Raw genomic sequence first — 57,484 nt, 5'->3', positions numbered from 1 at the left:
TATGCTTAACCATAATCTAACTAGTCGCGTACAAATAAGTAGTATTTAACATTTCATTTTTAAACATGTCTCTTAATGATTAAAAAAGAACTACGATATCATATCGCTTTTTTGTAAATAATAAAAGCAAAATAGATTTTTTAAGAAGTATCATTATTAGCAATTGACTAATCACCCAATTTTAGTTTAAAAACTTTTATTTAGCAAACAGCGTTAGCTATTTAATATATTTTGTTTGGTCAAAACTAAGCTATTCATCTTCAGATAAATTTAGTATAGTAGTAATTTAGTCCAAAAGTGTGAAACTGTTTCAATTAAGAGTTTTAATCCATATCTTTTGTTATCAAGAATTTAAAACTTTTAATTTCTAGGTTTCTCTTTATATAAAACAAATGATTCTTAAGTTTAATATATGATAAGCAGTTGTTGTACTCTTACTGTTAGGTTTAGGTCAAAATTTGTAAAGACTGAACCCACAACTTTAAGCGAATAGATAAAAATAAAGTCAGACTTAAGCTCTTTTAGAACGCAAAAGAGCGCATACCTTTTTATATAATACAAGTAAAAGTTTCAACATTTTTAATATAGCTTCACCACTATTAAATAAAAAATCTGAAAACCTTAATTAATTACATAGTTTTCCTAAAAGTAATCTTTAATAACATGTCATTTTAATTCCAATTTTTTTAACTTTTAGGAATAGCTTTTAATCTCTAATTTATTTGCGCTGACTTCTTGCAAAAACTGGTTTTGCTTAAATTTAAAAATCAAGTCTGTTGTTTTAATAGGGAGATACTAATATGTCAAAATAAATTACTAACTATTCATTAATAAACCACTTCAACTTTATTTTTCTCAAACAGTTCATTAAAACTGGTTGTTGGCTTTTTATCAGTTACTAACGCTGAAAGTTGATTTAATTCACAATCTTTATAGGGTAAAACCTGATCAAACTTAGTATTATCAATTAGTAAAATCATTTTTTTAGTACATTCCAACAGGGCATGCTTTAAATTTGATTCTGATTCTACTTTATCAGTTATGCCATATTTTAAACTAATTCCACGACAAGACATAAAAGAAATATCAAAAACATAATTTTTTAAATAACTCGCCGTAATCATGCCACTAGTATATGTATCAATCAGTGTACCTCCTAAAACATTAATTTTATTCTGAGTATGTAAATTTAAATAAATAGCTGTTTCTAAATTCGTAGTAGTTATATTTAAATCTTTAAAAGCTCCTAAAAAATGTGAGAGTGTGTTTGCTGTACTGCTGCCATCTAAAAAAATATTTTGTCTATTTTCAATAAAACCTGCTGCAAGTGAAGCAATATATTTCTTTTCACTCATATTAAGGTGTTGCTTAATAGTTGTTGGAGTTTCTATTTCATTTGGCTTTAAAACAAAAGCTCCTCCATTAATGCGCTGCACTAAATCATTGTCTGACAAAACTTTTAAATCTCGTCTAACTGTACTAGCGCTATAATGCAATAATTTAGAAATTTCAGTAATAGTTAAAAAGTTTTTTTCTTTTAAAAGCGTTAATAAAAACTCTTGTCGCTTGTTCATAGTAGGCCTCCGATTAAGAATGAAACAAATCCGTCAATTTTTGAAAAATTCTTTATTCATTTTGACATATTTTCAATATCATTGTCATCTATTGAAAAAATATAGATAGATTTATAGCATTAGTAATGAAAGCGAATACAAATATAATTAACATTAATGGAGGTTAAAAATGACATTAGTAACTTTAAATGATATTTTACCAAAGGCAAAAAAGGAGGGCTATGCGGTTGGTGCATTTAATTATGCAGACCTGAATACTGCGCGTGGCATCATTAAAGCAGCAGAAGAAGAAAATTCTCCAGTAGTCTTGCAGATTGCAGAATCGCATTTTCCCTATTTGCCATTAAGAGAAGGCGGAAAGCTGGCACTCGACTTAGCCGAAAATGCCAGTGTACCAGTTGTTGTTCACCTAGATCATGGTACAGACATGGAAACTTGCATTAAAGCATTGCGCTTGGGCTTTAGTTCAGTAATGCTTGATTTTTCGCAAAAATCTTTGACCGAAAATATTGAAAAGACCAAAGAAGTCGTTGAATTCGCACATGATATTGGAGCAAGCGTCGAGGGAGAAGTAGGTGTGATGACGCACGATGGCGGTGATGGCAAACCGGATTATAGCAACTTAACAGACAACTATACCACCATAGAAGAAGCAAGAAAGTTTTACAATGAAACTAACATTGATGCTATGGCCATTTCTTATGGAACAGTTCACGGTATTTATCGCGAAAAACCGATGCTTAATTTCGATCGTCTACATGAAATTTCAAGTGCAGTCCCAGTTCCTTTAGTTGTTCATGGTGGCTCTGGTTTAACCGATGAAGAATACAGAAATTCAATTAAAAATGGTATCAGCAAAATAAATTACTATTCCGTAATGTCTTTTAATGTCACTAACGGGTTGCGAAAATATCTCAATGAGCGTGAGAAAGAGCAAGTTTTCTTATATGATGTCGATATGAAAATAATGGAATTGGTTAAAGAAGATATCAAGAATAAAATAAGAGTCTTTGGTTCAGCAAACAAGGCTTAGTATATAAAAAGGTATAGTTATGAACAAATTTTTAATTATCACTCATAGTACTCTGGCTGAAGGTTTTTACAACAGCACCAAGTTTCTAAGTGGTTTGACAGATAATGTCAAGTTTATTAATGCTTATGTCGATGAAAGTGACTGGACCAAAGAAGCTAAACAATTTTTATCAGAAGAAAATTATAAAAATTCTGTCGTTGTTATGACGGATATTTTCGGTGGTAGTGTTAATCAAAAAATGACGCTTTTACTCAAAAAATTTAACTTTATCCTGATTACTGGCGTAAATTTGCCTTTAGTTTTGTCACTGGTACTCGAAACTGAACCGTTAACGAAGGAAAAGTGCTCAAAAATAGTTACAGAAGCAAGAAAGCAATTACAAGTTGTCAAAGCGGTTAAGCCAGAAAAGGATGAACAAGACGATGTTTTTTTAAATTGATTAAGGATGCGATTTTATGATTAAAGAACTGAGAGTAGATGACCGGTTAATTCACGGCCAGGTCGCACTAACCTGGCCGGGTCATTTGGGAACAAGTCATATTGTTGTTGCCAATGATGAAGCCAGCAAAAATGAGATGCAACAAAGCGCACTAAAAATGTCAGTGCAGGGAACAGCAAAAGTTCTTGTACGGAATATTGACGATGCAATCAAATTGTTTGAAAATCCGAAGGCACAAAGCATACCAATGTTTGTGGTGGTTAATAAGGTAAAAGACGCACAAAGAATCTATGAAGGCTTGGACAGACAAGGTGTTGAAAGAATAAATATTGCAAACGTTGGACGTTTTGATGGTATTGATAAAAGCAAAAAGACTGAACTAACAGGTTCAATATTATTGACTTTAGAGGATGAGGAAGCTACTAAAGCTTTAATAGGTGCTAATGCCAAAGTAGTTCATCAAGTGATACCAACCGATAAAGCAGAAGCATTTTCGAGCATACTGAAGGAGCACTAAAATGACTAGTAATATAATTTGGGCCGCTTTTTTATGTGGCTTAGCTGAATTTATTTGTTACGGAGGCGACTGGCTAATCGGGCAAAATATGGCTGACCAGCCTATTGTTGTCGGTCCACTCGTCGGCCTGCTTTTAGGCGACCTCCAAACGGGAATTATCCTAGGAGCGATGCTTGAAGCGACTTTTATTGGTGCGGTCAACGTTGGGGGAGCTGTTTCACTCAATCCCTCCGTTGCCACCGTCTTAGCAGTAGCCTATGCAATAATTGGCGGAGGCGATACCAAAGCTGCCGTTGCGCTTGCTATACCAATGGGGTTATTGGGTGGTTTACTTGAGGTTGGTACCTATGTATTGTTTTCCCTAGTTCAAGATTCATGGACTGACGCCGCAGATAAGGGCAATGAGAAAAAACTAGTTTGGCTTCACTATGGCGTCTGGTTTGCCAGGTCACTTGTATTTTTTGCAGCAGTCTTTGTCACAGTTCTTATCGGTGTCAAGCCAGTAGCTGCTTTCATCAAGTCACTACCAGCATTTGTTGAAAATGGACTGGGACTGACTGGTGGCCTTCTTCCGGCAGCTGGTTTCGCAATGTTGCTTAGCATGGTTTGGGAAAAGAAACTGGCTGTATGGTACTTTTTAGGATTTATCTTAGTTGAATATGTCAAGTTACCACTACTTGTTGTTGGAATTATTGGCTTAGTATTTGCAGTAGTGTTCGCCTTTTACGATAAAGATATTTTCGACTTAAAACACCAAAAAAATGCAGCAATAGTAAATAACAAAACGTCAAATGAACAAGAAGAGGAGGATTTTCTATCATGAGCAGTGAAACTAGTATTAAAAATAAAAGCACCACAATTTCACCTACGGATAAAAAACTCTTGCGCAAACTTTACCTTAGATCATTGACAATTGGTGCACCCTTGCAATATGCCAACGAATATGGCTCGGGATTTGAGTATTCAATCCTGCCTTTTATCGACCATTATTATAAGGATGGCTCTGACAAAAAGCGCCAAGCCCTTAAAAGGCACATCGTCTTTTATAATATAACTCAATATGTTGGTACATTCTGCCAGGGTCTTGTGGCATCAATGGAAAAGCAGGCTGCTATGCATGATGACTATGATGTTTCATCCATTAGTGCCGTTAAGGCTAGTTTAATGGGGCCAATGTCAGGTATCGGTGATACATTGTTTTGGGGTATTTTGCGGGTCATTGCTGCTGGCGTGGCTATGACTTTTGGCATGCAAGGCAATGTTTTGGCACCGTTTGTCTTCTTATTGATATACAATATTCCGGCACAATGGTGTCGTTGGGAAATGACCAAGTTGGGCTTTTCCGTTGGTTCGGAATACATCACCGAAATGTATTCGTCAGGACTTCTCACGATCTTTACCAAAGCGGCAAGAACACTGGGTCTGATTATGTTAGGAGGTATGACTAGTAGCCTCGTCCAATTCAAGACGAAACTAGTTTTCCATGTCGGTGGGGGGCAAGTAATTAATGTTCAAAACATTCTTGACTCGCTTCTAAAAGGACTAGTCCCGTTGATAATCACTTTAGTTTGCTACTGGTTAATTGCCAAAAAACATATTAACTTTACAGTGGTCATCATTGGTTTAATCGTTTTCTGTATCCTACTCAGTGCATTGGGTATTGCATAAATAACTAAGATTTAAAAAGTCGAGAACTTCAATTTTTTGGTTCTCGACTTTTTGTATACAATTTAATAGTCAACGATTTTGAATGATAGTAGCAATATCGACACAGGTCTCTTCACTCTGTTTTAAATAACCTAGTCGATCAAAAAAGCCATGATCTAGTCCTTTATATAATATTTCTTGGACCTCAACGTTATTTTGCTGAAGCAGTTTTACAAAGTACTTATTACTTGGTAAAAAGTAGTCAAATTCCGCTTCAATCATAGTTACCGGTGGCATATTGACAAAATTAGTTGAATATACTGGACTAACTTATGGATCAGTTGCTTTAGCATTTCCAACATAAAGTAATTTCATTAAGTTGTTAACATACATAATTTTATTTAATCTTGTGTGAATATAATTACGATGCTTTTCATTCATTTGATAGAATAAATAATTCCAATTATAAAGAGTTTGTTCAACTTTCTGTAAATCTAGAGCTCCATATATTGAAATCACCTGTTTAATTAAGTGTTTATTATCTAGTAGCCCACATTCAACTGCTAAATTTCCTCCTGCACTATCACCAGCAACAAAAACTTGCGAATTATTAAAACCGAGATATTTTTGGTTAGAAATTGTCCATTCAACAATTTCTAACGCGTCATTAAGAGAACCAGGAAATGGTGTTTCAGGAGCTAGTCTATAATCTGGTGAAATTACTACACATTTTGCTCTTTCCGCTATTAAGCGACACTGATTTAGCAAAGTGCTACTACTTCCACCGATAAAACCTCCACCATGAAAGTAAACACAAGCATTTTTAATATTTTTTTCATTACCTGGTCTACAAACCACAGCAGGTAAAAACCTATTCTTACATTCAATAAGTATATTTTTTTCAATAACTGCAGTAGTAGTTAGATCCTTGTTAGGAGATCCCATACTTTTTCTTACTTCCGTAAAATCAATTTGAGTCAAATCAATTACTTTGTTTGCTTCTTCATCAGTAAACTCCGGTTTGCATTGTGTTCGCTTTAGAACCTGAGGATCGAGAAGCCCCCATCGTTCACCATATACAGTATTCTTAATAATCATCTTTTGCCCCCATTCATGATTAATTATTTTAAATCACATCAATAGACATATGTATGTATAATTACTTTACCAATAAGTTACATGTGCATGCCAAACTTTTATTAAAAATCTTTCTTAAAAAGTTAGATTTGCATCGTATTAAATAAAGCTATTTTTGAGTTTTATTATAATCATCGTTACAAACAACTTCCTATACACCTCGAATATTCCTCTTCGTTCTAAGTAAGTGCTGATTGTCAAAAAAATATCACCAAATTAAATAATCATATACAAATGCAAAAAAAATTAATTTTTATATATGAGAGTAGTTATTACGCATGTTTTCAGTGATTGCATTTCTTATTTCGTATGCAAATTAAAAACAAATCTTAAAATAATTGGAACAATTAAAGCCATAAATCCAAGAATAAATGAGTACAATAAGTGTGTTTTTTTTACAGTTATCTAATTAATAACATCCTCAATGCCACAATTCTCTGACTTATCAAATTCTAAGCCATGAATGCAGACTAAAGGAATGTTTTGCCCCCGCTGACCCATTACTAACCCGGCTGCAGAAGCTAGCATGTCACAGAGCGTTTCGGCAGTACCATTTTCCTTATTCAATCTCAATCCATTCAGGCCATACAAACCAACTGCAACTTGGTTCGCACCTTTTTTATCAACCCTGCCATCACTATCAGTAATGATTACGCTTGTTCGAACTCTTAGAATGTCAAAGAATGTATCGCTGATTGTCTTAGCTGTCTTGTCACAATCTTTAGGTAGAGTAATCGCAAAATTATCTTTGACCTTATCAACACCCGCGCTGGTCAAAAAGAGACCGTTGGGTAGCCAAGCACCAATATGATAACCAGAAATTTCTAAATGTTTACCTGATGGATCACCTGTCTGATTAATAATTACCTGAATTAATCTTGCATCCTTGCGTGGAATTTGTTTATGAATTTTTTCAGCTAAAGAAGAGGGCGTTATGGTGTTCAGATCAATAATATTGTCTTCTGCAAGAGAACAGATTTTAGAGGCGACACAAATAATGTCGCCATTAGCAATTTTAAAACTCTCTTTTTTTATTATCTTGGCTAAAGTTTTTGGTAAGTCACATGGTGCCGAAATTTGTGGTACGTTGTGTAGTCCTTCGATGGTTAACATATTTTATTCTCACAGCTTTTAATTATTGATTATCATGCAGTAAATAAGAGCTCTGCTACTTTATTCTCTAAAAAGGTTAATTGATTTAGATGAAATACTGTTTGGCCTCAATAAACTATAAATAAGAAACCGACATTTAAAGTTTAACTCTAAAAAGATACTATTAGCAAAGGTACAAATTCACTATCTTTGAGGATGATTTTTACGTGATAATTTTTTAGTTGAAAACAGATAGCTATCAACCTATTTTTAGATTTTCTCTTCTTAACTGAGCATTGAACAGCGAGCCTATTATTGTAAGTACTTAAAGTTGTTTTTGTATTTTATCATTTTAATAAAAATCAAGACAAAAACAGGTCATTCTTTAATGAGAGCTGACCTTTTTTTACCATTTTTAACTGGAGATTTTACTAATATATTAAACTTTCTTGCCCTTTTCCATATCTTCAAAGACTAAACGATATTTGGCAGAAATTATCGAGCATTCAAATATCGTAACAATAGCCGCTAAAATCCATGTTATCTTAAAGCCAATGCAAATTGCAATTGCGACAGCGATTACCAGCATTCCTTGTAAGGTAACTGCGCTGGCAGCTGTCCTTTTTAAGAACTGCATGATTTTTACTGACTTCACGACAATTACTTGGCACAATATAAAATATGCCACCAAAATAATTAAATAAATCAATTTTGTTCTTTTGCCTTTTCTGAGACTTCTTTTTCTAGTTGTTGTTTTTCAAATACTTTGAAGAATGGATAGTAAATTATCAGATACACAACAAAGTTAACTATTGAAAGAATCGCAGCATTCCAGCTCCAATTCGTACTCATAATTGCTGCAATTGGTGCAGGGATTGTGAATGGTAGCCTGACCATCATCATCGGAACCAAGTGTGTGACTGTAGCAAAGTAGGAAATTGTCCCGGTTACTAATGGAGCGAGAATAAATGGAATACCTAAAATAGGGTTCAAAACAATTGGTGCACCAAAGATAATTGGTTCATTGATATTAAATAGCCCTGGCAAAAACGATAATTTACCCAAATCTTTCAAGTATTGTGACTTAGAGAACATGAACAAAACAACCAAAGCTAAGGTACCACCAGCACCACCAATCCAAACAAACCATTGTAAAAATTGTTCTGTAAAAATTGTTGGTAGCTTGGTTGCTGCAACGCCGGCATGGAACTGGTTCATATTATTGGCAATCGACATTTCCCAAAATGGTCTGACAATCGGATCCATAATTGCAGCGCCGTGAATTCCTAAAGTCCAAAAACCACAAATTAGGAAGATCGTTGTTAAGCCACCAGCCAAACTATTTCCAACTAGGAAACCTTTTAACGGCATTAATAGATTAGAAATAAAGGTTGCAATGTTAAAGTTAAAAATATCTCTAACTACCCAAAATAAAATCAAAATAATTGCAGCTGGAAATAACGCAACAAATGAATTGGAAACCTCAGGCGGAACACCGTCTGGCATTTTTATTGTAATGTTCTTTTTTTCTAAAAAATGGTAAATTTCAACTGAAATCAGTGCAGTCGCAATTGCCGCGAAAAGTGAAGACGCACTTAGGTTGGCAATGTTCATGTAGCGGCCTGCTGTAATGACTCCCTTAACATCAGTATTTACCTTTACTGGCTGCACTGTGGCAACCAAAAATGCAAGAACTCCCAAGATACCGCTAGACAAGGTATCCATTTTATAGCTAGCTGCCAGGGCCGAAGCAATGCCAAACGTAGCATATAGGGATAAAATTCCAACGGTAAAGCGAAATGGGATGTCCAAAATAGCCTGATATGGTGCTAAAAAATTGGCTACTGCTGGAATCGGCATGTTACTTAAAATTGTAAAAAAGGACCCCACAATTGTCAGTGGCAATGTGGCAATAATACCCTTTCGAATGGCTGTCATGTGCCGTTGCTGGCCTAATTTATTAGCAGCTGGCAAAATTTTAGCCTCTAAAAAATTGACAAAGTTATTCATTTTTTTACCTCGTGTTTATTTTTTATTTATTGTTTTAATCGTTTGCTTGGACAAACTTGAACTTTGACCACGGCTTGATGAAGGGAAGAAGCACCATGTCATTGGCAGCAATTCTTCCCACCAGATTTTTTCGCGAATCCCTATGAGGCATCAAAGCAACCTGTAGTTCATTTTTATATTTACCAAAATTATCGTTGCCAACCAAGATATCGCCGAATTGAAATTCTTTTTCGTTATCGTGGCACGGATTTGCTCTATTACTATATTTTTTACGGACCTCCGTAGATCTGATTACCTGCTCAGTGATGTCGCCGCGTCGCACGTGTTGATTGTTAAGCACGATTTCACGCTCAATCTCATTACTTTCAGGTAAAAACTCAACCCTAAACTCAATCTGATAGCGATCAATCTCGCTTAGCTTGTTTAATTCATCATCGCTAGCATATGCATTACCGATAATTACATCATCGATTAATCCTGTAGCAAACATCTTCTTAGCCTGAACCTCAACCGGCAAATTACGATCCTCTTCTAAAGTTGGTAGACCGTCATTTACACTCCAAGGTCCGATTGATCCTGCCTGTGAGCTTATGAATGCAGCAGTTCGAAGATTATTTTCTTTAAACCGTCTACTACATTTCGTAAAGAAGGTAAAAGGTAAACCGGTTCCTTTTTGTGGATAAAAATTGTGACAACCATAAATAAACGGCTTATTTGCCTGATAAGACATAATGTTATCCACATATGCCACATCATTGCTCATGTTGAGTTCAATCACCAAATTTTGCAGATTGTAACTGAGCAAGGCTTCCTTTTTGCCATCAAATCCATCATCAAGTCGAAGGCCATCTACACCGAGCTTCTTAAAAAATGACAAATTATCATACGAGATACCTAAGATATCAAAAATTGCGGGGGAAACATCTAAAACTACTTCATAATCAAGTCTTTTTGCAAGCTGAGTCAATGACTTATACTTTTGAACAATGCTGTCCTTATTACCAGAGATTTCCAAAAGACTCATGAAAATGCGAGAAAATCCTAACTCACTCGCCTTTTGTAAGTATTGCTGGTCCAAGTTGAAGTCACTGTGGTCTGGATAAATCGATATTCCTAATCTTCTTTTCATTCTACCGCCTGCTAATCCAGCTTCTTCTTAACAATTTCGAATAACCTTGCGACATCCTCAGGTCTAGTAAGGCCTGTTGCTTTATCAATAATAGATGAGTAAACGTGAGGCAAAATCATACTGACGCCAGCTTTCAAAGCGATATCAAGAATTGCTTCAAAGTTGTCAAGATCTATTCCACCTGTTGGTTCAAGACTAAAATTATTGTCAGCACATGCCTTAGCAATGTATGCATATTCCTCCTTATGTGACAAGCCGTTCATCGGGAAGAACTTGAAAGAACTACCTCCCATATCTTTTAATAAAGCAATTGCAGTTGTTACTGGTATTTCAGCAGTCATTTCTTTCGAGCTAAGAGGACCTGTGGCAATGTTGACATAACCCGTTTTTCCAGTTGGCGAAACCAGACCATTAATGATCGTTTCATTTTGGCCAAGCTGAGCGCGAGAATAACCCACACCCGTGAACACTTGGTTGACGTGTTGTGGTTGAATGACCTTGGAAACCTCGCTAACCATCTTGCTCTGGTTGGGATCGCCTGCTCCAAGACCTACAGAAATAGCGTTGCTGACTGCCGCCTTGTATTTCTTTAAGTCCTCAATACAACTGTCATTGTCAGGGTAATTTTTGGTTAAAACACCACAAACTACATGACCATCTGCAGCTTTATAGATATCCTTAGCATTGTCGACTGATCCTGCCAAAACGTTTAATGCTACTCTTCCTTGATAATAATTTGGTACTAATTCCATTTACTTCATAATCTCCTTCAATCTGTTTACTATTTGCTTCATTTCTTCAGAATCGATTGCCCTGATATCAAACTCGATAATTCCTTCATTGGCACGATACTCACGCGTGTAAATAGCTGGATCATTTTCCTTTAATTCCTTCACCACCTCTACTGCGTTCTTTGGGGCATCACAATCAATTGTCACATCTGCCCGATAAATTTCTCGGCCAGCTTGATCTTGTTGCTCCTTGACACTCAAGTATGGAATTGTCGTCAAGTCTTCAATAAAGGGTGCTAAACGTTTGCGCATATGGTTTCCGTCTTCTGGCCCCATATTGACGTAGTTTTCAATTGCCCCTAAAAGTCCTAAGAGATTTTCCTTACCAATTTTCATAGCGCGCCCAATACCGGCATTTTGCATCCTTATCCAGTCAATATACTTTGCCTTACCGAAAACTAGTCCTGAGGCTGGACCCTCAATTGCCTTTGCGCCGCTGAAAAGAATAATATCTACGCCTAAGTTCACGTATTTCTTTAAATCTTCTTCGGCTGCCGCGTCTAAAATTAGGGGCAAGTCATGCTTATGGGCAACATCAAGTGCTTCTTTAACAGATAACATACTCTTTTGGACCGCATGATGGCTTTTGACGTAAAAAATTGCGATTGTTTCCTCATCAATCATCATTTCAATATGCTCCGGTGAGCACATGTTTGCGTATCCTGCCTCAACCACATTTCCTCCACCAAGATTAATCATTTCCTCTTCGGGGGTTCCATAATCGACGTTATGTCCCTTGGGAATGACAATGTTTCTGTTTTCAAAACGGGGTGAAAATGGGTGGTATAGGTGATAACTACTGCCTTGTCCAATGAGAGCTGCAACAGTCATGGCAATCCCGGCTGATGCTGAATTAACAATAATTGCATCTTCAGCTCCAATTAGCTTGGCAATGTAGCTCCCACTTTTCTTAACTAAGTCAGCCATTTCAAAGAAATGCTCATCACCGAATCGCTGTGCGTTTATCCCTTCCTGCGAAGTCTTAGAAACGCCCAAGATAGTCATTTTCCCACTCGCATTGATAACATGCTTCAAGTTCAATTTTTGGTAAAAATCCATTTTATCCTCCAATTTCATAGGCTTTGCCCATTACTACACTCATTTTCGGACAAATCTTCTGATTAAAAGTCCTTTGATTATGGTTTGAATCAGTCAAAGTAATTTCCGTATTCTTGATTACATCGAAAATGGTCAAGTCAGCATCATAACCAGGGCAAAGCCAACCCTTATTCACTAAGCCAAAGCTATTAGCTGGTGCCTTGGTAACTTTATCTATCACATCTTTGAGTGAATAACCATACATCAAAAACTTGTCTAATGTAGTAGCCATATCATAAACAGGACCATTAAGACGATTGCGGTTATAAATATCTGTACTGATTGACTGCGGAGTCAGCCCGGCAGCATTTGCAATATCAAATGTGTGAAAGTTAAAGCTGTCCGTGCCGTGACCGACATCGAAAGTAACGCCTCTGCGGTAGGCTTCCCAGGCAAACTGTTCAATGTTGCCTTCCTTATCAATAATGCCATTAGGCTTGCCGTTGTAACCATGAGTTAAAATGTCGTTTTCATCCATTAAATCCAGTACTGCCTTTAACTCAGGTGGGTTTGCACCAACATGAACCATAACTGGAAAACTGCCACCAAGCTCGTTTTGAAAGGCTTTGCCCCTTTTAAGCGGCTCAACGCCGTTGTCAATTACAACCGAATGACTCTCCCTGACCTTGATACCGATAATAAAGTCGCTGTATTGCTCAATTACATTCATCAGTGGTTCTTTTTTAACTGTATTAATGTCGCCAAGTTCGTTTTGAGCCAAAATACCGGTTTTGCCAACATTAATCATTGCATAAACGTTAGTTATTTTTTTTCTCGTAATCTTATAAAAATCGCCAATATTATCAGCCCCAGTTGAGCCCGCATCAATTACTGTCGTAACTCCTGATTTATAGCCATCCTCATCGGGATCGTCATAGTAAAGCGTCAGTTTCTCATAGCAGTGTACGTGGTCATCAATCCAACCGGCGGACACGTATTTTCCGTCAAGGTCAATTGTTTTTCGTGCCACGATACCAACTAATTGATGACCAACCGCTACGATTTTTTTGCCCAAGACAGCCACTTCGATTGGGCTGTCATCTTTTATATTTCTACCATTTTTTAAATATAAATCTACCATCTTTTACCTCAACTAGACCTTAATTGGGAAGAACAAACCAGCAATCATGGCACCGATAATTGCACCACCGGTGATTGGCTTCTTCCAAGCATAAAACAGCACCGCACCAATAATTGCACCAAGGCCGATTGGAATAGAGGCCTGTGCTGCAGAGATGATAATCAGAGGTCCTAAAAAACGACCAGTTTCATTTCCGGCACCCATCATGATATCGGCGCCAAAAGTAGAACTTGACTGTTTCAGAGTAAAGTGTCTAATAGCATAAATAATAAAACCGATGATGACCCCAATAATTGCACCAGTTAGCAAAGCCAGCGGAAAGTTCTTTATCGGTTCTTTAATGTTCATGCTTAGCAAAATAGCTGGAATTCCGAGCCCAACACCCGTCAGAATTGAACCACCTAGGTCAAGTATTCCGTCTAGTGACCCTTCAAGAATTCGGGCAAAAAGAAAGCTCGCACCAAATGCGGCACATGCACCATAAGAACCGCCAGTCATGCCGGCCTTGAGCATTGCAACGAAGGCCACCTCATTGAAAGCGCCTGTCCCGTAATTAAAGTACATCGATGTCCCTGCGAAAACTCCTGCTGACATCAAGCCAACGATAATGGGAAAGCTCCAATCTGCATACCAAAAACTTTTGGTATTTTTTAGCTCCAGTTCCTTTTCTTCGATAGATTTCTCACTGTTATCCATGTCATTACCTACTTTTCTTTAACCACCAATAGCCGCATGAATTTGCTGCAACCATGCTGGTACGCCTACATTCAGTTGCTTCAGCAAAATCAAATCACTGCCTCTAAAGAAAGCACTCAAAATAAACAATAAGATAGTCGCTATGAGGATAATCTTGGTAATCTTATTCCAACCACTTTCATCTACACCCTTGCCAACTAAAATTCCTAAAACAACGCCCGGCACTGCATTACCCATGATTAATTGGGCGAGCCCGCCAAAAACTGTACCAAATATCCCCGAGCGCTTGCCCCCATCAATGGCTGCAAGCCAAAAGATAACAGGCATAACCGTGTTAATAAGCAAAGTTGCTGCTGGCACCAGAACCTTAACTGCTGTAATTTGAAGAGACTGAGGTAAAGCAGAACTAGTTAAATTCAAAAACGCTACAACAACTGCACCAACAAGTGCTCCTGCTATTCCCATTTTCTTCGGATCTTGCATTTCCTTTTCGTCATGGTTTTTTAACATCAAAAGCGCTGCTGCCCAATTTGGAATTACCCGATGTGTTACATCTTGAGTAAACGAGCCTGCCGCAACTGTCGAAGCCCAGGCATTAAAGAAGAAGCCCAAACCAAACGAAAAGTGCGATGCAGGGTCGCCTTCACTGGCATTCATCTCGCCTAATGTCCTGAAAGCACCAAGCGCCTGAACAGTCGGGGCGTTGAACATTCTGGCAGCGCCTATGCCGACAGCTAGGCCAACCAGGGTGCCAATAATCAATGATTCAACTAAAATTATTAAAACTTGCACTTTCATACTCCCTTCATTACTCTGCGCAATTGATCATTATCCTTAAGGTCGATTTCTTGACAGCTCACATTTTCAATTGCAGCACACTCTAAATGAACTAGAGCATTTAGTTTTACTTCATAAGATGTACAAATTCTTGGAAAAAAGAAAAACAGAAAATGTTCTTTAGTGCTTATTTCTTTTAAATGCTCTACTTCAAAGGATTTAGGTTCAATTTTAAAAATTAAGTCAGATTCACTTGCAACAACTTTCTTTGCTATTTTGTTCAAAGCATTGGCAAATGCACCCTTTTTATCCTTAGCACTACCCGTTACCGACACTTGCTTATCTTTTTCATAAATTATGTTTTCCATCATTTCACCTAAAATTCACTAGGATACTTTTTGTTGATTGCTTTAACCAACTGCTCTCCTAGTTCCTCTTTGTCCATGAAACCAAAACCTAAAACTTTCTTGCCATCATTGATTGCGGTTATACCTTGCGTAATTGACCTCATTCCGTGTCTTTCTGGGTAACCATACTTGTTATTGGCAATTAATGCTCCTGCACCACCACTACCACAAAACGAAATACCGAAATCGGCTTTTTCCTTATGCATTACATCACCCAGTTTCATATCTGCACCTATTCCAGGAATCAATATGGCCTTTGCCCCTGCCTTTTCAATTCCGTTTGCAACGTTTTTCCCTTTACCCATACGATCTGCAACAACTATTGTTAACATTTTTTACCTCCATTAATCTAAATGCATGTTTTCAAAATGAATCGACAATACATATTTTTCCGATTCGGAGAGCTGTCCAATATTTTTTGCAATATAGTCAACTATTTTTTGTGAAATTTCTAAGGACTGCTCATTTACTTTTGCAAAAATCTTTTTGTCAACCGGTTCAAGTCTTTCATCATTTTCCGCACGGTTAACCATTTCAGACAAGTGATTGCCTAAAATTTGAATTTCTAAATCATTTGGATGCAGCTCGTTCTCATCAATTAATAAAATTACATATTTCATTAATTTTTCTAAGCTCTCCTTGTATTTACTATCACTAATATATTTTTTAAATTCTTTGTAAAGTGCTACCTGCATCTAAATTACCATCTCTTTTTACTTCAACAATGTGTAGCGTAAAATTGCTACTGCTTCACTTATATTTATTTCTAGGTCAAGGTCACGGTATATTTTTTTCAGTTTGTTTATGTCCTCACTCCTGAACTTGCTGATCTGTTTTTCTGACAGTTTAATATCATATTGCTTGCCAAAATATATTCTTTCTGTTGCAAGCTGAACATGAATCATGAATGCTTTTTCATATTTTTTACTAACCCGATTAGCAAAGTACTCACTCACATCAACGAAGGCTTCAAGACTAAGAGAAAGAACTTTTTCAGTAGTGCTTATACTATTTTCTCGTTTCAACGTGTTTTGCAATGGGATACCATTTTGAACAGTAGAATTTTTGACTATAAGAGAAATTCTTTCCTCAATAACCTTCAGATCTCGTTCGTTTGGAATAGGGTTCACCTGAATAATAGGAATTTTTTCTACCTTTTCCAGCGGAAAAATACTAATAACCAGATCAGGTTTCAGTTCTTGAATCTTCAAGCGGTAATTTGCCACCGAAGCAAAACCTACACTTGTAATGTATGGAATTCTTCCCTGAATGGTCTTTTCCAAAAGCCTTGTTGCACCTAGTCCAGTAGAACATACATAAAGAGCACAAATCTGGGGAATTTTTTTCATATCGCTGATAGAAACGAGAAAATGGAGAGAAACAAGAGTTGCAAAAGTATCCCCAATAATCAGTGGATTCTTAGAAATATAAATTTCCAAGGCTTCTTTTACCGCGGTGAACAGGTCACCAAAACGGCTTTTCACCTCTTCAGTAAAAGGGGTATAATCATGAAAATGCTGGTAGTTACTGTTTAATTCACTCATCAAATGCTGTATTAATGAATCCTTAAGCTGAATATCGTTAACTAAAGGCAAATCCAGCTTATCTGAAACGTATGCAATGATTTCTTCAACTGCCGTATTGGTTTCAACGTCTTTTTCCAAGACCTTGACTCCAAAAATAAAGTACCTCTCTTCATCTGGTGTTGGCCTTATTTGAAATGTTTTCATTACTAAATAATAAATTCGGACATACCATTTCTGTGTCGAACTAACTTTTTTAAAATTCGAATAAATGGTTAAATTCCTATCTCGAGTGTTTTCAAAAATAATAATCGTTAATCGGTTAATCATTGACTTGGTTACACTCAAATCCAAACCCGAACTGGGTGAACCTTTTAAGCTCAGCTGATCGGCAAGTATTAAAGCGATATAGTTAATCAGCTTATTGATTTTCCGTGGTAGATACTCGTTGACAACTGACTTAGTAATTATTTTAGAAATCATGTCCATTAGGTTATTAGCTCCGTAAGAATACTTATTCAACTGATTCTGGAGAGTATATTCCATCAAGCCTCTTAAGCTAATCTCATTACCTTCTAATGTGTATCCATAATAATTTTTACTTGCTAAGGTCAAATTAAATTTCTCGGCTTCTTTCTTAGCACTAGTTAAGTCTGACAAAAAGGTGTTAGTCGAAACATTTAAAGATTTAGCAAGTTCTTTTCCCGTTAAGTAACCGTCAGAAAATACTAGTTCAGTTAGAATTTTCCATTTTCTTTGCGTTGGGTCCAAATACCGTGAAATAACATTTTCTTCAGTTGCAAAGGACTGCAAAGAGTCTATTGCGTCTTTTCGATTAAAATCACTAGCAAAACTAATCCAAATTCCTTTACCAGGCTTAGAATTATACTGACAACCCGGCTGCTTTCTAATCCACTCGGCAATTTTATTAAGATCATTTCGGAGTGTTCTCACAGAAACCTTGTATTTTTTTGATAAGTCCTTGACCTTATATATTTGTGGATTGTTGAGTAGATTTGTTGCAATGTTAATTTGCCTAGAAATTAGAGTCATTTTGCTTACTCCTTTCTATATTTAAATTATATGTAAGCGTAGTCACAAAAAGAATTGCAATTTTATTCAACACTTATGGTGCAAAAAATTGAAAAAAATTTGTACTTCATTTGCAACTTAATTTTTTTAAGACTTGAGAAAGCCTGTATTTTCGTATAATCCTTTTTCTTTTAGATTTTCTCATTAAATTGTAGGTGTAATTCATAGTTCTAAATATTGATTCCTGCATTTTTTAAGCTAACCTCAAAGGCTAATTAGCAGTACAAATTGCTTTCTTAACTGATCAATGGGTTTAAGAAAAACCGTTTAAGGATACACGGCCAAGCGGTAACTGCAACTGAATTTATAACATTGCCTCTTTGTCTGGATACGTCAAGCGTTGAAATGCAATTGAGTATTTGGACAAATTTAAAAAGAATCAGTTAAACTTAACGATCGAAAAAAATTCTTTGGTGTACCGACACAATAGCTTATGTATATAGTTCAATTTGATCCGGCTAAACGTGAAAATGATTTACCTGTGTACAAATGATATTCAGATGTGATCGAGTTCAGGCTCAACAGTCAAAAGTTTATAAATTACTATAACAATCAAAGCAAAACTAAGAGGACTAACACCGATTAAATATCGGAAGTTAGTCCTCAACTAAAATTTATTAAACTATTCAAGCTTTAAGTTCAAGTTTTTTTGATAGACGAAGAAATATTTTCTAATAATCCTTTTGCCTGGCTAATTTATCTTTTGGTCAATTTAAGCCATCATTTTTCTAAGCAATGATGGTGAGCGTCAATTACTTCAACAATTTCGGCAACTGGAGCAGCACAATCAGTTTTTAACCATTCACCAATCACAGCAGCAATCCCATTGCGGAAAAAAGTTTGATCAAAATGGTTCTTCTGCAGCTTTTGCTCGGTAAATCTTTCAGCTAAACCCATTTGTAAATTGAGTTTAAAAAACATCCGGTAAAGATCCTGGTGATCCTTAATGTGCTGCAGCAATATGGTAAAGGACGGGTCGCTCATATCATCCTGCAATCGTTGATATTCATCAACTAAATATTCACGAAGCTTGTCTGTTAAATCATAAATATCAATGTAATTATCATAAAAAGATGATCGGTTAATTTGAGCTTTTTGGCAAATTGTTGTTACTCGTAAATCCTGTAATTCATGATCTTTTAGCAGATCGATGACTGCTGCCTGAATTTTTTGCCGAGAGACAGCGCGGCTTCGCTTATTATTCATAAAAACAATTATGCCACAAAAATGTGTTTCGGTTAATTCTTTTTAAACTTGCATAAACTAATTATCACTTGAATAAGAGCTAATCCTGTCATTACTGCAAACGTGAACTGAATTCCGGCATAATTTGCCGTCACATGTGGGTTATTAAAGTGGGTTGCACTTGTCATTATCTCCATTAAGATAGCTGTTCCTAATGCACCGCTTAGCGTTCTTAAAGCCGTTAAAAGCGCGGTCCCATGGGCTACTTCTTCTTGTGGTAGATTCTGCATCCCCCACGTGACAATCGGCATCATCAGACAGCCAACTCCCAATAACCGAAGCAGATACAGTCCGCCTAATAAAAGCAGCTGACTTGAAGAATTAATTAAAGTTACACCCCAGCAACTAATCAGTAACATTAAACTGCCGCCAATTGCTAATTTATTGATGCCAAAACGATCATAAAATTTTCCTGTTAGCGGGTTAATTAACGCCATTGCCAACGAGCCTGGCAACATTATTAGGGCGGAAATCACTGCTGATTTTTTCATTACCGTTTGAATTAAAATCGGATAAATGGTTGAGCTGCCCATCATTACTGCATAAAGCAGCATACTAATGATGACAGCTAGGCGAAATTTAGGCTTTTGCAAAATCCGTAAGTTAAGAAAAGGTTCACTGCTATTCAATTGTTTTTTACTAAAAATAGCTAATAAAATAGCACCGATAACTAGTTCAAACAGGCTAACCATGAAGTTTGTTGCCAGACTGCTCAGACCAAGTAGAATACCGGTTACCCCACCCGTACAAAGTAATAAAGAAATGTAGTCTAATGGGATCTTCTCAGTAGGGTTAACATTTTTAACACAGCAAAATGCCAAAATAATGATGATAACAGAAATTACTCCTGCCATTAGGAAAATACTGCGCCAGCCCCAAGAATCAATCACAACTCCAGTTAAAGTTGGCGCAATTACTGGAGCAGCACCAGAGGCGAGTCCCAAAACGCCCATCACAGTACCCTGCCTTTCCAGCGGATATAGCGTCATAATGACGACTTGTGTTAAGGGCAAAATAATTCCGCTTCCTAAAGCCTGAAAAATTCGTCCCAGCAGCAAAATATTAAAGCTTTGTCCCCACCAACTGATTAATGTCCCCAAGGTAAACAGAATCATTGCTGCTAAAAAGACCTGCCTGGTTGTAAAGCGTTTAATTAGATAGGCCGTCATCGGTACCATAATCGCCATTGTTAAGCTAAATGCACTTGTCAGCCATTGGGCTGTCGCTGCCGATAGTGTTAATTCGTGCATTATTTGTGGTAATGCTGTCGTCAAAGATGTCTGCAATAGCGATGTCACCACAGCACCCGTTAAAAGCGTTCCAAAAACTAAATTGGCTTTTTTCGTAGACATGTTTTTTCCTCTTTCAAATTTATTGGTTTTAATTGTAGCAATGGGAAAATGGCAAACAACCAACAATTTTTCCTTATATGTCGGTTAACAGCATCTATAACCAAAGAAACTAATCACTTAGAATCAGCAAACATCGTCTTTTTCAGCATTTATTTTTATTTTGTATATTTATTGTTAAATTGCTTAAATTTGGTGCTATAATTAAACAAAATTTTATTTTAATTTCATGATGAGGAAAATAAAATGGCAGAACATGAATTTAAAGATTTAGATCAGGCTAAAATCTCGCATGCAAAGGCTCAGGAACGCCATTTCAATAAAATAATATTACCGCTTGCTGCAGTTTTCATTTGCTTTTTAATATGGACAGTAATAACTAGTATTGGTCTGTTTTTTAAAACAATCACGATTGTCGCATTAATCTTATTTGTTTATTTTGTTATCTCCGATTCAATGTACTTACATGACAAATTGAAAAAACGCAGAGAAAAATAATAGTCGAACTAAAATAGGCTTAGCAACATAAAATCGCTGCTAAGCCTGTTTTAGTACAGTTATATTCTAGTGTTTGTCAAATTTTGTCACCATTTTTAATCTTGTGAAACAGTGAGTAATATTATATTTTTCAATAGCTAACGTCAAAATCACTTACCAAAATTCTATGACCTTAATCTTATTTCAACTTTCTATAATCATTGGCTTTAATTTCAAGCTAACTTGCTCTGACCCAAACGTAAATCCTAACTTACTATTTTGTCCTTGTTACTCATTTTCCTTTCTAATATCATTGATTGTTTCTGCAAAAGATTTTTCCTTGCCAAACAAAGCCGAGGTTCCAAGAATAAAATTATCTACCCCTTTAGCATATAATTTCGTTATTTTTGCTCTTGAAACAGCTCCATCTATTCCCAAAACATAATTATATTTTTGCTTTGCTTCAATAAAGCAGTCTAATTTTGGCAAAACAAAATTTTGAAAAGGCTGACCAGCAAATCCAGGATGAACTGTCATTACTAACACATAATCAACCTTGGGCAACAATTCTTCAACCATTGCAAAAGAAGTACCAGTATTAACAGCAATGCCAGCCTTTTTACCTAAGACATGAATATCATCAATTGTTCGTGCAGGCTGTAATTCTGCGTCCGGACAAAAGTAAATTAAGTCAGCACCTAATTCGCTGAAAAATTTAACGTAATTGCGCGGGTTTTCAATCATCAAATGAGCATCAAGCGGCTTGTCGGTCAATCTACGAATAGTTCGGTAATCCTCTGGACCTAAGGCAAAATTTGGTACATATTTTCCGTCCATAACATCCATGTGAAACATATCAACACCGGCTTCATTTAGTTGCTTCACTTGGCTTGCTAAATTACCAAAGTCTGCACACATCATTGACGGACTCAAGATTAAAGACATTGTTTTCCTCCTTTTTTGAGTAATCAATTACTCATGTTCTTAATTGACATTATTGCACTTTATTTTTGGATTGTAAACGTTTTATTAAATATAAAAAGCAATCGTTTAACCTTATTAATAGAATGCAATAGTATTTTTAATGCTATAATATTTAGCATAAAGGAGTTAACGATGAAGCAATATTCAATCAAAGACATTGCTAAACTCTGTAATGTCTCAACTGCAACAGTTTCACGAGTTATTAATAATAATGGACGCTTTTCTGAAGAAACCAAGAATAAAGTTTTGGAAGTTATCAATCAGACAGGTTATATGATTGATGATAGTGCACGCAGTCTACGCACAAATGTTACTTATACAATTGGTATTTTAGTACCGGATATTAAAAACCCATTTTTTGCTGATCTTGTGCAGAAAATCGAGGAACTACTTTTTTCTAAAAACTATTCCACAATAATCTGCAATACAGACAAAAATGAAAAAAAAGAACAAGCATACTTACACATGCTTGAAAATAAAAAGGTGGATGGAATTATCGTTATTTCCGGGTCATATCAGCATGGTTTCAAATTCCAGAGTTCCTTAAAAGAGATCCCTTATATTTGTATCGACCGAGAACCGGAAAATTTCCATAATACAGTCTTTATTTCTTCTAATCACTATCAAGGCGGGCTAGACGCTACCAATTATCTCTTCAATCGAGGAAGTCAATTTCCAGCAATTGTTGTTAAAAAAATCAATTCTTCAACCAAATCGAGAATTGCGGGCTTTAAAGAAGCACTCAAAAATCATCAGGTGAAGTTTTTAAAATCGCATCAAGAACTTAAGCTCACAAATAAAAATGCAGTAAAAAAATTTTTAGCAAAAAATCCACAAGTCGATGGTTTTTTTGCAGCAGATGATAACATTGCCATTAGTTTGATTCAGTACCTAAAGGAGCTTAATTACCAGATTCCCAAGCAAATACAAATTATTGGTTTTGATGATATTCCAGCAGCCAATGTGCTCACGCCTAAATTAACTACCATTCAGCAAAATACTAAAAAGATCGCGCAAACTGCTGTTAATAGCATGATGAATGCAATTAATAAGCAAAATGAAAAGGGTAGCCAATTTCTTATTCCAACCAAACTTATTAACAGAGAAACCACAAGATAATACAAAATTAGGCCAAACACAGTTAAATGTTTGACCTATTTTTTAATTATTAAACTTTATTCGACTTAAAAAGAAAGATTTATCTTTTATTATTAAAATATTCATGAAACTTTTTCATTTCTCGCTCTATTACTTCATCGTCTGACATGGCAAATTCAAAAGCACATTGTGCGTCACTAGGTAAATAATAAATAACTGCACGCCAATTAAACATTCCCGTGTCTAATGATTTAGTATTTTGCATTTTTCCTTCTGCTGTTAACATTGGGTTTTTTAAATGAATATAACTAACAAAAGGTGCTAACTTTTGAGCTGCTTGATTTGGATCAAAACCAGTAAAAGCCAGGTTCCCTAAATCAAAAGTACAGCAGATCGAATTAAATCCCGCTTTGCGTGCTGCTGTCAAAAAATCATAAACGGTATCTGGATTACCTCCGATTGGAGTTTGATCATTTTCAACGGTAGTTTGAATTTCGGCTAAAGGCAAATTTGACAAATCTTCTTTTAAATCCCCATGATATCGATAAAAGTTCCCCGTACTAAACTTTATTTTCTGCGCCCCAAGTTCTTTAGCTTCTTGATAATATATTAGTAAGTTTTGATTAAAGTTACCTTTTTCATCAAAAATATTATCTGGGACACTATAATTTACTAGTAACTCTTTTTGTTTAATTGCTGGTGCCAATTCTTTAATTTCTTGATTAACATTTTTAAAGTATTCACGACGAATCTCAATACCATCTGCATTTAGATCCGCAATGCGATCAACTAAATCAAATTGACTAATCCCACTTTGAATTTCTTTTTCATAAACTAAGGTATTAATAATTAGAGTCATGATTTTTCTCCTATTTTTTCACGAATTCAAGATATTTATTATGAAACTTAATGGCATTTTTTGTAACTTGCTGATAATCATCTTCTTTTGCCGGACCAACCATACTTCCACCAACGCCAACAACAAACGCACCTTGCTTAAGCCATTTGGTCAAATTTACCAGTGAAACGCCACCTGTTGGCATTATATTAACATTAGGAAATGGCCCATGAATTTCATTAATAACTGACTCTCCAGCCACAGAACTTGGAAATACTTTAATTACATCAGCACCATAAGTCAATGCTGCTTGAACCTCAGTTGGAGTAAAACAGCCTGGAATATATGGAATTTCATATAAATTGCAGAGTTTAGCCGTTTTTTTATTAAAAGAAGGACTTACAATAAATTCTGCTCCTGCAACAATTGCTAGTCTAGCAGTAGTTGGATCTAAAACCGTTCCCGCACCTATAATGACGTCAGGACTTGTACGGTATTTTTTTCTTAATCTACTAATAGTTATATCTGCATTAGGTGAAGTAAATGCCAACTCAATTGCAGTAATTTGACCTTGTACACAAGCTTGGGCAGTTTTATATGAATCTTCTTCACTTTTCCCTCTAATTACCGCTACTATTCCAGCTTGGTGAATTTTCTTAATTAATTCAAACTTCAATAACATGATTTTTCCTCTTAATTATTCCATATTATTATGTTTAGCCTTTGCATCAATATTAGTAACCTTCTCACGTTTGCTTAATTTTAAACATAAAATATCAAGTATAATATGGACGCTTTGATCAAACAAAGTACTTAACAACTGAATTGATTTTATACCGTCACCATTTTTAGTAGCTCCAGGAACAACCACTACTTGATTAGCAGCTTTAGCTAAAGGCGATTTTTTATTACTTGTCACTGCAATAATTTTCACTCCTAAATTTTGTGCCTTTTGTGTTAGTTTTACAACACTATCTGTTTTGCCTGAACCAGAAACTGATACCAGAACATCACCATTTTCAATTGATGGAGTAATTGTTTCACCTATCACATACACTTGATAACCAAGATGCATAAGTCTCATGGCAAAACTTTTAGCCATAAACCCAGACCTACCTGAACCCAAAACAAATATTCTTTTATCTTTTGTAATAATATCAGCAACTTGATCAATTTGTTTTTGATCCACTTGATGCACAACTTCATTAATTTCTTGTAAAACATCATCTATTAGATTATTTGTCTTCGTATTCATTGCATTATTGCCTCCTTAAATTGAATAGCTGAGTTAACCGGATTGCATGTTTTAACAATTTTGCTACCAACAATTACAATTGAAGCCTTTTTTTGCTTAGCAATTTGTTTAACTTGCTTCAAATTTATCCCGCCTGCAACTGCAATATTTTTGATATTAGGATATTCGCTTTTAAAATTAGCGATTTCATTTGTAATTGGCATACTTTTTTTATTATCATATGATTTATGCAGATTATAAATAGCATTTGGATAGACTGCTATTTTTCGAATTATTCTTGGCTCAAGACCCATCAAATCGATTAACATTTTTTTCTTTTTTTGTTCTGCAACTTCATAAGCTAAATCAAGTGTTGCTTTATCCGCTGATCCCATCACGGTTAAAATATCGGCTCCAGCTTTAAATCCTTGACTGAACTCATAGGTTCCCTCATCGTTTGTCTTGCTATCCATTAGTAATAAGCTTTTTTTTAACCCAATTTCTGCTCTTTTAATAGTGCAAAAGCCATAATCTTTTATTATTGAGGTTCCTAATTCGATGATATCTGCAATGCCATCCAATTTCTGGGCTAGTCTTATTGCATCTTCCAACTTTACACGATCAATGGCAATTTGTAGTTTCATTTTCAGAAGTCCCCTGATCTTCGTAAAATTGTTTTAATTCAGCTGGAACAGGATAACCATCATTATCACCTAATGTTTGAACTTGCAAGCAACCAACTGCATTTCCCCGAATTGCTGCTTCTTTGAGACTCTTTTTTTCAAGTAAAGCTGTGATTAACCCCAATGCAAAACCATCTCCGGCCCCAACTGTATCAACTACTTTTTCTGCCTTAAAACCTGGGACAATATATTTATTGTGCGAGCTAGTCTTAACAAAAACGCCATGGGCTCCTAACTTGACCATGACTACACGAGTTCGTTTGCCGTTAAGATAAAAGTCAGCAATCTTTTCAGGATCGTCAGATCCAACCAAAACATTTCCCTCTTCAATTCCGGGTAAAACAATATCAGCCATTCCTGCCAATTCATTGACTGTTTTAATCATATATTCTTTACTCTTCCATAAAGATGGACGAAGATTGGGATCAAAAGTAATAAACTTACCTGCCTCAATCAGCTTTTGGTAAAAGACACGAAAAGTATGTTCAGCAGTAGATGAAATTGCAGGAAAAATTCCTGACATATGTGCTATTTTGACATCACTAAGATCAATTTTATCTAGCTGATTAGCCTCAAGATGACAAGCAGCAGAATCACGCCGATAATTGACTACCATTGGATCACCTTTTGTTACCAATTGTTTCATCTGATGACCTGTATAATAAAAATTATCATAACTTACATATTTTGTTCCTACATGATGCGCAGCAATAGTCTTTTGAACAAATTTACCCATTGGATCTTGGCCTACTCTTGTTATATATTCGACAGAGTGCCCTAAACGTTTAACTCCAATTGCTACATTTAACTCGGCTCCTCCCATAATCTTGTGAAACTCCAATGCATCAGTTAACGAAACATCTGCTTCTTTTGAACAAAAAGTAACCAGCGGTTCACCAATTGTAATTACTTCTGACATAATGTTTTCCTTTCTTCTTTTTCAACCAAAAAAGTAATAAACAAGAACTTCATTAATGATTGAGACAATCCACATTACAGGTACACCATACTTAAGAAAGTCTTTCGACTTAACTTTCATATAGTCAAGTCCCCAAACGTTCCAAGATTGAGTAATATCAACTGATACTGCCATCAAAGTTGGAACATATAATAATGGCAGTAAAAAGTTATCACTAAAGAGTCCTGTACCATATAGCACAGCAGCCGTAGCAGCACCAGCACCCCAAACATGCAAAGGCCCTCTAAATAAGGCAAGTGGAGCCAAAATACCTAGAGCTAAACATAAAACTAAATGCTGATGGGGTAGCATTGTAGCTAAAATTGGTTTAAATTTGGCAGCATTTAATGTTGCTGCGCCAGTAAAACATTCTAATGCCATCAAAAACATAATTAAACCAGCAATATCTGTAATTGCATGTGCAATGGAATCGTTCAGAAACTTAAGGCCTTTTTGATAATTTTTAAATTGACCCGTTAACAAGATTGCAATTATACTAGCTAATGTTAGAGCTGGAACTGCATCCCATTTAAATAACATATTTAGAGCAACTGGAATAATTGGAACAATGTAAGCAAGTTTAGGAACTGTGACCGTTTGATGATTGGCACTTTCAGCACCAATTAGCTTTAAATTTTTATCTGCATTAGTCTCATCTATTTTTTTGCGATTAATCAGTAAAAAGACAATAATTGCGAATAACTGAACAGATGCAGCACAAATACCAAATGTAATGTATTTACTATCATAAGTTGCTTTTGGTGCAAAAGCTTTCATTTGGTTATAGAGAACAACATTAATATACATTGGTGCTCCAATTGCCATTGAAAAAATTGTCAATGCTAAATCACGCGGCAATCCAAGTGACAACATAATTGGTAAAAGAATTACTCCAATTGCAATGACAGAACCCACTCCGTAGGCACTAATAAAAATAAATGCAGTTACCAAAATTACCAAAATCGTAGCTAATACCGGTTTCTTTTTACCAATTAATTTAGTCGCATCTGAAATTGCAGGTGCAATGCCACTATCGACCAAAACTCTGCCAAACCATGAGCCAAAAACAATATATATTATTGTTGGCCCATAACTTAACGCTGGTTGTGCAAATACCTTGCTTATTGCTTCATTAAATGGAATTAAGCCGATGACGCACCATAAAATTGCCATCGTAAAGAACCCAATCATTAGATTCCCGCCCTTTAAGATATACAAAATAAACAAAGCAAAAGTTACTAATAGTAAAATAGCTATTATTGTAGTATTCATAACTTTTGTACGCTTTCTAAACAATTAATTTTTAAAATTTCGCCATTTTTATTAGGTAACCGGTTACCTAACTAATATAAATCTTTAATCTAAGATTTGCAAGCGCTTTTTTAAACGAACTTAGTATTACAAATGTAAAATCATTTTATGCAGAACAAAATGATATACTATTATTTGAGGAAATTTAAATGAAAAGAAAAAAAAGTCATGAAAAAGCAACTATCCGTAATGTAGCTGAATTAGCCAACGTTTCCGTTGCATCGGTATCAAGATACTTGAACAACAAAGCTACAGGTAGGCTATCTAAAGAAAAAGCTCAAGCAATCGAAAAAGCAATAAAAACGTTAAATTATATTCCTGACATAGCTGCCAGACAAATGGCTACTAATCAAAGTAAAACAATTGCAGTAGTCGTTTCCAATATTGATGATTACTTTTCAACTGAGTTATTTAAGGGTGCCTCAAATATTTTAAGACTAAAAGGCTATGAAGCTTTTTTATTAGACACTAATGCGGACCAAAATCGAGAAAAAGAACTGATTAAAACTGTTAGTAGCAGTTTTTTTGATGGTTTACTTTTTCAGCCTTTCGGCAGTAACTTTAGAAATATCAAGTCTGAATTTGTTCACGATATTCCCACGGTAATTCTTGACAGAAGGTTGGCTAGTTTACATTGGCCCCAAGTTATTTCTAATAATATTGAAGTTTCAAAAAATGCTACAAAATATTTTTTAAATAAAGGATGTGACGATTTTTTAATTTTATCCTCAGAAGTTAAAATTGCATCAACTCGACGCGATCGTTATAGTGGGATTTGTTTTGTGGCAAAGCCAGAACAAATACATTTAATTCAGATTGATGAAGAAACTTACAACTATTCAGCTATTAAACAGAAAATCGAGGCTTTCTTACAAAAGCAAAAAGAAAAAGGAAAAAAGACATTAATTTTTTGCTTTAAAGAAAGATGGCTATTGGAATTTATTCCAATGTTAATGGCTGATGGATATCTCGATAATGAAAATGTTTTTGTTACTGGGTTTGCAGATACCAAGCTAGCGCAGTTAATTCTGCCCCAATCAAAGTTAATTTCCCAAAATCCTTATTTAATGGGAGCAAGTGCAGCAGAAATTTTATTAAATCTACTAGTAAATAAAGTAAAACCGCAAGAATTTCAACCTTTAGTAATTGCAGCTAAGTTTTAATTTAACTAAATTTGGGGAACAGATTATTATTCATAACAAAAATAGCTAGCAAATCTTTTCAAACAATTTGCTAGCTATTTATATATTATAAATTTTTGCTTATTTTATTTTGATAAATTACTTTGTAGGTTTCTAACATTTGTTTTAAATACCTTTTTTTATGAACATCAACAGTTGGTACATATTTTCTTACTTTTTTCTTCAAATGACGCCCTGTTGCAATAGTATAGGCTCCCTCGGAAACTGCCTGTTCAGTATCTATACTGATGACATTTGCTTGTAATATATCCGCCTTAAGTTCAAGCCAAAGGGGATCTTTGGCAGCAGGACCAATTACTTTAATTAGATGATATCTTTCTGAATTAAATAAAGTAGTATACGCAATTTTAAACTCACAAGTTAATCCTAAAAATAGACCAAAAATTAATTCGACCACTGTAGTCTGGCTTGTTAAGCCATATATGATCCCTTTACTACTAGACATTTTATTTGGTGCACCACTGCCGTTAAAATGTGGCATTACTAGAACTCTAGAGTTAAATAATGAATGATCATCATATCCTTTCTGAGCTTCATTCATTAACTCTATTAATTTATTTTCATTTATTCGACAAAGATTCATCAACCAAGCAATTGTTGAACCTGCAGCTGGCATCGCAGTAAATCTGGTATAATGTTGATCATCTACATAAATACCGTTGGCCAGTGCATTTTTTTGTGCTTCAGATGAAATATCAAAATGCTCTACAATTGTCATCATTGCCTCAGTCGTCCCGGTTGAATCAAGAAGTTCTGTTTCATCTAGTCCAACACCAGCTGCACCACACATATGATCATGACCAGCAATTATCACCTGACATTCTTGGGCAAATAATTTACCAAGTTTTCCCTGAATGTGGCCTAAATTACAGCCAGCTGAATAAATTTCTGGAAAAGAAATATTGCTTATACCTAAAAGCTGTTGAACTTCTTTTGACCACTTACCTGTTTTTATATCAAGACAAAGTGTTCTACTTGCAATAGTATATTCCGTTGCAAGATTACCAGTAAATCGATAAACCAAATAATCAGGGACACATAACCATTTGTACTTTGCCAAAGGCATGGTAATCGTCTTATCATATTTCAATAACCAGGCGATTTTAAGCGCTGAATAGTGTGCATTAACCGGTAGCCCAGTTAGCTGGTAAATTCGACTTTTTTTCTCTTCAGTTATTTGATCAACAATTATTTGAGCACGATCATCAAACCAGGAAATACATTGACCAACTGGATTATTTTTTTCATTTAGTAGAATTCCAGATTCTCCAAAACTTGCAATCGCTATTCGGGTTACTTTTTTGAGACTAATCGGGTCAAATGAACTAATTGTCCTAATAACTTCATCCCATAAATAACTAAGCTCAAAGTTAGTTTGCGTTGCGACTGTTTTTTTAGGTGTAACAAATTGCTTTATCTCTGGAATTCCATTACACCATAACGTAATTTTAGTATTGGTAGTACCAACATCAATCGTCAGACAGTTACTGGTCAATATCGACAACCTCTTTCTTAGTCGTCCGATAAATCCACCATAGAAGAAGTCCAACTACAATGACTGAAAACAATGCAATAGGATTAAGTTCAAAAATTTTGACTAACCAAAATCTAAGTGGATTACCACCATCCAAGAAACTAGTTACCGTAGCATGTGCAGCTCCCTTGTATGCAACCGCACGTGCCATTTTAGTAATAATGGGAGCCATAGCACTAGCAATGTATAAATCACCTATTAAACACGGGATTGCTATAATTACAGCACGAAAAATGTTTCCCTTACATGCTAAGACAATCATTGAACTAAACACGGCTAGATTAGCTAAATCAGCTAATGGTAGTGTTCTATTTCCTGGTAAAATAAATGCCAGAAAAATAGCAATCGGAGTTAGCAATAATGCCGTTGAAATAATTGATGAATTGCCAATTGCTACTGCAATATCTAATCCAATAAACAAATCTTTTCGATTAGGGAATCTCTTAGTCAAGAAGTTTTGAACTGCTTGTGAAATTGGCATTAATCCTTCTAGTAAGACCCTAGTCATTCTCGGAAGTAATAACATAACTGCGGCAAGATTAACTCCTATATTTAGTAATCCTTTAACGTCATAGCCTGCTAATAGTCCTAGCAGAATACCCAAAATCAAACCAATCATCATTGGCTCACCAAAAATGCCAAAGCGCTTTTGAATTGATTTAGGATCAATTTTTATATTTCTAATACCAGGAATTTTATCAATAAGCCAATTACCGATTAAGCCGATGGGCCAAAAAGTGATCGATGACACCGTTGGTAAAGAAATACCTTCTAGACCAAAATATTTCTCTCCCATTGGTGCTGCCCAATCTGCAAGTTTAAATACAATAATCGTAATAATTGCAGCGGCTAATAGACCTAAGAAAAAGTTATTGGTAACATAATAAACTAATGTACCAACTAAGGCAAAATGCCAATAATTCCACATATCTACATCAACTGTTCTTGTTTTTCCAATGACTAGCATTATGATATTAATAATAATTGTCATAGGAATAACCAAGGGAGCAATGGGCAACCCCCACGTAATTGCAGACAATGCAGGCCAACCTAAATCAGCTGCGGGCAAATTGATACCGGTGTGCTTTACCATCGCTTGTGCAGCTGGTCCCACATTGTTAGTCAAAATGCCGAAAATAGCAAAAATACCAACAAAGCCAACTCCAACAGTTAAAGCAGCTTTAAATGCTTGTGCTACTTTCATTCTAAAGCACAAGCCAACAATAAAGAGAATAATTGGAAGCATAACAATTGCTCCCATACTTAAGATGTATTGAACAACTCCATTTATTTGTGAAGCCAAATTAGCCATTATTTGCCTCCTATTTTACGTAATCATAAATTTGTTCCAGTGTTTGATCAGCCCCAATACCTGTGATTAGTGATAATGCATGAACAACTGGAATATCTAGATCAAATGGAACCTGGGTAGTTGCTACAATTAAATCAACTGTTGCAGGATTTGCCACTTCTGGCAAAGAAGCAACATTTGTTTGAGTATAGGTAACACTAATCCCCTTATCTTTTAAATATTCTAATGTCTTTTCCGTAGCAACCGTTGAAGTTGCGATTCCAGTTGCACAAACAAATAAGATGTTCTTTTTTCTGTTAGCCATTTTTTATTCCTCCAAAATAGCACGTTCCACTAATTTTTTTATTTCAATCTGGGAACCATTTTTTATTTCAATTAAGTTAGCCGGATTTTGAAAAACGCTCATTAACTTTGCTAATATATTTAATTGTTTATTTGATTGATCCAGTGCAAGTAAAAAGACTATTTCAACACTTACCTCTGTATCCTTGCTACCCATTACTATTTGCTTAATTGGATGCTTAAGAATGCCGATAGCAATTGCATTGTGCCGAGTCCATTTAGCATCTGTATGAGGAATTGAAACACCAACCGACTTGGTTGGTAATCCGGTCGGAAATTTTTTCTCACGCAAAATTACCTGTTTAGGATAATCAGGATCAACTAAACCTTGTTTTATTAATTCATTTGCTAGATCTTTAACGACATGTTCGAAATCAGTTTTTTTGTTAAAAAACATAATCTGATTCTTTTCAAATATGATTTTTTTATCGCTTAACGCCATCTTATCTCCCTTTATTGAACTGCTACTGGCGATAGTTTATTCATGACTTTAATCTTGTGATAAACAATCTCTTTAACAGCTTTTCTTGCATCTAAAGTGACATTAACTAAGTCAAAGCGATTTTTGTTCCGTTCATAATCTTTTCCCATCGTTTGAATATAAGCTTGGCGCAAATCACTAGCTACATTAATCTTAACTACACCATAATTAACCATTTGATTAATTTGTTCGTCTGGAATGCCAGAAGCACCATGCAACACAAGCGGTACTTTACAAACTTCTTGAATCTTTTTTAATAACGAGAAATTAATATTAGGATCAAGATTCAAGCCATGGACATTACCAACTGCAACCGCTAGTAAATTGACTCCAGTTCTTTTTACAAAATCAATTACTTGCTCTGGATCTGTGTACTTATGCTTAGGATTGACATAATCATCTTCCTTACCCGCAATTGCGCCTAGCTCTGCCTCAACTGGCACACCATAACCTTGAGCGAATTCAACTGCTCTTTTAGTTTGAGCAATATTTTCATCATATTCATATTGAGCGTTATCCGTCATTACTGAACCAAAACCGGCTTGACATGCATCAACAACATTCTGAAAATCTTTGCCATGGTCTAAATGTAATGTAACTGGTGTCTCCATTTGATCAGCATATCTTTTAACCATATCGTAAATATAGCCATAACCTGATAATAGAATATTTGTCGGTGCAATTTGAATAAAAGCTGGAATTCTACTCTGTTCAACTGCATCCAAAATGCCCATTGTCGTAATTAAATCAGTTGTGTTATAAGCACCGGCACAGACATGACGCTCTTTAATTATTTCTAATAGATTAAAACCATTGATTAATGGCATATGTATCCCTCCAAATATATCTTTTCAGTTTAATTAATCTTTAAAAAGTCTCTTTGTTAAGGGAGTATCCGATATTAATGTTCACTTGTCTTCGATAAAATTCACTAAATGATTTTTATTGGTCAAACTATGTTTCGGATTAATAGCCAATAAAATCACCTTAGTTAATTGATAATCATTTTTTTCACTTACAGAAAAATAGGATATTTTATTTTCTAGAGTTATATAAAAAATAGTATCTTGCTTAATTTTTTGATCAATCACATGAATAATTAGTATTGATGATGAAACTAGCCCATCACCCATTTCATCTCTTTTTTTAATATCAGCTAAGATTTCTTCTCTACTTAAACTGGGCTCCAATTTTCTGGTCAAATTGATTACGCAGTCTTTAAGTTCACTAAACTTAGATATTTTTACCCTTAAATATTCTTCTTCAATTTTCAAAACGCTTATTCCTAACAATCTCATCAATTTTATTCTGCACAATTGTCTGATCTTTTTTTGTAAATAAAGCACTCACTACTACACTTGGCACTGCAATTTTATTAGATACCCGAACAGTTGAAATTAATAAATCAACATTACGATAATCATAATGACTATTATTACTTGCAGTCACACCTAATACTTCAATATTTGGAAAAGCCTTTTTAACCTTAATTTTAAGTAATTCTGAAGTACCAATACCTGTGGCACACATGATTACAGCTTTTAAACGGGTAGAATTTTCTTCGAGTGCCTGGGCAAAATAAAGTGTAATGTAACCAATTTCATTTTCATCAATTTCTTCAAATTGATATTTAGTAAATGTTTTTTTAGCAGCAGTTTGAATAATGTTAAAAAGCTGTTGATATTCCATCTTGATTTGCTCTAATAAATTATTATTAACACTAATATGATTTTTTAGGCGGTTAATTAACGGTTGAATGTGTTTCTCAAGCCTATCTTCAATAAAACTAAAGTCATAATGAAAATGAGAAGAAACCTCTTCAATCAAATCTTTGGTTATTTTAACAACCTGCTTAGAGGTTGTAATAGCTACAGTTTTATTAATAAACCTTGAAGAAGATAAGTAAGCAAATATATAATCTGCTTCAACATTGGGAACTCTAATACTTAAATAGTTACTAATATCATTTACAACCTGTTTACTAATTTGATAAATATTAGAATTAAAGACTTTTTGATCCAATCCTGCTTTATTAGCCACTTGATAATTAGTCCCGTTTTTTCGCAAACGACTAATTAAAATATACAGATGTGAAAAAAGGTTAACATTGTAAGGATATGGTAATGTCGTTTGCAGCAAATAACTTATTTTATCAATTTCACTTACTACAAACTGCACATCATATTTTTGACTAAAATCTGTGCTTTTTGGTAATTGCTTTAAATCAATTATTTCCTGATCATCAATTAAGTCTTTTAGTACTCTCCTAATACTTTCTTCTGGTCCTTTAACACAAATTAAGTTGTTTTTAGTTATCAAATTAATGCAATACTCACTGAGAATCTTTTTAATAATTTGTTTATCATGGTGACGAACATTCGCACTAATATAAAATTGATTAAAAACCTCACTTTCCTTTATTTTCTGAGGAGATATTAATAGTAATCGTTTCATAATCCTATTTCTTCTTTCAACAGGTGAGAGATTGACAGACGAGTTTTGTTCCAATTTTTGATATTTTTTTGGCTGAACGTAATACTGATAATTAAGCTTAAAGCCACGGCCTCTTTGAGACTTAATTAAAGCAGTCGACATATTTTCATTAATATTATCAACCAGGCGATAAACTGTTTTTTCAGATACATAAAGTACCTGAGCAATTTCTTTTGCCGTCAAATACCCACTGCTATTTAAAAGAAGACTAAATAATTCGTGTGTCCTCTCTGAATTTCTCATATTCACCCCCTAAATTCCGACTTTTTAAAGATTCAATTATCATTTTAGTGACTTTGCTCTTTTAAAAATTTCGACTTATGTCCACAATAATGGACAACTTTAATAGCGCTTACAAGTGCAATTATAAAAAAGATATTGTGGAAGTAGAGGTGCTTTAGTTAAAAAACATGCAAAAAACAGGCATTTCAATAGATTTAAAATGCCTGTTCGTAATTACAGCAAAAGCGCTAATTTATAAAAAAGTGATTTTCTTTTTGTATGTTTGACCAACAGAATCCATAAAAATCACGTAGATTGTACCTGAGATTGTTTCACCACTTATTGAACGATAAAATTTGATTTTTGGTGTCATTTCACCTGGATTTACTTTGACAAAATCCCAATCAATCCCGGGCTTAACATGGCTCTGTTTAATATTCTTAAAACTACAACTACCATTTTCTTCATCAACGTGTTGGGCATAGCACCAACCAACATACTTAATATTACCAATATGTCTGCTCGTATTTGTACACCAAATGTAGAAACTAGCTTCATTGACAATCGGTTCGCCGATACCTTTTAGTCCGATCATCTGCTCTTGACCCAATTCGAGAATATTCTTGGCTTTACTCATTTCTGAAATTTCAAATTTACTGTGAGGGTTAACTATATCGTAATATGTTATTGCTATAGCTAGTAAAGCAATTATTACAGAAAGTTCACCAGTGCTCATTCTGATTTCTAAAAAAGCTTGTTGAATTTGGGTAAACCACAACATGAAAATAAAAATGGTCAAAACAGCTAAACAATAAAATGCACTGCTATCATTTTTAGATTGCATAAGGGTATGCTTTGCTAACACCTTATCCCATAGTTTTACTATACCATTAGATATAAGATTAACTAACTTATATACAAAAAAGCTCAAAATTAATGAAAGTATGAGGACTACGAGATACAAAATTCCATAACCCGTATCTTGCAGAACATACGATGATGCTAAGCGATAAATTTCCATAACAATAAAATTGCATATTGAATATGAAATTAACCATGATATTAGTATGTATTCAACTTTTAACAATGTGTCTAATAACTTTTTCATTCCCCACTCCCGCTTAAATTAAAATACTTCTAAAATTATACAACTAAATAAACCAGATTAGAAAGTAATTTTTAATATTAATACTTTAAATATCAATGTTTTTAATTTATTAAATTATTAACAGAGCTTTTACCAACAGCTTTAAATCAAATTAGAAATACAAGCTACCATAATTTTGCTTTACAAAAGTATCGTTTACTAAACAATTATAAAAACAATTTTGCTTTTCGCCAACTACCCAAGCAAAATTAAAGCCTATTACCTAAACAATGGTAATAGACTTCCAACAGCTTATTCAATTTTGATAATTTCTTTGATAAATTCTTGATAACTGTTACATCTAGATAATTTGGCAACTTTATTATCATTAATGATCACTTCAGAAAGTTCATCAAAAACTTGCCGGAACCTTTTTTCGTCTTTTGGACTTGAAGCAAGCATAATAATTAAATAAACTCGCTGGTTTCCCCATTCGACACCCTTTTCATTAATATAAATAAACCATTGGCTCAGCCTAGCATGATAATTAATCGCATGAGGAATTGCTACAGAACCAAATGCCGTGCTGGAAAGGCGCTCTCTTTCCCAAATCTGTTCTTCAAAGTCTTGGGCGACAATTTTTTCTTGTAAAAACCGCTCACTTATAAAATGAATAACTTCATGGGCTGTCCGATTATGATTTTCAGTAATAAAGTTAGCAGCAGACGTAAATTTGTCTAACCCCTTCTGCAGTTTATGTGCTGCATTGGCATCCTTAATTTGGTTAATTGCCTTTTGAATCTTATTAATATCACCTGGTAAAAGGAAACTAGAAACTTGAACAAACTGATGCTTTTTGATAATTTGCTTTGAATCAACGACAATTACTAACTGCGTTTCCGCTAATAAATCGGTTTCTGAACTAACAGTATTTAAAATAACCAAATCATTGCCAAATTTATGGTCAAGTAGCGAAACTGCATTTTGTGCATTATTGTGATATTCAGGTATCAGCAATTGACAAATCACTTTGTTTTCATTCCTAATTTGTTCCGTTACGATATTACCGACATGAAGGGCAATAAAAGCAATTTCTTCTTCACTAACGGCAATTTCTAGTTCCTTTTTTATTTCATAGGCAATCAGAGTCGCACATTCATAAATTGTCGGCGAAGAATTTTTGATATTTTCAGCTAATGGATTATGTACTGTATTATTATTTTTAAAACGGGCAATCAAACGCAACAAATGTGGCAAAAAGCGGTTTTTAAAAAGTTCTTCATCAAGATCAAGATTATAAGTTTTACGGACAAATGCTACGATTCTTTTAAATAAATTATTAAGCTGCGAATCTTGTGGTAAATCAGCAGAGTGAATATCTGATAATAGCTGGATCATTTTCGTTAATTGCTTAATATCTTCGTCTGATAAATGATATCTTGTTCTCTGATTAAGCTTAGTGACAATTGACTTAACTACTGGATTAGAGATTTGATCTTTTTCTGCTACAAGTGCAATCTTATCGGAACGATCTAACATAATTACTAGGTGTAAGAGAAGATTACTGAAATTAAAGGAATCAAATTTAATATCAGCGACTTTAGCACTTTGCCGCAAGATATCCGCCACTGTTTTAACATCGACTTCAGGAAAATACTTTTGAATAGCCTTTTCATTAAGCAAGGTACCGTTTAATTCGTGATAAATTATTGACGAAAGAAGCTTACGCTTGTTTTCCTCTTCACCATCAACATGGTAAAAATCGCCTTCGCGAATCAGTCTTAAGTCAAAATTACTGAATTCACTCGTTAGCTTTTTTAATTCTTTACGTAACTCAACTTCATTGATGTAAAGTTGACCAGATAGATCATAAATATTGAGTGGCTTTTTAGCTTTGATTAGTTTACGAATTAACCACGAACTCCTCTGGCCCGCATTATCAGGTAAATATTCGCTTATTTCCGGAGCATCAAAGTTGCCTTTTATTCTATATCCTTTAGGTCCACTCTCAATTTCAATATTATTTTTACGCAATTGAGCTATTTTACTTTTTACCGTTCGCTCAGACACGGCCAATTTCATCGCAAGAGTTTTAGCAGTGATCCAAGATTCATTATTTTGCCTTAAAAAATCAAGTAAATCTCTGTTGTCGCTCATGTTTTAGTCTCCTTAATTACTCTAAATTAGAGTGTGTATCCCGTAATTGCCTAGTTGTAATCAAATTAGCATGCAATGCCTTTAAAATTAAGCTATCAAAAAGCAGTAATGAGGCTTGTTCATATAAACTTCCCATTGGCTGGACAGAATTCTGGTTAGTGTCCTTTGTTTGCGCCTCAATGACAATAACTTCATCACTTGTTTGACTTAAAGGAGCAGTCCTTTTAGCTGTAAAAGTCAAAATCGTCGCTCCCACATGCTTAGCGCTTTTAGCCTGTCCGAGTAAAAAGGTGGACGTGCCACTAGCAGAATTCAATATTAGCAAATCTTCAGCATTAATTGCCGGACAGGTAATCTCACTAACAACGTGAACTTGTAACCCCGCTTGCGTCAAGCGGTTAGCGAGTGCGCGAATCATCAGACCGCTTCGACCCTCTCCTGACAGGAAAACTCTCTTTGCAGAAAAGATCAGTTGTAGAATTTTTTGTGCTTTCTGCTCTGATAAATCATAATTAATAGTAGTTAATTCTGTACAAATTTGAGCAAACTCTTTAATCATTTTTAACCTCTTTTGCTAGCTGCTTACCGACTTTGCCAGCAGGATGATTTAATAAAAAGTCATTTTTAGAAAAATGTTGTTCTTGCATCAACAAAACAGCAATTACATCAAACAAAGAGATAACAGCTAAAGTACTGGTAGTAGCTAACAAATTAAATTTATCTAGTTCGCGTTTAACCTTAATTTGGACAGCCAAGTCCGCTTTTTGAGCTAAAACTGAATCAAGATTTTCCGTAATAGTAATAATTTTGGCCTTTTTAAATTCAATATTAGCAACAAAGCTGGTCAGTTCTTTAGTTGAACCACCCTTTGAGATAAAAATAACCACATCATTTTGCTTAACTTGTCCTAAGCCGCCATGAACCGCATCCGAAGGATTTAAATAAAAAGCAGCTAGACCAACTACATTCAGTGTATGAGTAATTTTTCTGGCTGCCATTGCCGAGGTGCCACAACCGGTGAGAAAAACATTATGAGTATTCTTTTTTAAAATCGTTACCAGATGAGTAATCTCATCTGGGGCAATACTTTGCCCTAGGGCACTTATTTCTTCACCTTCAATTTGGAACAATTCCGAATAACTATTCATTTTGTTCTCCTAAAACAATAACTTCAATCTTTCGTTGACGTTCTCTTGTCTGATCAAAATCAACGAAGAAAATTTGACCGACTGCTCCCAGCAATAGCTCATTTTGCCGAACCCCTAAACAAATGCTTGAGCCCAACAAATCTGCTCTTAAGTGCCCATCAGTATTTAACATTGTCCACTTAACTGCTGGATAATTTGGGTCCGTCTTTTTCATACCATAAGCGATGTGCTTGGGACCAGGACTCAAATAAGGATAATTTTCCGTGGTTTGGCGGGGAACAATTTTTTCTAAAACATGATTAAGATCCACTTGAAGAAAATCATCATCATAATAGTTGCGGTCATGCATGTACTCATCAAAATAAATTGAACAAGTAGTATGTACAGTCTGAACCAAGCAAAGACCATTTTGAACTTGGCTATCAGCCACAATTTGTTTAACCTGATCCGTAATCATGTGATAAGATGGCCTACCCGAGACGGTTTCCAATTGAATTTCTTGATAGTAAAATGTCATGATTCAAGCGCTGCCTTTACTTGATCCCAAACCTGCTCTGTTCCAATTCCTGTTAACAGAGCTACCCCGTTGATTACTCGGTCTTTAATAGCATCCGGAACAATCGTCGTCGATATAACAATGTCATAAAGACCATTTTGAATATTATCGACTTCTTGACTAACTGCAGACTGCTTGATTTCAACATCATTGGCAAAATTATTTTCCTTTAGCCAATCATTTACCTTTGCATGAACGATTGTTGATGTAGCATGGCCTGCGCCACACATAATTAGCATTTTTTTCATTATTATTCACCTTTCTTATTATTCATTAACATTAAATTTCTTTACTACATTTAAGTAAAAAAGCAATCCTAATAAAACAACGATTAAAATAACTAGTCCGATTAAGCCCATATTCTGAGCCATCCATACAAACGCTGCATTGGTCCACAAACCAGAAAGCTCAAATGAAAATGCTCCTTTAGTATTAATGCTGTAGTTAGCTAACTTAAAGCTCTTCATAACAAGCGGCGAAAGCCAAGTTGACAAATAGAGCATTGGAATTGAGTAAATTGTGGCACCAATTAAACTTCTAATAATATTGCCTTTAAATGCACCAACTAATAGTGTGAAAACATAAACATAAAGCGTTAAATCCCCTAAGGGCAAAACTTTATTACCTGGTAAAATGCTTGCTAAAAATAACGAGATAGGAATCATTAAAACACTAGTTGCTATGACAGCTGGATGTCCGACAGTCAAAGCTGCATCCATTCCGATATTGACTTTCTTGCTCCGCAAGTGCTTTTTAGTAAATTCTTGTGTAGCTGAAGAAATCGGGGTCAGACTTTCCATAAACATGGAAATCATTTTTGGCATAATCTTAAGAGTTGCACCCATTTCAACTCCCAGTTGTAAAATACCGGCAAAATCGAATCCTGCTAATAGGCCAATACCTACACCTACGATAAAGCCAATAACAAGGGGATCGCCCAAAACGCCAAAACGCTTTTGAATTTTTTCAGGACTAGCATCGAGCTTATTGAAACCTGGAATTTTATCAAATAGCCAATTTAAAGGGACTGCTAGAATAGTAGCTGAAAGTGCCATCGTGTGAGTTACTGCAATACCCGGCAAGTTGAAAAACTTTTCCGTGATTGGCTGCATCAAATCTGCTAAAAGCAATTCAAGTAAGAAGCCACCGCCTAAAGCAATAATGCCATATACATAATTCCCGGTTACCGCCCAAACGAGCAAACCAATAAATGTTGGTTGCCATAAATTCCAGATATCAACGTTTAAGGTTCTAGTTAAACCAACCCAAACTAGGATCAAGTTAATTAAGATGGTTAACGGAATTGCTAAAACCCCAAGTGAACTTGAAAAAGCAAGGGGACCACCAACACCACAGCCAACATCCATGATACTTAGAGATAAATGGTAACGCGTCACCATCAACTTGATTGCTGGTTGTAAATCGGTGGCCATCATATTAACCACCATATTCATCCCAATAAAGCCGGCACTCAATGTTAATCCCGAAATTAACGCCTTGGCTGGCTTTAGGCCTACAATTAGGCCCAAAATGATAATAATAATTGGGATACCAACTGTTGAGCCTAAATTTAGGAACCAGTGGATTGCCTGTACAAACATTTTCTTCACTCCTTCTATTTCAAATCATACTTATTTAAAATTTGCTCTACATTTTGGGGATTTCTTTCAGCCAATAACTCGGCAATTGCTTGCTTATTCTGGCAAAAAGTCATTAGATTACTTAAAAGCTGGGCTTGTTCATGCGGCTTACTCATCGCGATCATGAACACCAAACTAACCTCTACGTCAACTGCCTTGTTAACCATGCTTTTGAAGACAACCGGCTTTTTTAGAGTCGCTACCGCTATTTGAGATGTATTAACATATTCAGAATCAGTATGGGGAATAGCAACTCCAATTCCATTTTCAAGTTGTAAACCCGTTGGGAAATTCTTTTCCCTAGCCAAAACATGAGTTAAATAGTTATCCTTAACGATTGTTTTTTGCTTTAGCATCTGGGCAAGCAGTGTGATTATTTCCGTGCTGCTTTGCACATCAGCTTGCAGCTTAATAATTTTTTGATCAAAGAACATTCCTCATCCGCCTTTCTATCTCCAAATATTAAGCGCTATCACAAAAAGAATAAAAACAAGATTTGCACGTTAAGGGGAAAATACGGGTGCCACTTATTTCACCTTAACTAGGCAAATTTTATTTTGGTTTAGACATCATATTGGTTTAAAAGTTGTAGTAAAGGAGTGATGTATGATGTGTCAAATAGCTGTTTCACTACACAGCGGACCGAAATTGAATTTAGACAAAACCCTGAAGGGCCTTGCTAGTGCCCGCGCTGATTTTCTTCATATTGATGTAATGGATGGTCATTTCGTACCTGAAATTGATTTTGGTCAAAAACTTGTACAAGAAATTAGTCAAAACTGCCAAATTCCATTAGATATTCATCTGATGGTCGAAAAGCCTGAAACTTTAATTGAGCAATATATTTTCCCAACAACGGAAGTAATTGGTATTCATGTTGAATCAACACCGCACATTCACCGCATTTTAACTTTAATTAAAAAATTGGGTCGAAAATGCGAGGTGATTATCAATCCCGGGACACCTGTTTCAACAATCATCCCTGTCCTTAGATTGGTAGACCAAGTAATGGTTATGTCGGTTGATCCGGGAACAAGCGGTGCAAACTTTATTGACTCAACAATCGAAAAAGTAAAGTTGTTAGACGAATTAAGACAGCAAAATAATTATCATTACCAAATCAAAGCAGATGGCAGTATTGATGATCACAATATTGTCAAACTGACAAAAGCTGGCTTAGATATTGCAGTTGTCGGATCTTTTATTTTTAAAGATAATTTGGCTGGACAGATTGCCAAATTAAAAAATAAATAAGACCATTTCTCTAAATTTAGAAATGGTCTTATTTATCTGTACCCTCGGCTCTTAAAGTAAGATTAGTTTATTGATCCTCCTTTAGCCTTTTACCTACTGCTCCTGAGGGATGATTATTTAAAAATTCTTTTTTATTAAAATTTTCTTGTGTAATTAAAGCTACTGCAATACCATCGAATAAAGAAATAACAGCTAAAGTACTACAAGTTGCCAACATATTAAATTGGTCAGCTTCAGATGCAACCTTTACCTTTATTATTAAATTAGAATTTTTAGCAATTTGTGATGTTTCGTTCTCAGTTACTGCAACTATTTGAGCATTTTTTTCTTTAATATTCTGCAAAAAAGAGGTTAACTCTTTGGTATTACCACCTTTGGAAATAAAAATAACTAAATCTTTTTCTTTAACGGCACCAAGTTCACCATGAACAGCATCGGATGGATTAAGATAAAATGCTTTTTGATCAACTACATTTAAAGTATGTACAACTTTTTTGGCTGCCATTGCTGAAGTACCACATCCGGTAATAAAAATGTTACCTTTATTTTTAATAATCAGCCTACATAGCTCAGTTATTTTCTGATAATCAAGCATACTACTTATATGCTTTAATTCTAAACTTTCTTTATTAATAACATCTTCAACATTTTTGCGAATGGTTTCTCTTATCAAAATTATTTTTCTCCTAAAATTTAATTAAAAGCCAATTCCTGCGATAAACTGGTTTTAATATCATCTAACTTATCCACAGCTATACTCGTAAGGAAATCGTCACTACGAAAAAGGTGCATCAACTTCCTAAGCATTTTTAATTGTTGTTTACCTTGAAACAAGGCTAAGTTAAAGATAAATTGACAAGATACATTCTTAGATGCATCCTCCATTAGTCCAAAATTTACAGGTTTCACTAGTCTTAAAAAACTAACTCCACTAGTTTTGACAAATTTCTCATTACCATGTGGGATAGCAATACCAATATTATTTTTTACAGCTAACCCTGTAGGAAAATCTTTCTCTCTATTAACACATGCATTTATGTACTCAGGTACTACCATTTTTTGTTTTACAAATTGTTTCCCTGCTAATTTGATGGCATCTTGATATGAGTTTACCTGACCAGTACAATCCTCATAAACTAAAATTTTGTTTATCATAAATTCTCCAGTCTTAGTTTAGTATTGCATCTTTAATCTGATTTAATACCTTTTCTTCACCAATTCCAGTTAACAAGGCAGACCCAACAATTACAGGTGTTTTTACTCCAGGGCGGTCCAACTTAGTAGAAGAAACAATCAAATCCTTATCATTAAAAAATTCATCTGAGCATGTCATAAGTGAAGCTTTGTCAAGATCAACAGAAATATTTTTTTCATCTAGAAAGTCTTTTAAGCTAGCTAACATAATGGAAGACGAAGCAATACCATTACCACAAACTACTAAAACTTTTTTCATTTTAAATCTCCTTTAATTATTTTAAATTGTTTTTACACGTTCCACTTTTTTTAACCAATAGCCAACTAATACAACAAGTATGGCTACAAGAATAAAACCAATTATGCCAATATGCGAAACTGCAGCAAACAATGCTGTAAATGGATTAGCAGAAGGATCAATTGAAGAGTACATTACCCCACTTTTTGCACCAGCACCAAACTTTTGAAAAACAGCATTTGTTGCTGGAGTCATCCAAGAAGCAATATACAGTCCTCCGCCAAATAAAAAGATTGATGAAAGCCATGTACGAATAATATTACCTTTGAAAATTGGAACCATAGCTGCTACATAGAATACTAGTGAAGATAAATCACCCATAGGCAAAACTTTATTACCTGGTAAAATAACTGCCAATATTACCAAAGCTGGAATTAGTAGTAACGCAGGAGCAATTACAGCAGGATCTCCAACTATTAGAGCTGTATCCATACCAACAGTAATTTGTCTGTTTGGAAATTTCTTGACCATCTTTTTACGAACAGCATTTGACATCGGAACCAGTCCTTCCATCATGATGGAAGTCATTTTTGGCAACAGTAACATAATAGCAGCCAAATACATTCCTAATTGAATACTATTAATAATTGCATGGTAAGGATCATTCCAGTTATAACCAGCAAAGCCCAATAATATACCGATTATAAAGCCAACCATTGTTGGGTCGCCGAAAATACCAAATCTTTTCTGAATACTTTTTGCTGTTACATTCCAATTTTTAACCCCAGGTATATGATCAAAAAGCCAATTGAATGGATAAGCAAAAAATAAATATGTATTGGCTACAGGATGGGATATTGAAACACCTTCAGGTAAATCATAAAAATTATGATTATTTTTTGCTCCAAGATCAGCACCAATTAAAGCAATCATGTGAAAAATTGCTGCAGTTAATATCCCGTCTATAAAACTACCTGTATAAGCATATATAATGGCACCCATTGAAGCGTTCTGATGTAAATTAAAAACATCTACATTAACACAATCAGTCAATTTTAAAATTAGCATTAGTATATTTACTGCTACACAAAGAGGAATTACCACAGCACCAACAGGAGAGCCAAAACCCATTACGGCAGTCGCTGCACCACCAACATCAACAGCAGATAATGATGATCCAGTTTTTTGTGACAAACCGGTAATAGCAGGTTGCATTTTATCGAGCATAAAAGAAACTACCATACTCAATGCAATAAAACCAATTCCTACTTTCATCGCAGATTGAATCGATTCTGACCACTTTCTACCCAATGCTTTCATTAAGAACAGAAAAATTACAGGAATAAATATAAAATTACCTATATCATTAATGAATTGAGTTATCATCGCCATTATAGCTACCTCTACTTTTCCCTTTCAAAACCCATATTCCAAGCTACAAAATCTGGCTTTTTTAAGTAACGATCATCATCTGCTTTAGCTTCCAAAAGATTTACCTTAGAGTTTTCTCGCGCTTTATTAAAATCAAACGCCTCGTCTAGCCAAGCATCAAGTATCATTTCCATATAGTGAAGACCGTTAACCCTCATACCTAAGCCAATTATCTGTGCATTTTGACTTAATCTTGCTCTTCTAGCAGAATATGGATTAGTCACTGCCGTAGCCCGAATTCCCCAATGTTTATTTGCTTGCATTGTGAAACCAATACCTGTTCCACAAATATAAATACCTAAACGACATTTATCTTTTTGAATAGTTTCAGCCATATCATCTGCTAATCTAGCAAAAGTATGTTGACCATCCTCTGGTGTTTTAACAGGATCAAAAACAATGTCATAACCCTTTTCTTTTATAAGATATTTCTTTATTTCTTCTTTTCTTTTAAAACCAACGTTATCACAAGCAATCGCAATCTTTTTATTCATACATATCTCTCCTTTTAATAATAAAATTAATTATATTCCAACCAAAGCCAATTATATAATTGTTTTTGATTGGTGTAAACAGTATTTTTGCTATTAATGCCAACAAAAGCCAAGTCTAATTTATTTTAAACTTCACATTAATAAAACTTGGTGTAAAATAAATGAAGAAACTTTTAATGATGAGTGGTGAACAGTGTCATGACAATAATGGAAGAAAGAAGAAAAAATATTCTAGAAGAAGTTCTAAAAAATGGAACTGTAACTGTCCATGATTTGTCTCAGAAGTTTAATGTATCTTATGAAACCATTAGAAAAGATCTAAATTATCTTTCTGAGAAAGAGCAACTTGTTAAAAGTCATGGTGGTGCCATAGCTAATCAAAATTCGATTGAAAACCCGTTTACATTAAAAAAAGAGGAAAATATTGATCGAAAGCAAAGCATAGCAAAAAAAGCTCTAAATCTTATTCCAAATGGTGCGAGTATAATTTTAGGCACAGGAAGCACTGTGTTTGAATTGGCAAAACTTCTAGTATTACGAAGTAATCTTAAAATAATAACCGATCTTATTCCCGCAGCCAGCTATTTACAAACCTCAAATAATGAAGTATATTTCTTGGGTGGTAAGCTAAGACAAAAGAGCTCTTCTGTATATGGGAATTGGACTGAACAAGCATTGGATCAAATTAATGTTGACATTTCTTTTTTAGGGACTGATGGTTTTCAGGGGTTCAGAGGTCCTACCACTCCATCATATTCGGATTCATCGATTGAAAGGAAAATGATTAAACATAGCAATAAAAGCTATATACTTGCCGATACCACCAAATTTGAAAGAAAAAGTTTGTATGAAATTACTAGTTGGGAAAACATCACTGGTATCATTACTAATTATGATATCTCTAAAAGTTTAATTCAAAGTATTGGTGATAGCACACAAATAATCTTAGATAGCTTTAATTCAAACAACTAAATTAGTTCTTTAACTGGTATAAAATAGGCCATTTCTCTTGAACGAGAAATGGCCTATTTTAATGGCGCAAATTAAGTAGTAATGTATTTTGGTTAAATCTGGTTAATCTGTTCTTCTAAGTTTAGTACTTCTAAAATATCAGTTGCACATTCCGCCCCCTTATTGCCGGCTTTTCCACCAGCACGATCGGTGGCTTGTTCAACCGTATCAGTCATCAAAACACCAAACATGACAGGAACTTTACCATTAGCAGTGGCTGCGGCAAGCTGCGCAGTTGTTCCCTCACAAACATAGGTAAAGTGAGCGGTTGCTCCACGAATAACTGCACCTAAAGCAATGATGCCGTCAACTTTGCCACTTTTTGCTAAACAGTTAACTGTCCGGGCAATTTCAAAGGCACCTGGAACATGAACAACTACGATATTATCGTCCTTAACACCTGACTTATGTAATTGACCGATAGCCCCTTCAAGTAAGCGATCAGTCACAACGCCATTAAATTGCGCAACAACAATACCAATTTTTTTATTTTGACCAGCCGCAATATTTCCCGTAATTTCCTTCATTTTAATCAACCTCACTTAATAAATGGTTCATCGCATGTTTCTTAGTTTTCAAGTAATCCCTGTTTTCTGCGGTCATTCCAACTTCTACGGGAATACGCTTAGTAACTTTTATCCCATAATTTTCCAATTGCTCGACCTTATCAGGATTATTTGTCATTAATTCAACTTCATTTACTCCTTTTTGGCGCAAAATTTCGGCAGCAATGTCGTATCGGCGAGCATCTACGGGCAAGCCCAAATGCTGATTAGCCTGGACCGTATCCATTCCTTGGTCCTGCAATTGATAAGCTCGCAATTTGTTCGTAAGCCCAATCCCCCGGCCTTCTTGCCGTAAGTACAATACCGCACCTGAACCATTTTGCTCTATTTTAGTTAAGGCCTCAGCTAATTGAGCGCCACAATCACACCTTTTTGAGCCAAATACGTCACCAGTCAAGCATTCACTGTGAAGCCGCAACAGCAGCGGGCTCCCTTGCTTAATTTCACCCTTGCTAATAAGTAAAGTTGGCTCCTTGTCTGGATGTTCATTATCTTTAAAACCCTCAAGCTGAAATTGACCATATTTCGTCGGGAAGTCAACTTTAGTAAAAGATTCGATATCCAAATCTTTTGCTTCATGGTGTTTACGGTACTCAATCAATTCTTCAATGGTTAAATATGGTATTCCCAAGCCTTCGGCTAAGGCCTTTAAATCCTTTCGCCGCGCCATATGACCATCTTTTTTAATGCATTCACAGATAAAACCAACTGGGGCCACACCAGCTAAGCGAGCTAAATCTAAAGCAGCCTCTGTATGACCAGTTCGTTCTAGAACTCCACCTTCTTTAGCTACAAGCGGAAATACATGACCAGGATGGTAGAAATCATCCCATTGACTATCAGGATTAGCCAACTTCTTGATTGTTTTTGCCCGGTCAAAAGCAGAAATTCCAGTAGTAGTTTCTGTCGAGTCAACGCTTAAGGTAAATGCCGTGCCAAAAGTATCATTTGACCCCGTTTCAATCGGTTCAAGTTGAAGTCTATCCGCAAATGCTTTGCTCATCGGTACGCATAAAAGTCCCCGAGCTTTGCTAATCATCATATTGACTGCTTCGGGAGTTACTTTTTCGGCTAAGCCAATCATATCGCCCTCCGATTCACGCTGAGGGGAATCGGCAACGATTACTAATCCACCATTTAGCATGTGCCGTAAAATTTTCTTCATTTTTTGTTCTAATTGTTCGTCCATTTTTTGCTCCATTAAAATTCTTTTTTCCATGCCTGAATTTGCTTTACCGCATAACGTCCAATCATATCCATTTCAAGATTAACCTGATCATGAACGTGATAATGCGTCAAGGTGGTATTAGCAATGGTATAAGGAATCAGACTTACGCCAAATTCGTCATTTTGTGCCATCGTCAACGTTAAGCTGATACCATCAATTGCCACTGAGCCTTTTTCAACTAAATAAGGATCATATTTATGCGGTACCTTAAAACGTAATTCAATTGCATTTTCATTTTCACTTCTACTAATAATTTCTGCCGTAGTATCAACATGACCGGCCACAAGGTGACCATCAAGCTTGCCGTTCAAGGAAAGCGATGGTTCCAAGTTAACTAAGCTGCCGGTAGTCAGCTTACCTAAGTTAGTCCGCTTCATCGTTTCCGGCATTACATCAACCGTAAACTCATTATTTTGCCAAGAAGTCACGGTCAAACAAATTCCATTAACCGCAACACTAGCGCCAAGTGGTAGGTTTTGTTTCGCAATTTCAGCGGCCGAAATGCCTAACTTAGCGTGCTTTTCGGTAATTTCTAACCGAGTGATTTTACCAGTTGCCTGAATTATTCCTGTAAACATTTATTTCCTCCTTGCCGTAATCCGAATATCTTGTCCTAGCTCTTGGACAGCTATTAATTGGTACTCCAATTTTTGAGCTAGTGCTGCACCTACGGCTACAGGCAGAGCGATTCCACCCAATACTATTGGAGAAATATAAGCAACTATTTGATCGGCTAATCCGGCTGCTAAAAACTCAGCTAACAGATTGCTGCCACCCTCAACTAATAGCGATTGAATCTCACGTTCAGCTAAAAGTTCACCAATTTTTTGGGGTGTCCACTTGTGAGAGACAAAGCAATGCACATTGGCCTGGGCCTTGCCCTTTAACTCGGTCTGACTAAGTAGCCAAATTGGGCCAGGTAATTTAAACAGATTCTGCGTTAAATCAAGTTGATTTGCATCATGCGTTAAAATGATTCGAATGGGCGGCTGTGGTAAAGCCTTTATTCGTACCGTTAATTGCGGATTATCAATTCGCAATGTGTTCGCTCCAATTAAAATCGCCTGCTGGTGCAAGCGCAGCTTTTGCACATCGTACTGGGCTTTAGGGCCAGTCAGAAGCGTGCGCGTTTTTTCTGCACCATTAAGCTTCCCGTCAAGTGACATTGCATATTTCAAGGTTACGAGTGGCCGGTGATGCTGATAAAAGAAGTTATATGCTTCGTTTAGTCTCTCTGTCCCCCCTAGCACCTTAGTTTTAACGCCGTGCTCATTTAAATACTTAATTCCTTTACCAGCCACAATTCCGTGGGGATCAATTTGCCCGATAATCACTTCTTTAATTCCGGCCTCAGCTACTTTTTGGCAGCAAGGCGGCTGCTTACCGTAATGACTGCATGGCTCCAGCGTCACGTAAAGTGTTGCACCTTGAGCCTGTTTGATATCATCTAGCTGATTAAGTGCGTTAACTTCCGCATGCTCTTGTCCAAACTGATGATGATAGCCGGAAGCTAAGACCTGGCCGTTTTTAACAATAACCGCACCAACTAAAGGATTAGTCCATGTCATTCCCAGTGCCTTAACGGCCTCTTTGCTTGCTATTTCCATATAGTCTGTATCCTGCAAAAAATTCACTTCCTAAGCACAAAAAAACCTCGTTGATTTCAGAATCAACGAGGCACTAATATTTTCTAATTAAATAAGATTTCAGCGAAGTTTAAAAACAACGCTAAGATTAAATTAGCTTAATTTGTTCTTCTCCCATCCAGACTTTAACTGTCGGTACTAGACTTGCACTAGTTCCACCGCGCGTACGCGGGTCACGGACTTCAACCTTACTGGTTGTCACCGTCGGTAGGGAATTTCGCCCTGCCCCGAAGAAACCGTATTCAATTAGTTACAGAATAATATACTAATTTGATTGCGTCAATAGACCCAGCAAAAAGAATTGAAAAGCTAGCTGCAATTATTCCCGCTTAAGTTTCCAATCTGAAGCTTTAAGAGGGAGATTATTGTTTTTACTAAAATATTTTTTAAAAGCAGTGATAAATTCTAACCTATCTTCATGACGATAACGGTAAATGTCGTTTAGTGTCATACAAGCCGTCACAAGTAAATCAGTCAAAATAATTATTAATAATCCGATTAAAACGTATAACAGGTAAAGCATGATATTCCCTCCTAAAAGTTTAGCTGTACTACCTATCTAATACAGTACTATCATAATGAATAAATGTCAACGCTTTTTTAAGGCAAAATTAAGCTTTTATGATTATTTGACACTTTGGTTTCGCTAAAAAAGACTATTAACTGTCAAGCAACAATTAATAGTCTAATTTAGTCTTTAGTTCTACCGGTTAATATTTATTGTTTTTTGAATCGACGAAGAAAATTAAGTACCGTGACAATCACTTGTCCAACCGTCAGGATCAAGCCTACGGTTTCTAATACATCAATTGTATCTTCACCATTATTCAAGTTTTTATTTTTTCTCATCTAACCACTTCCTGCAAAAACCATTTAAGTAAATACTGATTCTTCTTAAATTATACTTTTTTATTCTCAATATACATCAAGTATATACCATATTATTAAGTAAGTTTTGCTTTTAAGACTTTTAAATAAAAACTTTCGTGGTACCTTCATAGCCGCCCCGTCAGTTATCATACTTAAGTTATTATTTTCATCGCATTAAATTAGTAAGATATTAGATAAAAAGTTGGAAACCTTATTTTAGCGCCAATGATTCTTCAATTTATTACCTACATTTTAATGAAGTTTTATATTATCGGAATGATTGTTGCCCAAGTTCCTTGGACAACACCTGCTATTATCAGTGGCTTCTTGATGACTGGCAGTGATTGGAAAGTGACTTATGGCAAGCAATTGAATTAGCCTTTGCCATACTCGCTTACTACCCATTTTTCAAGTCTTTGGATAGGCAAGTAGTTAAGCAAGAACACGAAGCTAAATAATTGATGCATTCAATTGCTATCGTATAAACAAATTAAAACTCTCAAAATGATGTTCTTCTGTTCTATTTTTTTCAGAAATTCAACTTTTTTCTGAAAAGCACATAATTTTTCTGACTTCTAGATTTTTATTGTCTAAAATAGAGAATACAAACTATTTATTCTAATTTGGACAAGGAGAACTTTACGATAAATATGAAAGCTATTACTAAGATTTTATCTTGCTTAGATAATTTAGCCATAATAAAAACCTCAAAGTTGTCCTAACTTCGGGGTCCATTTCTGTACTCAACGCCTTTTATATATTTTTTCTTATTTTAATAATATATCACATGTCAAACAGCTTTAATACTCAATTTAGATTTTTTATTTCCCAAAACCACATGGTTCATGCCATCAGCCAGTTTGTCGATTATATTCCACAGCAGTGTTTGAACGCGATACACGTATCAACCGGCTCGTATGCTAAGAGTTCTGCTCTTTGCCTATGCCGCAAAATTGACCAGATGCTGTCCTAAAACCTGCCTATGATGTATCGCCTGATCAGCAGACTTTTAAGAATCACAACAGATTCTCCAAGAATGACCGTGATACACTTTCTTGCCTTATTGGTTTTAGTAGAAGAATTTGAATTCTATTTATTTATCTTAATTCAATTATTTGCTCAAATTGCTTCTCAATTTCAGGCCGTAAGTGGTGTGAAATGTAGACTAAGGTTACGCCTTCCAAGTCAAGCAGAGTTTGCTCGATCTTCTGTCCATCCTTTTCATCAATTGCCGAGGTGATTTCATCAGCTAAGATTACTTTTGGTTCAACTAGCAGTTGGCGGGCTAGCGCAATCCGCTGTTTTTGTCCTCCAGAAATATTATTGCCAGCATGCTTTAAAACAGTGTCTAAGCCAGCAGAACTGGTCGCGAGAAAGTCTTTCAAACCTGCTTGACCAATCACATGTTGCAGTTTTTCATCCGTTGTTTTTCGGCCCAAAGTGATATTATACCGCACAGTACCGTCAAAGATATAGGCAGATTGGTCAATATAAGCAATTTGTTTGTGCAGTGATTTCTTGCTCAAAGAACTGTATTCGGCATTGTCCCAGGTAAGTGAACCTTGATAATTAATCAATAACCCACCGATTAATTTGATTAAGGTCGACTTGCCGCAGCCAGACGGTCCAATGATGGCAACGCGGTCACCCCTTTTAATGACGCCAGAAACATTGCTTAAGATAGTCTGATTGCTATCAGGATAGCTGAACGAAAGACCATTGAAGGTAATTTGGTCGCATAGCGGCGCAACGCTAGTGCCCGTATCAGCATGTGCACCGGTCAACTTATTATATTTGTCAAAAATAGGCTGAACAGCACGGATTGACGTTAATTGAATGCTAACACTGGTCAAACTGCCAAAGACGTTACCAGCCATTGAGCCAACAATCAAAATGGCACCAATCGGAAGCTGTTTGTGAAAGGCAAGGTAGCCAGATTCAATAGTTAAAATAGTTTGGGCACTAACACTAATCAGGTTGACTAACGAGTTAGAAAAGGACATTTTAGTCGCGTAATTGACATGGGCCTGTCCTACTTTATCCGATGCGGCCAAAGCTATTTTATTGAGCAGTTTTTGCTGACCAAGCGTGAGCAGGTTGGTAAAGCCTTCAAGAATATCTGTCAGCCTAGCCGTTAACACCTCATTTTGCTGGCTCTGCTTTTGCGATAATTCTTTTAACTGTTTTTTAAAAATACGGGGAAATAAAATCATAATAATAGAAAAAACTAAAGTTGTTACTAACAAGATTGGGCTATAAGAAAGTAAAACAATGCTAGAAACAATGGCCAAGAGCATGTTGCTGAAAGTTTCCTGCAAACTGATAAAACCAGCTTCGTTAATCTGATTAACATCGTTAGTAAACCAGGAAACATAATCGGCTTCGGTGTGCTTGTTAAAATTTTCATACTCCTGCTGGCCAATCGTCTGAGCCAGGTCACTTCTAATAGAATTGTCGACTATTCTTATTATTACGGCAGAATACCTTGAAGTGCTAAAAAAGAAAACTAGAAAAAAAGCCCAACTGAGCAGGTTTAGTCCTGTATCAGTGATAAAGCCAGATAAATCATGCTGCGTTAGTGCGGTAAGCGCATTACCCTTAAAAAGGCTAGCAGCAGTTTGTGATAAATTCCACCCAAGATAAAGAATCGCCAAAATTACGTACTTGCTTAAATTACGTTTAACGTAGGCCCAAAGTGAAAATTTTGCTATGTTGTTTTCCATAATTTGCTTCCTAACACAGCTCAGTAAACTATCTCAGGTAATACTAAAGTAAAATGATTTAGTTATGAGTTTATAAAAACAGTCCGAAAAATTAGTAATTTAATACTAGTCAAAATAATTTAATGTTCAATAATAATAGTAATATAATGGCCGCCATAGTATTGTTTTATACCATCTTCAGGAGGAATAATACTATCTAAGGATGAAAGATCCATTGACATATCAATTACATTACTTAATAACATATTAATTATTTTATAACATTAATTTAAAAAAACAAGCATTTTTTAGAAATCTATTTTAAATAGATTACTTTTAGTTTAATATTAATTTAATTAATATTATTTTATATTATCAAGATGATATTATGGAAATAATTAATTTCAAAAGTATTAAAAAATATATACTGAAATCAGATAGTGACCGGATTTATTTGATTTCACGAAAGCATAAGCTTCCCCAACAGGATTGGAAAATACATATATCTTGTCTTCCAAAAGATTTAATTTCAAATATTTATAAAATAATAGGCTTTTTATATATAAACAACTTGAGCTTCAAAACTCAAAATAATTTGCATACAGCTCAAGGGTTAGTATACGGTGGAGTAGGATATATTAATGTTAGCAAGGTTATAACAGTATATACGCCATTAAAATCTTTAAATAAAGAATTAGAAATGGTATGTAATAAATTGTGTAGACTTGTATCTGCAAAATATTTTCCAAATGTTATTACAGATATTCAGTAGTAGCAACTTTCGTTTTAATGAATTTGGAGAAAAAATTTATCGAATAAAAAATGATAAAGATTATTGGGTAGAAGATATTAGACAAAATGCTTATTTTAAGCCTGACTGGATAAAAATACCCACTTTTTTGATAAACAAGCCCATAGACAATCTGTTAATCCGAAAAGAAAAAGTGTACGAGTATCAAATCCCGTTTTAATAAGTAAACAGGTAAAGTCAACCATATTTTTTCAAAATATAAAGGTCTAGATGCAGTAGTTAAACGTAGTATAAAAAATAATGAAGTTAGTAATTATGGAGAAGATAATATTAGGCGTGAAGGTTAGTATGCTTGAAGCAGCAAAAAGCATTAAAAATATTCCACATATTTTAAAAACTGTGGTAGACGATAAAAGTTTTACATTAATTGAAACAAAATGTTCAGGTAAATTATTATCTGACTTTTTAAAGATGACTAGTATTCAAGAAAATAAAATCGAAGAATTAAAAGTCTAAGCTTTAAATTCATTAAAATTAACTATCAAAAAATACTTAGTTTGTGAATTGTATTTCGTGATACAGCACCACAAAATATTTTATATAAAACGGTTTAACTATAAGCTTAGTAGATTTTGAGTTGTTAAGTTATATTGGTGAAAAAATTATATTTCAAGGTGCTACGCCAGGATATATAGACTTGCGCCATGGAAAAAGGCAAATTTTTTAGAAGATGAATTTGGTTTAGGCGCTGTGGAAATATTTTTAACTACAGGAATAAATCCTACTTTTATAGAAGCCGTGTTCGAAATTACTTGAGATAAATTTGTAAGTAAACTAGAAACTTTTTGCAACGAATATGTTGATTCAAGTACTTCAAAAAATATAAGTTCTGACGGAATTTTCCATATTGCTAATGCCTTAAAAAGCAATTCCTATAATAAAAACGAGAGTAACGTAAATTTTAACAAAAAAATATTGTTAGATATACATATGTGTGAAAGATATTTAGATAATAAATTGAGAAAACAAATATATGTAATTAATAAGGATTTTTCATTTAATTTAGGAATACTAGGGTATTTATTTTCTACAGAACTTTTAATGAGTAAAACAACACCGTCTAGTTATACAAAGGAAGGATTTAAGAAGGGGTTAGATTTATTAATTTCTGAAGTTAAAAAAACAAATTTAAAGATATGAGTTTTTTAATGCCAACAGGTATTACCTCAAGATTAATTTTACTAAGTAAATATGAAGACGAAGATGGACTATACAGATATATTAACTGGCTATTAAATATTCCTGTTTTAATATTTCAGTCGAATTATTTAATGGCCTAGCTGGTATAGGTTTATCTATCTGTCAAGCTATTAAATTTGTAAAGAATCAAATGTTGGCTTTGATAAATAAAATATTAATATAAATACATAGCAAACTATATAAAAATAATATAATTAATGAAGATACAGAAAAAAATTGGTTTAATTTTTGATAATCTTTATAAATATATAGATAACCTTGATTGCGGATGGGGACTAACTAATGAAATTTCAAGTGTTTGGCTGGCAATGCTATATACTCAAAAAAGTAATATTTTTAATGCAAAAATAGATTTAGATGTGAAGTGACCCCCAAATTTAGGACAAATTTGGGGGTTATTTTTATGGCTAAATTATCTAAGCAAGATAAAATTGAAATCTATCAT

63 protein-coding genes, 1 pseudogene and 1 riboswitch are annotated in these 57,484 nt (G+C 35.0%); of the genes and pseudogenes, 13 read left to right on the top strand and 51 right to left on the bottom strand.

What is annotated here, in order from left to right; all coding sequences use genetic code 11:
• Positions 1–827: 827 nt before the first annotated feature.
• Entirely contained in the window at positions 828–1,574 is a 747-nt protein-coding gene (locus J3U73_RS09005) for a DeoR/GlpR family DNA-binding transcription regulator (RefSeq protein ID WP_220269132.1), read from the bottom strand.
• Between the two features lie 169 nt (positions 1,575–1,743).
• Between J3U73_RS09005 and J3U73_RS09000 the strand changes: the two genes are divergently transcribed.
• From J3U73_RS09000 to J3U73_RS08980, 5 genes are read left to right on the top strand one after another with little or no spacing between them, the layout of a single operon-like run.
• Positions 1,744–2,607, top strand: a complete 864-nt coding sequence (locus tag J3U73_RS09000; RefSeq protein WP_220269131.1) for a class II fructose-bisphosphate aldolase — start codon at positions 1,744–1,746, stop codon at positions 2,605–2,607.
• 19 nt (positions 2,608–2,626) lie between these two features.
• The gene (locus J3U73_RS08995) at positions 2,627–3,046 is read left to right on the top strand and encodes a PTS sugar transporter subunit IIA (protein ID WP_267410229.1); all 420 of its coding nucleotides are present in this window, start codon (positions 2,627–2,629) and stop codon (positions 3,044–3,046) included.
• 16 nt (positions 3,047–3,062) lie between these two features.
• Complete coding sequence (locus J3U73_RS08990; protein WP_220269129.1) at positions 3,063–3,563, top strand: PTS sugar transporter subunit IIB; 501 nt, start codon at positions 3,063–3,065, stop codon at positions 3,561–3,563.
• 1 nt (position 3,564) lies between these two features.
• Positions 3,565–4,386: a PTS mannose/fructose/sorbose/N-acetylgalactosamine transporter subunit IIC gene (locus J3U73_RS08985; RefSeq protein WP_220269128.1), complete on the top strand. Its 822-nt coding sequence runs from the start codon at positions 3,565–3,567 to the stop codon at positions 4,384–4,386.
• Positions 4,383–5,231: a PTS system mannose/fructose/sorbose family transporter subunit IID gene (locus J3U73_RS08980; protein WP_220269127.1), complete on the top strand. Its 849-nt coding sequence runs from the start codon at positions 4,383–4,385 to the stop codon at positions 5,229–5,231. Before J3U73_RS08985 ends, J3U73_RS08980 begins: the two co-directional genes overlap by 4 nt.
• A 69-nt stretch (positions 5,232–5,300) precedes the next feature.
• Here J3U73_RS08980 and J3U73_RS08975 read toward each other — a convergent pair.
• The 16 genes and pseudogenes from J3U73_RS08975 to J3U73_RS08900 form a co-directional block, all read right to left on the bottom strand.
• Positions 5,301–6,155, bottom strand: a pseudogene (locus J3U73_RS08975) (alpha/beta hydrolase).
• Between the two features lie 597 nt (positions 6,156–6,752).
• Positions 6,753–7,460 (bottom strand): coenzyme F420-0:L-glutamate ligase, encoded by a 708-nt coding sequence (locus J3U73_RS08970; RefSeq protein WP_220269125.1) that lies wholly within the window; start codon positions 7,458–7,460, stop codon positions 6,753–6,755.
• A 418-nt stretch (positions 7,461–7,878) separates the two neighbouring features.
• A complete protein-coding gene (locus J3U73_RS08965) occupies positions 7,879–8,112 on the bottom strand; it encodes a hypothetical protein (RefSeq protein WP_267410228.1) in 234 nt (77 codons plus the stop codon).
• Between the two features lie 32 nt (positions 8,113–8,144).
• Positions 8,145–9,449 (bottom strand): PTS sugar transporter subunit IIC, encoded by a 1,305-nt coding sequence (locus J3U73_RS08960; protein ID WP_267410227.1) that lies wholly within the window; start codon positions 9,447–9,449, stop codon positions 8,145–8,147.
• A gap of 34 nt (positions 9,450–9,483) precedes the next feature.
• Positions 9,484–10,578, bottom strand: coding sequence for a DUF871 domain-containing protein (locus tag J3U73_RS08955; RefSeq protein WP_267410226.1), 1,095 nt, complete (start codon positions 10,576–10,578; stop codon positions 9,484–9,486).
• Positions 10,579–10,589: 11 nt separating this feature from the next.
• Positions 10,590–11,330: a 2-dehydro-3-deoxy-phosphogluconate aldolase gene (gene dagF, locus J3U73_RS08950; RefSeq protein WP_267410225.1), complete on the bottom strand. Its 741-nt coding sequence runs from the start codon at positions 11,328–11,330 to the stop codon at positions 10,590–10,592.
• Positions 11,331–12,428 (bottom strand): DgaE family pyridoxal phosphate-dependent ammonia lyase, encoded by a 1,098-nt coding sequence (locus J3U73_RS08945; protein ID WP_267410224.1) that lies wholly within the window; start codon positions 12,426–12,428, stop codon positions 11,331–11,333.
• Position 12,429: 1 nt separating this feature from the next.
• Positions 12,430–13,548: an amidohydrolase/deacetylase family metallohydrolase gene (locus J3U73_RS08940; protein WP_267410223.1), complete on the bottom strand. Its 1,119-nt coding sequence runs from the start codon at positions 13,546–13,548 to the stop codon at positions 12,430–12,432.
• A 12-nt stretch (positions 13,549–13,560) separates the two neighbouring features.
• Positions 13,561–14,244: a DUF4310 family protein gene (locus J3U73_RS08935; protein WP_220269118.1), complete on the bottom strand. Its 684-nt coding sequence runs from the start codon at positions 14,242–14,244 to the stop codon at positions 13,561–13,563.
• Positions 14,245–14,262: 18 nt separating this feature from the next.
• Positions 14,263–15,036, bottom strand: a complete 774-nt coding sequence (locus J3U73_RS08930) for a DUF4311 domain-containing protein (protein ID WP_267410253.1) — start codon at positions 15,034–15,036, stop codon at positions 14,263–14,265.
• Positions 15,037–15,038: 2 nt separating this feature from the next.
• Entirely contained in the window at positions 15,039–15,389 is a 351-nt protein-coding gene (locus J3U73_RS08925) for a DUF4312 family protein (protein ID WP_220269116.1), read from the bottom strand.
• Positions 15,390–15,397: 8 nt separating this feature from the next.
• Positions 15,398–15,760 (bottom strand): glycine-rich SFCGS family protein, encoded by a 363-nt coding sequence (locus J3U73_RS08920; protein ID WP_220269115.1) that lies wholly within the window; start codon positions 15,758–15,760, stop codon positions 15,398–15,400.
• Positions 15,761–15,772: 12 nt separating this feature from the next.
• Entirely contained in the window at positions 15,773–16,123 is a 351-nt protein-coding gene (locus J3U73_RS08915; protein WP_267410222.1) for a PRD domain-containing protein, read from the bottom strand.
• An 18-nt stretch (positions 16,124–16,141) separates the two neighbouring features.
• Positions 16,142–18,004 (bottom strand): BglG family transcription antiterminator, encoded by a 1,863-nt coding sequence (locus J3U73_RS08910; RefSeq protein ID WP_267410221.1) that lies wholly within the window; start codon positions 18,002–18,004, stop codon positions 16,142–16,144.
• A 759-nt stretch (positions 18,005–18,763) separates the two neighbouring features.
• Positions 18,764–19,249, bottom strand: coding sequence for a TetR-like C-terminal domain-containing protein (locus J3U73_RS08905; RefSeq protein ID WP_267392478.1), 486 nt, complete (start codon positions 19,247–19,249; stop codon positions 18,764–18,766).
• A 32-nt stretch (positions 19,250–19,281) separates the two neighbouring features.
• Positions 19,282–20,640 (bottom strand): DHA2 family efflux MFS transporter permease subunit, encoded by a 1,359-nt coding sequence (locus J3U73_RS08900; RefSeq protein WP_267410220.1) that lies wholly within the window; start codon positions 20,638–20,640, stop codon positions 19,282–19,284.
• A 243-nt stretch (positions 20,641–20,883) separates the two neighbouring features.
• Here J3U73_RS08900 and J3U73_RS08895 point away from each other — a divergent pair, with 243 nt between their 5' ends.
• A complete protein-coding gene (locus J3U73_RS08895; protein ID WP_220269110.1) occupies positions 20,884–21,135 on the top strand; it encodes a hypothetical protein in 252 nt (83 codons plus the stop codon).
• A 267-nt stretch (positions 21,136–21,402) separates the two neighbouring features.
• Here J3U73_RS08895 and J3U73_RS08890 read toward each other — a convergent pair whose 3' ends face one another.
• Positions 21,403–22,059, bottom strand: a complete 657-nt coding sequence (locus J3U73_RS08890; protein ID WP_267410219.1) for a ribulose-phosphate 3-epimerase — start codon at positions 22,057–22,059, stop codon at positions 21,403–21,405.
• Between the two features lie 171 nt (positions 22,060–22,230).
• Between J3U73_RS08890 and J3U73_RS08885 the strand changes: the two genes are divergently transcribed.
• Positions 22,231–23,217 (top strand): LacI family DNA-binding transcriptional regulator, encoded by a 987-nt coding sequence (locus J3U73_RS08885; protein ID WP_267392480.1) that lies wholly within the window; start codon positions 22,231–22,233, stop codon positions 23,215–23,217.
• A gap of 79 nt (positions 23,218–23,296) precedes the next feature.
• On the opposite strand, the gene J3U73_RS08880 is transcribed toward J3U73_RS08885, so the two are convergent.
• The 6 genes from J3U73_RS08880 to J3U73_RS08855 are packed head-to-tail and all read right to left on the bottom strand — an operon-like array spanning position 23,297 to position 28,181.
• Complete coding sequence (locus J3U73_RS08880) at positions 23,297–24,055, bottom strand: sugar phosphate isomerase/epimerase family protein (RefSeq protein ID WP_220269108.1); 759 nt, start codon at positions 24,053–24,055, stop codon at positions 23,297–23,299.
• A 10-nt stretch (positions 24,056–24,065) separates the two neighbouring features.
• Positions 24,066–24,716 (bottom strand): bifunctional 2-keto-4-hydroxyglutarate aldolase/2-keto-3-deoxy-6-phosphogluconate aldolase, encoded by a 651-nt coding sequence (locus J3U73_RS08875; RefSeq protein WP_220269107.1) that lies wholly within the window; start codon positions 24,714–24,716, stop codon positions 24,066–24,068.
• A 15-nt stretch (positions 24,717–24,731) separates the two neighbouring features.
• On the bottom strand, positions 24,732–25,289 hold the full coding sequence (gene hxlB / locus J3U73_RS08870; RefSeq protein ID WP_220269106.1) for a 6-phospho-3-hexuloisomerase: 558 nt from the start codon (positions 25,287–25,289) through the stop codon (positions 24,732–24,734).
• Positions 25,286–25,912, bottom strand: coding sequence for an orotidine 5'-phosphate decarboxylase / HUMPS family protein (locus J3U73_RS08865; RefSeq protein WP_220269105.1), 627 nt, complete (start codon positions 25,910–25,912; stop codon positions 25,286–25,288). The genes hxlB (J3U73_RS08870) and J3U73_RS08865 overlap by 4 nt, the downstream gene beginning before the upstream one ends.
• Positions 25,890–26,870, bottom strand: a complete 981-nt coding sequence (locus tag J3U73_RS08860; RefSeq protein WP_267410218.1) for a sugar kinase — start codon at positions 26,868–26,870, stop codon at positions 25,890–25,892. Before J3U73_RS08860 ends, J3U73_RS08865 begins: the two co-directional genes overlap by 23 nt.
• 21 nt (positions 26,871–26,891) lie before the next feature.
• Complete coding sequence (locus J3U73_RS08855; protein ID WP_220269103.1) at positions 26,892–28,181, bottom strand: gluconate:proton symporter; 1,290 nt, start codon at positions 28,179–28,181, stop codon at positions 26,892–26,894.
• Positions 28,182–28,369: 188 nt separating this feature from the next.
• Here J3U73_RS08855 and J3U73_RS08850 point away from each other — a divergent pair, with 188 nt between their 5' ends.
• Positions 28,370–29,383: a LacI family DNA-binding transcriptional regulator gene (locus J3U73_RS08850; protein ID WP_220269102.1), complete on the top strand. Its 1,014-nt coding sequence runs from the start codon at positions 28,370–28,372 to the stop codon at positions 29,381–29,383.
• Between the two features lie 85 nt (positions 29,384–29,468).
• On the opposite strand, the gene J3U73_RS08845 is transcribed toward J3U73_RS08850, so the two are convergent.
• From J3U73_RS08845 to J3U73_RS08775, 15 genes are all read right to left on the bottom strand, one after another.
• Positions 29,469–30,917 carry an FGGY-family carbohydrate kinase gene (locus J3U73_RS08845; protein ID WP_267410217.1) on the bottom strand — a complete coding sequence of 483 codons (1,449 nt, stop codon included), beginning with the start codon at positions 30,915–30,917 and terminating at the stop codon, positions 29,469–29,471.
• On the bottom strand, positions 30,907–32,268 hold the full coding sequence (locus J3U73_RS08840) for a PTS galactitol transporter subunit IIC (protein WP_220269100.1): 1,362 nt from the start codon (positions 32,266–32,268) through the stop codon (positions 30,907–30,909). The genes J3U73_RS08845 and J3U73_RS08840 overlap by 11 nt, the downstream gene beginning before the upstream one ends.
• 10 nt (positions 32,269–32,278) lie before the next feature.
• Positions 32,279–32,572: a PTS sugar transporter subunit IIB gene (locus J3U73_RS08835; protein WP_267410216.1), complete on the bottom strand. Its 294-nt coding sequence runs from the start codon at positions 32,570–32,572 to the stop codon at positions 32,279–32,281.
• A gap of 3 nt (positions 32,573–32,575) precedes the next feature.
• Positions 32,576–33,052, bottom strand: a complete 477-nt coding sequence (locus tag J3U73_RS08830) for a PTS sugar transporter subunit IIA (protein WP_220269098.1) — start codon at positions 33,050–33,052, stop codon at positions 32,576–32,578.
• Positions 33,053–33,063: 11 nt separating this feature from the next.
• Positions 33,064–33,918, bottom strand: a complete 855-nt coding sequence (locus J3U73_RS08825; RefSeq protein WP_267410215.1) for a class II aldolase — start codon at positions 33,916–33,918, stop codon at positions 33,064–33,066.
• Between the two features lie 81 nt (positions 33,919–33,999).
• Positions 34,000–34,365: a PTS sugar transporter subunit IIA gene (locus J3U73_RS08820; protein ID WP_267392486.1), complete on the bottom strand. Its 366-nt coding sequence runs from the start codon at positions 34,363–34,365 to the stop codon at positions 34,000–34,002.
• The gene (locus J3U73_RS08815) at positions 34,355–35,827 is read right to left on the bottom strand and encodes a BglG family transcription antiterminator (RefSeq protein WP_220269095.1); all 1,473 of its coding nucleotides are present in this window, start codon (positions 35,825–35,827) and stop codon (positions 34,355–34,357) included. Before J3U73_RS08815 ends, J3U73_RS08820 begins: the two co-directional genes overlap by 11 nt.
• 232 nt (positions 35,828–36,059) lie before the next feature.
• Positions 36,060–36,914 carry a hypothetical protein gene (locus J3U73_RS08810; RefSeq protein WP_267410214.1) on the bottom strand — a complete coding sequence of 285 codons (855 nt, stop codon included), beginning with the start codon at positions 36,912–36,914 and terminating at the stop codon, positions 36,060–36,062.
• A gap of 291 nt (positions 36,915–37,205) precedes the next feature.
• Positions 37,206–39,050: a BglG family transcription antiterminator gene (locus tag J3U73_RS08805; protein WP_267410213.1), complete on the bottom strand. Its 1,845-nt coding sequence runs from the start codon at positions 39,048–39,050 to the stop codon at positions 37,206–37,208.
• A gap of 16 nt (positions 39,051–39,066) precedes the next feature.
• Positions 39,067–39,609, bottom strand: a complete 543-nt coding sequence (gene hxlB / locus J3U73_RS08800; protein WP_267410212.1) for a 6-phospho-3-hexuloisomerase — start codon at positions 39,607–39,609, stop codon at positions 39,067–39,069.
• Positions 39,602–40,198, bottom strand: a complete 597-nt coding sequence (locus tag J3U73_RS08795; protein ID WP_220220661.1) for a KpsF/GutQ family sugar-phosphate isomerase — start codon at positions 40,196–40,198, stop codon at positions 39,602–39,604. Before J3U73_RS08795 ends, hxlB (J3U73_RS08800) begins: the two co-directional genes overlap by 8 nt.
• Positions 40,191–40,715, bottom strand: a complete 525-nt coding sequence (locus tag J3U73_RS08790; protein ID WP_220269091.1) for a YjbQ family protein — start codon at positions 40,713–40,715, stop codon at positions 40,191–40,193. The genes J3U73_RS08795 and J3U73_RS08790 overlap by 8 nt, the downstream gene beginning before the upstream one ends.
• Positions 40,712–41,002, bottom strand: a complete 291-nt coding sequence (locus J3U73_RS08785; RefSeq protein ID WP_220220659.1) for a PTS sugar transporter subunit IIB — start codon at positions 41,000–41,002, stop codon at positions 40,712–40,714. Before J3U73_RS08785 ends, J3U73_RS08790 begins: the two co-directional genes overlap by 4 nt.
• A gap of 18 nt (positions 41,003–41,020) precedes the next feature.
• Positions 41,021–42,355: a PTS galactitol transporter subunit IIC gene (locus tag J3U73_RS08780; RefSeq protein WP_267410211.1), complete on the bottom strand. Its 1,335-nt coding sequence runs from the start codon at positions 42,353–42,355 to the stop codon at positions 41,021–41,023.
• A gap of 14 nt (positions 42,356–42,369) precedes the next feature.
• Complete coding sequence (locus J3U73_RS08775; RefSeq protein ID WP_220220657.1) at positions 42,370–42,828, bottom strand: PTS sugar transporter subunit IIA; 459 nt, start codon at positions 42,826–42,828, stop codon at positions 42,370–42,372.
• A gap of 172 nt (positions 42,829–43,000) precedes the next feature.
• Here J3U73_RS08775 and J3U73_RS08770 point away from each other — a divergent pair, with 172 nt between their 5' ends.
• Positions 43,001–43,648 carry a ribulose-phosphate 3-epimerase gene (locus J3U73_RS08770; protein ID WP_267410210.1) on the top strand — a complete coding sequence of 216 codons (648 nt, stop codon included), beginning with the start codon at positions 43,001–43,003 and terminating at the stop codon, positions 43,646–43,648.
• 67 nt (positions 43,649–43,715) lie between these two features.
• On the opposite strand, the gene J3U73_RS08765 is transcribed toward J3U73_RS08770, so the two are convergent.
• Genes J3U73_RS08765 through J3U73_RS08745 form a run of 5 tightly spaced genes read right to left on the bottom strand, consistent with a single transcriptional unit; the run spans position 43,716 to position 47,005 of the window.
• Positions 43,716–44,321 (bottom strand): KpsF/GutQ family sugar-phosphate isomerase, encoded by a 606-nt coding sequence (locus J3U73_RS08765; RefSeq protein WP_267410209.1) that lies wholly within the window; start codon positions 44,319–44,321, stop codon positions 43,716–43,718.
• 20 nt (positions 44,322–44,341) lie between these two features.
• Positions 44,342–44,803, bottom strand: a complete 462-nt coding sequence (locus tag J3U73_RS08760) for a PTS sugar transporter subunit IIA (RefSeq protein WP_267410208.1) — start codon at positions 44,801–44,803, stop codon at positions 44,342–44,344.
• Positions 44,804–44,816: 13 nt separating this feature from the next.
• Entirely contained in the window at positions 44,817–45,101 is a 285-nt protein-coding gene (locus tag J3U73_RS08755; protein WP_267410207.1) for a PTS sugar transporter subunit IIB, read from the bottom strand.
• Positions 45,102–45,122: 21 nt separating this feature from the next.
• Entirely contained in the window at positions 45,123–46,472 is a 1,350-nt protein-coding gene (locus tag J3U73_RS08750) for a PTS galactitol transporter subunit IIC (RefSeq protein ID WP_267410205.1), read from the bottom strand.
• A gap of 11 nt (positions 46,473–46,483) precedes the next feature.
• Positions 46,484–47,005: an RpiB/LacA/LacB family sugar-phosphate isomerase gene (locus tag J3U73_RS08745; protein WP_267410203.1), complete on the bottom strand. Its 522-nt coding sequence runs from the start codon at positions 47,003–47,005 to the stop codon at positions 46,484–46,486.
• Positions 47,006–47,203: 198 nt separating this feature from the next.
• Between J3U73_RS08745 and J3U73_RS08740 the strand changes: the two genes are divergently transcribed.
• Positions 47,204–47,977, top strand: coding sequence for a DeoR/GlpR family DNA-binding transcription regulator (locus J3U73_RS08740; protein ID WP_267410202.1), 774 nt, complete (start codon positions 47,204–47,206; stop codon positions 47,975–47,977).
• Between the two features lie 92 nt (positions 47,978–48,069).
• Here the strand turns inward: J3U73_RS08740 and ribH are convergent, their stop codons facing one another.
• The 6 genes from ribH to J3U73_RS08710 form a co-directional block, all read right to left on the bottom strand.
• Entirely contained in the window at positions 48,070–48,543 is a 474-nt protein-coding gene (ribH, locus tag J3U73_RS08735) for a 6,7-dimethyl-8-ribityllumazine synthase (RefSeq protein WP_267410201.1), read from the bottom strand.
• A gap of 1 nt (position 48,544) precedes the next feature.
• The gene (gene ribA, locus J3U73_RS08730) at positions 48,545–49,771 is read right to left on the bottom strand and encodes a GTP cyclohydrolase II (RefSeq protein WP_267392491.1); all 1,227 of its coding nucleotides are present in this window, start codon (positions 49,769–49,771) and stop codon (positions 48,545–48,547) included.
• A gap of 11 nt (positions 49,772–49,782) precedes the next feature.
• Positions 49,783–50,388 carry a riboflavin synthase gene (locus J3U73_RS08725; RefSeq protein ID WP_267410200.1) on the bottom strand — a complete coding sequence of 202 codons (606 nt, stop codon included), beginning with the start codon at positions 50,386–50,388 and terminating at the stop codon, positions 49,783–49,785.
• Positions 50,389–51,444 carry a bifunctional diaminohydroxyphosphoribosylaminopyrimidine deaminase/5-amino-6-(5-phosphoribosylamino)uracil reductase RibD gene (gene ribD, locus J3U73_RS08720; RefSeq protein ID WP_267410199.1) on the bottom strand — a complete coding sequence of 352 codons (1,056 nt, stop codon included), beginning with the start codon at positions 51,442–51,444 and terminating at the stop codon, positions 50,389–50,391.
• 114 nt (positions 51,445–51,558) lie between these two features.
• A riboswitch (FMN riboswitch) is annotated at positions 51,559–51,695 on the bottom strand.
• Between the two features lie 80 nt (positions 51,696–51,775).
• A complete protein-coding gene (locus J3U73_RS08715; protein ID WP_220220655.1) occupies positions 51,776–51,979 on the bottom strand; it encodes a hypothetical protein in 204 nt (67 codons plus the stop codon).
• Positions 51,980–52,173: 194 nt separating this feature from the next.
• Positions 52,174–52,305: a hypothetical protein gene (locus tag J3U73_RS08710; RefSeq protein ID WP_258562415.1), complete on the bottom strand. Its 132-nt coding sequence runs from the start codon at positions 52,303–52,305 to the stop codon at positions 52,174–52,176.
• Between the two features lie 246 nt (positions 52,306–52,551).
• Between J3U73_RS08710 and J3U73_RS08705 the strand changes: the two genes are divergently transcribed.
• Positions 52,552–52,704: a hypothetical protein gene (locus tag J3U73_RS08705; protein ID WP_267410198.1), complete on the top strand. Its 153-nt coding sequence runs from the start codon at positions 52,552–52,554 to the stop codon at positions 52,702–52,704.
• Between the two features lie 719 nt (positions 52,705–53,423).
• Here J3U73_RS08705 and J3U73_RS08700 read toward each other — a convergent pair.
• Complete coding sequence (locus J3U73_RS08700; protein ID WP_267410197.1) at positions 53,424–55,049, bottom strand: ABC transporter ATP-binding protein; 1,626 nt, start codon at positions 55,047–55,049, stop codon at positions 53,424–53,426.
• A gap of 367 nt (positions 55,050–55,416) precedes the next feature.
• On the opposite strand from J3U73_RS08700, the gene J3U73_RS08695 reads away from it, so the two are divergent.
• Both J3U73_RS08695 and J3U73_RS08690 read left to right on the top strand, forming a co-directional pair.
• Positions 55,417–55,800, top strand: a complete 384-nt coding sequence (locus tag J3U73_RS08695) for a hypothetical protein (protein WP_267410196.1) — start codon at positions 55,417–55,419, stop codon at positions 55,798–55,800.
• A 327-nt stretch (positions 55,801–56,127) separates the two neighbouring features.
• Positions 56,128–56,295, top strand: a complete 168-nt coding sequence (locus tag J3U73_RS08690) for a hypothetical protein (protein ID WP_267410195.1) — start codon at positions 56,128–56,130, stop codon at positions 56,293–56,295.
• Positions 56,296–57,484: the final 1,189 nt, after the last annotated feature.

It is taken from the genome of Lactobacillus sp. B4005 (assembly GCF_026536045.1).
In the GTDB taxonomy this organism is placed as follows: Bacteria; Bacillota; Bacilli; order Lactobacillales; family Lactobacillaceae; genus Lactobacillus; species Lactobacillus panisapium.
This window is presented reverse-complemented; position numbering and strand designations above follow the sequence as displayed.

Bases quoted from the DNA above. Each gene is read 5' to 3' on its own strand.
- J3U73_RS09005 (WP_220269132.1), bottom strand. From the start codon at position 1,574: ATGAACAAGCGACAAGAGTTTTTATTAACGCTTTTAAAAGAAAAAAAC.
- J3U73_RS09000 (WP_220269131.1), top strand. From the start codon at position 1,744: ATGACATTAGTAACTTTAAATGATATTTTACCAAAGGCAAAAAAGGAG.
- J3U73_RS08995 (WP_267410229.1), top strand. From the start codon at position 2,627: ATGAACAAATTTTTAATTATCACTCATAGTACTCTGGCTGAAGGTTTT.
- J3U73_RS08990 (WP_220269129.1), top strand. From the start codon at position 3,063: ATGATTAAAGAACTGAGAGTAGATGACCGGTTAATTCACGGCCAGGTC.
- J3U73_RS08985 (WP_220269128.1), top strand. From the start codon at position 3,565: ATGACTAGTAATATAATTTGGGCCGCTTTTTTATGTGGCTTAGCTGAA.
- J3U73_RS08980 (WP_220269127.1), top strand. From the start codon at position 4,383: ATGAGCAGTGAAACTAGTATTAAAAATAAAAGCACCACAATTTCACCT.
- J3U73_RS08970 (WP_220269125.1), bottom strand. From the start codon at position 7,460: ATGTTAACCATCGAAGGACTACACAACGTACCACAAATTTCGGCACCA.
- J3U73_RS08960 (WP_267410227.1), bottom strand. From the start codon at position 9,449: ATGAATAACTTTGTCAATTTTTTAGAGGCTAAAATTTTGCCAGCTGCT.
- J3U73_RS08955 (WP_267410226.1), bottom strand. From the start codon at position 10,578: ATGAAAAGAAGATTAGGAATATCGATTTATCCAGACCACAGTGACTTC.
- dagF (WP_267410225.1), bottom strand. From the start codon at position 11,330: ATGGAATTAGTACCAAATTATTATCAAGGAAGAGTAGCATTAAACGTT.
- J3U73_RS08945 (WP_267410224.1), bottom strand. From the start codon at position 12,428: ATGGATTTTTACCAAAAATTGAACTTGAAGCATGTTATCAATGCGAGT.
- J3U73_RS08940 (WP_267410223.1), bottom strand. From the start codon at position 13,548: ATGGTAGATTTATATTTAAAAAATGGTAGAAATATAAAAGATGACAGC.
- J3U73_RS08935 (WP_220269118.1), bottom strand. From the start codon at position 14,244: ATGGATAACAGTGAGAAATCTATCGAAGAAAAGGAACTGGAGCTAAAA.
- J3U73_RS08925 (WP_220269116.1), bottom strand. From the start codon at position 15,389: ATGGAAAACATAATTTATGAAAAAGATAAGCAAGTGTCGGTAACGGGT.
- J3U73_RS08920 (WP_220269115.1), bottom strand. From the start codon at position 15,760: ATGTTAACAATAGTTGTTGCAGATCGTATGGGTAAAGGGAAAAACGTT.
- J3U73_RS08915 (WP_267410222.1), bottom strand. From the start codon at position 16,123: ATGCAGGTAGCACTTTACAAAGAATTTAAAAAATATATTAGTGATAGT.
- J3U73_RS08910 (WP_267410221.1), bottom strand. From the start codon at position 18,004: ATGACTCTAATTTCTAGGCAAATTAACATTGCAACAAATCTACTCAAC.
- J3U73_RS08905 (WP_267392478.1), bottom strand. From the start codon at position 19,249: ATGAATAATAAGCGAAGCCGCGCTGTCTCTCGGCAAAAAATTCAGGCA.
- J3U73_RS08900 (WP_267410220.1), bottom strand. From the start codon at position 20,640: ATGTCTACGAAAAAAGCCAATTTAGTTTTTGGAACGCTTTTAACGGGT.
- J3U73_RS08895 (WP_220269110.1), top strand. From the start codon at position 20,884: ATGGCAGAACATGAATTTAAAGATTTAGATCAGGCTAAAATCTCGCAT.
- J3U73_RS08890 (WP_267410219.1), bottom strand. From the start codon at position 22,059: ATGTCTTTAATCTTGAGTCCGTCAATGATGTGTGCAGACTTTGGTAAT.
- J3U73_RS08885 (WP_267392480.1), top strand. From the start codon at position 22,231: ATGAAGCAATATTCAATCAAAGACATTGCTAAACTCTGTAATGTCTCA.
- J3U73_RS08880 (WP_220269108.1), bottom strand. From the start codon at position 24,055: ATGACTCTAATTATTAATACCTTAGTTTATGAAAAAGAAATTCAAAGT.
- J3U73_RS08875 (WP_220269107.1), bottom strand. From the start codon at position 24,716: ATGTTATTGAAGTTTGAATTAATTAAGAAAATTCACCAAGCTGGAATA.
- hxlB (WP_220269106.1), bottom strand. From the start codon at position 25,289: ATGAATACGAAGACAAATAATCTAATAGATGATGTTTTACAAGAAATT.
- J3U73_RS08865 (WP_220269105.1), bottom strand. From the start codon at position 25,912: ATGAAACTACAAATTGCCATTGATCGTGTAAAGTTGGAAGATGCAATA.
- J3U73_RS08860 (WP_267410218.1), bottom strand. From the start codon at position 26,870: ATGTCAGAAGTAATTACAATTGGTGAACCGCTGGTTACTTTTTGTTCA.
- J3U73_RS08855 (WP_220269103.1), bottom strand. From the start codon at position 28,181: ATGAATACTACAATAATAGCTATTTTACTATTAGTAACTTTTGCTTTG.
- J3U73_RS08850 (WP_220269102.1), top strand. From the start codon at position 28,370: ATGAAAAGAAAAAAAAGTCATGAAAAAGCAACTATCCGTAATGTAGCT.
- J3U73_RS08840 (WP_220269100.1), bottom strand. From the start codon at position 32,268: ATGGCTAATTTGGCTTCACAAATAAATGGAGTTGTTCAATACATCTTA.
- J3U73_RS08835 (WP_267410216.1), bottom strand. From the start codon at position 32,572: ATGGCTAACAGAAAAAAGAACATCTTATTTGTTTGTGCAACTGGAATC.
- J3U73_RS08830 (WP_220269098.1), bottom strand. From the start codon at position 33,052: ATGGCGTTAAGCGATAAAAAAATCATATTTGAAAAGAATCAGATTATG.
- J3U73_RS08825 (WP_267410215.1), bottom strand. From the start codon at position 33,918: ATGCCATTAATCAATGGTTTTAATCTATTAGAAATAATTAAAGAGCGT.
- J3U73_RS08815 (WP_220269095.1), bottom strand. From the start codon at position 35,827: ATGAGAAATTCAGAGAGGACACACGAATTATTTAGTCTTCTTTTAAAT.
- J3U73_RS08810 (WP_267410214.1), bottom strand. From the start codon at position 36,914: ATGAAAAAGTTATTAGACACATTGTTAAAAGTTGAATACATACTAATA.
- J3U73_RS08805 (WP_267410213.1), bottom strand. From the start codon at position 39,050: ATGAGCGACAACAGAGATTTACTTGATTTTTTAAGGCAAAATAATGAA.
- hxlB (WP_267410212.1), bottom strand. From the start codon at position 39,609: ATGATTAAAGAGTTTGCTCAAATTTGTACAGAATTAACTACTATTAAT.
- J3U73_RS08795 (WP_220220661.1), bottom strand. From the start codon at position 40,198: ATGAATAGTTATTCGGAATTGTTCCAAATTGAAGGTGAAGAAATAAGT.
- J3U73_RS08790 (WP_220269091.1), bottom strand. From the start codon at position 40,715: ATGACATTTTACTATCAAGAAATTCAATTGGAAACCGTCTCGGGTAGG.
- J3U73_RS08785 (WP_220220659.1), bottom strand. From the start codon at position 41,002: ATGAAAAAAATGCTAATTATGTGTGGCGCAGGCCATGCTACATCAACA.
- J3U73_RS08780 (WP_267410211.1), bottom strand. From the start codon at position 42,355: ATGTTTGTACAGGCAATCCACTGGTTCCTAAATTTAGGCTCAACAGTT.
- J3U73_RS08775 (WP_220220657.1), bottom strand. From the start codon at position 42,828: ATGTTCTTTGATCAAAAAATTATTAAGCTGCAAGCTGATGTGCAAAGC.
- J3U73_RS08770 (WP_267410210.1), top strand. From the start codon at position 43,001: ATGATGTGTCAAATAGCTGTTTCACTACACAGCGGACCGAAATTGAAT.
- J3U73_RS08760 (WP_267410208.1), bottom strand. From the start codon at position 44,803: ATGATAAACAAAATTTTAGTTTATGAGGATTGTACTGGTCAGGTAAAC.
- J3U73_RS08755 (WP_267410207.1), bottom strand. From the start codon at position 45,101: ATGAAAAAAGTTTTAGTAGTTTGTGGTAATGGTATTGCTTCGTCTTCC.
- J3U73_RS08750 (WP_267410205.1), bottom strand. From the start codon at position 46,472: ATGGCGATGATAACTCAATTCATTAATGATATAGGTAATTTTATATTT.
- J3U73_RS08745 (WP_267410203.1), bottom strand. From the start codon at position 47,005: ATGAATAAAAAGATTGCGATTGCTTGTGATAACGTTGGTTTTAAAAGA.
- J3U73_RS08740 (WP_267410202.1), top strand. From the start codon at position 47,204: ATGACAATAATGGAAGAAAGAAGAAAAAATATTCTAGAAGAAGTTCTA.
- ribH (WP_267410201.1), bottom strand. From the start codon at position 48,543: ATGAAGGAAATTACGGGAAATATTGCGGCTGGTCAAAATAAAAAAATT.
- ribA (WP_267392491.1), bottom strand. From the start codon at position 49,771: ATGGACGAACAATTAGAACAAAAAATGAAGAAAATTTTACGGCACATG.
- J3U73_RS08725 (WP_267410200.1), bottom strand. From the start codon at position 50,388: ATGTTTACAGGAATAATTCAGGCAACTGGTAAAATCACTCGGTTAGAA.
- J3U73_RS08715 (WP_220220655.1), bottom strand. From the start codon at position 51,979: ATGCTTTACCTGTTATACGTTTTAATCGGATTATTAATAATTATTTTG.
- J3U73_RS08710 (WP_258562415.1), bottom strand. From the start codon at position 52,305: ATGAGAAAAAATAAAAACTTGAATAATGGTGAAGATACAATTGATGTA.
- J3U73_RS08705 (WP_267410198.1), top strand. From the start codon at position 52,552: ATGATTCTTCAATTTATTACCTACATTTTAATGAAGTTTTATATTATC.
- J3U73_RS08700 (WP_267410197.1), bottom strand. From the start codon at position 55,049: ATGGAAAACAACATAGCAAAATTTTCACTTTGGGCCTACGTTAAACGT.
- J3U73_RS08695 (WP_267410196.1), top strand. From the start codon at position 55,417: ATGGAAATAATTAATTTCAAAAGTATTAAAAAATATATACTGAAATCA.
- J3U73_RS08690 (WP_267410195.1), top strand. From the start codon at position 56,128: ATGCTTGAAGCAGCAAAAAGCATTAAAAATATTCCACATATTTTAAAA.